Below are 57,671 nucleotides of genomic sequence, written 5' to 3' on the forward strand. Positions count from 1 at the left end.
CCCCATCCCCCGCCCCGGCCGTCGAGTGAACGCTTGTACATGAAAAGGCGCCTCTTTCCGTGTACAAGCGTTCACTCGACGGGGAACATGACATGCAGAGCCCCCGGGGTCTGCAGAAGTGCACGGCGGAGCGATGCTCGGCGGTGCAGAGTGGGCCGAGCGGCTCGCAGCCCGATGAGGCAGGATGCTAGGCAGGCGGCGGAGCGTTCGCACCGCCGCACTCGAACCTTCGAGGAGACACACGAATGAACGCGCTCATCGCCGGGTACGCCCGCACCCCGTTCACCCGCTTCACCGGGCAGCTCGCCGCGCAGCCCGCGACCGTGCTCGGCGCGCACGCCGCGACCGCGGCGCTCGAGCGCGCGGGGATCCGCCCCGAGGACGTCGACGCGGTCGTCGCCGGCCAGGTGCTGCAGGCCGGGGCGGGTCAGAACCCCGCCCGTCAGACCGCGGTCGGCGCGGGGATCCCGCTCGAGACGCCCGCGATCACGCTCAACGCCGTCTGCCTCTCGGGCGCTGAGGCCGTGTCGCAGGCGGCGCGCCTCATCGCCGCGGGGGAGGCCGAGGTCGTGCTCGCGGTCGGCCAGGAGTCGATGTCGCTCGCGCCCCACGTCATCCCGCTGCGCGCGGGCACCAAGTACGGTACCGCGCAGCTCATCGACACGACCGAGCACGACGGACTGTCGGACGCGTTCGACCAGGTCGCCATGGGCGCGCTCACCGAGCAGGGCAACGTTCCGCTCGGCATCGGCCGCGCCGAGCAGGACGCCTTCGCTGCGACCTCGCACCGCCGCGCCGCCGCATCGGCCGAGTTCTTCGCCGGCGAGATCGCGCCGTTCACCGTGACGTCGCGTCGCGGCGACACCGTCGTCTCGGCCGACGACGGGATCCGCGCCGACACCACCGTCGAGGTGCTCGCCGGCCTGCGGCCCTCGTTCGCGAAGGACGGCGGGATCACCGCCGGCAATGCCTCGCCGATCACCGACGGCGCCGCGGCGCTCGTGCTCGTGAGCGAGGCCGCTGCCGAGCGGCTCGGCGTCACGCCGCTGGCGCGCGTCGAGGCGACCGCGCTCGTGGCGGGCCCCGACACCCAGCTGCACTCGCAGCCGTCGCGCGCGATCACCGCGGCGCTCGCGAAGGTCGCCGGCGGCGCGACCGCGCAGGATCTCGCGGTCGTCGAGATCAACGAGGCGTTCGCCTCGGTCGGACTGCAGTCGACGAAGGAGCTCGGCATCAGCGGCGACGTCGTCAACCCGCACGGCGGCGCGATCGCGCTCGGACATCCCATCGGCGCATCGGGCGCCCGACTCGTCGGCACCCTCGCCCGTCAGCTCGCAGAGGCCGGTCCCGGCACCCTCGGCGCGATCGGCATCTGCGGTGGCGGCGGCCAGGGCAGCGCCGTGATCCTGCGCGCGGTCTGAGCGAGTTTCGAGGGCGCATCTCGCGCCCGCCGCACGAGGAGCGGGTCCGAGGGGAGGCCGCATGACGCGCGTCGTCATCGCACCGGACAGCCTGAAGGGCACGATCTCCGCGGCGGATGCGGCCGCGGCGCTCGCCGCAGGCTGGGCGAGCGTCGAGCCCGACGCCCGACTGATCCCGCGGCCCATGGCCGACGGCGGAGAGGGCACGCTCGAGGCCTTCGTCGCCGCCCGTCCGGACGCGGCCCGGATGCCGCTCGGTGCCGGGCGCTCCGGCGATCCGTTCTGGTTGCTGCTGCCGCCGGAACCGGCGGCGCCCCGCGGCACCGCGGTCGTCGAACTCGCCGTCACCTGCGGGATCGAGCGCGTGGGGACCGGGCGACCGCTCGACGCCGGGACCGAGGCGTTCGGTACGGCGATCGCGGCGGCGCTCGACCACGCGGTCTCGCGGCTCGTGCTCGGCATCGGTTCGAGCGCCTCCACGGACGGCGGCGCCGGCATGCTGACGGCGCTCGGCGCGCGGCTGCTGGATCGCGCGGGCGCGCCGATCGCGGCGGGCGCGCGCGGACTGCTCGATCTCGAACGCGTCGAGCTCGGCGGGATCCGCGACCTTCCCGAGACCCGTGTGCTCACCGACGTCTCGAACCCGATGACGGGTCCGCGCGGAGCGGCCGAGGTCTTCGGCCCGCAGAAGGGGCTCGTCGACCCGGCCGCGCGCGCCCGGGTCGACGCGGCGATGGGCCGGCTTGCGGCGCTCTGCGACCTCGACCCGGCGACACCCGGCACGGGCGCGGCCGGTGGCGTCGGCGGCGCCCTCGTGGTGCTGGGCGCGGAGTTGCTCCCGGGGGCCGCGGAGGTGGCCGGACTGATCGGTCTCGCCGACGCGATCGCGGGCGCGGACCTGGTGATCACGGGCGAGGGCGCGTTCGACGGTCAGTCGGCCGCCGGCAAGGCGCCGAGCCACGTCGCCGCGCTCGCCCGAGCGGCGGGCGTCCCCGTCGCGCTCGTGGCCGGCCGGATCGCGGCGGACGCGCCGCTCTCCGGCTTCGCCTCGGCAGTGTCGCTCACCGAGCTCGCGGGCAGCGCCGAGCGCTCGCTCGCCGAGCCGGATCGTTGGCTGCGAGCGGCCGGTGCCGAACTCGCCGCCCGCCGGAACGGGCGGCGAGGCGCGGGCGCCTAGTCGGAGCTCGCGTCGGAGCCCTGCTCGCGCACGCAGCGCGCGGCGGGGCCGTCGGGCATCGAGAGGTCGGCGGTCGCGTTGAAGCGGTGCAGGCCGTCGCGCATCACCTCGAGCTCCTCCAGGGTCCATCCCCGGAACCGCTCGTGGTAGCCGTGCGCCCAGCGGTCGCGCAGCCCGTCGAGCAGTTCGACGGCGCTCGTGCTGGCGGTGAGGAGCACGACGCGGCGATCCTCGGGGGCCGGCTCAGCGTCGATCATGCCGAGCTCGCGGAGCTTCGACACCTGACGGCTGACCATCGCCTTGTCCATGTCGAGCATCTGCGCGATGCGGGTCGCCGTGACGGGCCCCTTCTTCACGATGAACTGGAGCACGATCATGCCGACGCCCTTGAGCTCCGGATGCACCTCCTCGGCGAACCGGGCCCAGCGGGTGCGGGCGTAGGCGAACACCTCCGAGAACTCGGCGATGATCTCGGCGATGCGGCTGTCGAGCACACCGCCGTCGATGCCGCCGGGCGCGACGCCCTCCGGGGTCGCGCCGTCGCCGTCGCCGGCGACCTCGTCCGCATCCCGCTGATCCTGCATGATTCGAGCCTAACGTCCGGTGGCTGCGAGGTCCGCGTGCTCGGCCTCGTCCGCGGCGTTCTTCGCAGCCAGCTCGGAGCGCTGCTGGGCGGCGCTCTTGCTGCTCAGGGGCAGGTTCGGCAGGAGCATGATCGCGACGATCGCGATGATCGCGATGGGGGATGCGGCGAGGAACACGTCGCCGATGCCGTGTCCGTACGCCGCCTCGACCACGGTACGGATCGGGCCGGGCAACTCGGCGACCTTGGGGATCGTGCCGCCGGCGAGCTTCTCGGCTCCGGCGAGCGATGCCGGATCGGTCTTCGCGAGCGCGGCGAGGCCGTCCTTCACGAAGTCGACGATCTGGTGCGAGAGCATCGCGCCGAGCGCCGACATGCCGGCGGTGCCGCCGATGGTGCGGAAGAAGGTGACGGCCGAGCTCGAGACGCCGATCTGGTCGGGCGAGACGGTGTTCTGCACGACGAGCACGAGGTTCTGCATGCACATGCCGACGCCGGCGCCGAGGACGAACATCGAGATGCCCACGTACCAGAGCGAGGTGTCGTAGCGCAGCTGGCCGAGCAGCAGCAGACCGGCGAGCAGCAGGAAGGATCCCACCACCATGTAGCGCTTCCACTTGCCGGTGCGCGAGATGATCTGGCCGACGAGCGTCGACGCGAGGAGCAGGCCGGCCATCATCGGGATGGTGAGCAGACCCGACTCGGTCGGTGTCTTGCCGCGGGCGAGCTGCATGTACTGGCCGAGGAACACCGAGGTGCCGAACATGGCCAGGCCGACGGCGAGGCTCGCGATGACGGCCATCGTGAAGGTGCGGTTCTTGAACAGGCCGAGCGGGATCAGGGGCTCCTCGACCTTGAGCTCGACGATCACGGCCGCGATGAGCAGCACGATGCCGCCGCCGACCATGAGCGCGGTCTGCCACGACCACCAGTCGAACTGGGTGCCGCCGAGCGTGACCCAGATGAGGAGGCTGGCGAAACCGATCGAGATGAGCGAGGCGCCGAGGTAGTCGATCTTGACCTTGCGGCGGGCGGTGTGCAGGTGCAGGGTGCGCTGCAGCACGATGATCGCGACGACGGCGATGGGGACGGCCACATAGAAGTTCCAGCGCCAGCCGATCGAGTCGGTGATGGCGCCGCCGAGCAGCGGGCCGCCGACGGTCGAGACCGCCATGATCGCGCCCATGATGCCCATGTACTTGCCGCGCTCGCGCGGGCTGATGATCTCGGCGAGCACGATCTGACCGAGCGCGCCGAGGCCGCCGGCGCCGAGGCCCTGCAGCACGCGGAACGCGATGAGCCAGCCCGGGCCCTCGGCGGTACCGGCGAGGGCGGATCCGAGGGTGAAGATGATCAGCGACGCCTGCAGCAGCACCTTCTTGCTGGTGAGGTCGGCGAGCTTGCCCCAGATCGGCGTCGAGATGGCGCTCGCGAGCATGGTCGCCGTGACCACCCAGGTGAACGCGGCCTGGTCGCCGCCGAGGTCGGCGATGATGATCGGCATCGAGGTGCCGACCACCGTCATCGAGAGCATCGAGACGGCCATGCTGAGGAACAGACCGGTGAGGGCCCATGCCTTGGCGCGGCCGTGCAGGACCTCGTCGTTCGCGGATACGCCCCGGGCGGGGGCGGTGGGTGTGGATCGTGCTGCCGTGCTGGACATCTGGAGTGCTGGGATCCTGTTCTGCTGATCGGTGGGTGGGGTGCGCGTGCGGCCCTGGCGGCGGCGCCGAACGGGGGCGTCGCGCGGCCTCGCCGGCACGGGGAGTCGGATTGGATCCGCGTGTGGGGTCGCAAATCGTTGACGGAATGCAACTATAGGCGATTCGTTGTCTGCCGTCAACCATTGTTGGTGTCACGCGGCGCGTCGCCGCCTGGCAAAATGGATCGGGTGAGCAGCATCGAAGAGATCGGCAGCATTCGCATCGGCGTCATCGGCGGCGGGCAGCTCGCCCGCATGATGGTGCCGCCCGCGATCCACCTCGGCCTGCGCATCAGCGTGCTCGCCGAGAACGAGGGATCGAGCGCGGAGCGCGCCGCCGACCGTGTCGGCGACTACCGCGACCCCGAGACCGTCTACTCCTTCGCCGAGACCGTCGACGTGATCACCTTCGACCACGAGCACGTGCCCGGTGAGATCCTGCGCGAGCTCGAGGCTCGCGGCGTCGCCGTGCACCCGCGCCCCGACGCGCTCCAGTTCGCCCAGGACAAGATCCTCATGCGGCAGAAGCTCGGCGAACTCGGCGTCCCCGTGCCCGCCTGGGCCGCCGTCGCCGACGAGGCCGCGCTGCAGGGATTCATCGACGCCCACGGCGGTCGAGCCGTCGTCAAGACCGCCCGCGGCGGCTACGACGGCAAGGGCGTCCGCGTCGTCTCGCACGCGAGCGAGGTGCGCGACTGGTTCGCCGCGCTCGCCGAGGACGGCCGCGTTGGGCAGCTGCTCGTCGAGGAGCTGGTGGACTTCACCCGCGAGCTGTCGCAGCTCGTCGCGCGCAGGCCCTCCGGTGAGACCCGCGCCTGGCCCGTCGTCGAGACAATCCAGCGCGACGGCGTCTGCGCCGAGGTGCTCGCGCCGGCCCCCGTCGCCGACCCGGCGACCCTCGACGAGGCCGCCCGCATCGGCATCACGGTCGCCGAGGGCGTCGGCGTCACCGGCGTGCTCGCCGTCGAGATGTTCGAGACCCGCGACGGCCGCGTGCTCGTCAACGAGCTCGCGATGCGCCCCCACAACTCCGGGCACTTCTCGATCGAGGGGTCCGTCACGAGCCAGTTCGAGCAGCACCTGCGCGCCGTCGCCGATCTGCCCCTCGGCGACACCGCGATGACCCGGCCCGCCGCCGTCATGGTGAACGTGCTCGGCGGTCCTGCCGAGGGCCCCATGCCGGTCCGCTACGCCGAGGTGCTCGCCGCGCACCCCGAGGCCAAGATCCACAGCTACGACAAGCAGCCGCGCCCCGGACGCAAGGTCGGCCACGTCACCGTGACCGGAGACGACCTCGCCGCCGTGCGTGCCGAGGCGCTCGCCGCTGCGCGCATGTTCGACTAGGGATCCGGCCGCTCGAATCGTGCGGTCCGGCGGACGAGGAGCCGCCGGTCCGGGCTAGGCCCGAGGGCCGTGCCCGTCGTACGCGAACGAGACCGCGCGTCCGCCGAAGCTCAGCACGCTGCCGAGCAGCACGCGCACGCGCGTGCCCGGTTCGAGACGCCGGGCGGGCTGCCCCGGCTCGCGCACCGCGCTCCCGTTCGTGGAGTGCAGATCGGTGACCCAGACCTCGTCGTCGATGACCTCGAGCAGTGCGTGGGTGCGCGACAGCACCCGATCGGGATCCGAGAGCAGCACCAGCTGCGCGTGCTCGGGTGCGCCGGCCCCGGACGGCCTGCGCCCGAGCACGTTGCTGCGGTGCAGCCGGAACGCGGTCCCGTCGCGGTCGACGAGGTTCCAATCGGTGAGGAGCACGCCGCGGGGCACGACGATGGTCAGCCCCAGGTCGTCATCGTCGAGCGCGAGCTCGGAGACCGGGAGCGGCACCGGTGCTGCGGGCGCCGGTGCGCGCGGAGGGGCCGAAGGCACCGCGGGCACCGTGGTCGGTTCGATGGCGGTCTCGACGGCGGGCGGTGCGGGCGGGGGTTCGGGCGTCGGGACGGACGCGGGCACGGCCTCCGGAGAGGCTGCAGGCGCCTCCGCGCGTTCGGGGGCGGTCGTCGCGCCACCCCTTCGCGGCGCGGGTCCGAGCACGACCGAGATGGGCGGCCCGGGCAGCACGAGCGGCACGGTGCTGTCGGCCGATTCGCTGAACCGCGGCGGCGGAACCGGGCGCAGACGGGGATCCTGCGGAACGGGCGCGCCGGGCTGCGCGGGTCCTGCTGCGCTCATCCGGTCTCCCTCGATCCGCCGGCCCGGGGGCGGCTCCGCTCGCCGCCCGCCGCCCGCCGCGCGGGCGCCCTCAGCATAGGCAGCCGCACGAGCGAACCGCAAACGGCGGAGTCCCAGCCGGCCCGCGCCGCACGATGCGGGGTCTCGGCATCGCTACGATAGGCGACATGACTGGTGAGCGCATGCAGCCCCTGGTCGGCGTCATCATGGGCTCCGACTCCGACTACTCCGTCATGGCGGACGCCGTGGCCGTGCTGCGCGAGTTCGGGATCGCGCACGAGGTCGAGGTGGTCAGTGCGCACCGCACGCCCGACAAGATGGTCGAGTACGCCCGGTCCGCCGCGGACCGCGGCCTGCGCGCCATCATCGCGGGCGCCGGCGGTGCTGCGCACCTGCCCGGCATGGTCGCCTCGATGACCACGCTGCCCGTGATCGGCGTCCCCGTGCCGCTCGCCAAGCTCGACGGGCTTGACTCGCTGCTGTCGATCGTGCAGATGCCCGGTGGGATCCCGGTCGCGACCGTCAGCATCGGCGGTGCCAAGAACGCGGGCCTGCTCGCCGCGCGCATCCTCGGCGCGAGCGATCCCGCCGTCGCGACGCAGCTCGACGCCTACGCGGCGGACCTCGAAGCGCAGGTGGAGCAGAAGAACACCGCGCTGCGGGCGCGCGTCGCCGCCGAAGCCGCGACTCCGGCCGCCGAGTAGCGGCCTCGGCGCGTGACCGCGTCCGACCCCCGGGTTCCGGGCGACAGCCGGGTCGCGAAGCGCGCCCTCGTCGCGCTGTTCGGTGCGGGCTTCGCGACCTTTGCCCAGTTGTACGCCCCGCAGGGCGTGCTGACCGAGCTGGCGCACGAGTTCCGCAGCGACACGGGCGCGGTCTCGTGGGTGATCGGTGCGGCCACGCTCGGTGTCGCCGTCGGCGTGGTGCCGTGGGCCCGAGTCTCCGACCGGATCGGTCGCGTGGCCGCGATGCGCTGGTCGGTGCTCGTCGCGCTCGCGATCGGTCTGCTGGTCCCGTTCATGCCCACGCTCCCCGCACTCGTCGCGGTGCGCTTCTTCGAGGGGCTCGCGCTCGGAGGGCTGCCCGCGCTGGCCGTCACCGCGCTCGCCGAGATCGTGACGCCCGCGGCGCTCGGCGCCGCCGTCGGCAGCTATGTCGCAGGCACCACCATCGGCGGGCTCGCCGGTCGCGTCATCTCGGGCCTCGTCGGCGACGCCCTCGGCTGGGGGTGGGGGATCGCGGCGGTCGCCCTCTGCTCGGTCGCGTCCGCGGCGCTGTTCCTCGCGCTGATCCCGGCGACCCGGATCCCGCCGGGACCCCCGCTGCCGCTCGGTCGCGCGTTCCTGGCCAATCTCCGAAACCCGGGCGTCCGGGTCCTCATCGCGCAGGGATTCCTCCTGATGGGCGGCTTCGTCGCCGTCTACAACGTGCTCGGCTTCCGGCTGCAGGAGTCGCCGTTCGGACTGAGCACGGCCCAGGTGTCGTGGCTCTTCCTCGCCTACCTGGCCGGCGCGGTCGCCTCCCGCCGGGTGTGGTCGGTCGTCGCTCGGGCCCACCGCGGGCCGCGCCTGGGACCGCTCGCCGGCATCGAATCCCCGGTCCGTGTGCAGCTCGGGTGCATCGCGCTCATGCTGCTCGGGCTCGGCCTCATGCTGCTCCCGTGGCTTCCCGCGGTGATCCTCGGACTCGTGCTGTTCACCGGAGCGTTCTTCGGGGCCCACACCATCGCGAGCGGTCTGATCGGTCGACGTGCCGACACCGGGCGCAGCCTGGCGCCGTCGCTCTACAACCTCGGCTACTACATCGGCTCGGCGCTGCTCGGCGGCCTCGGTGGTCTCGTATTCGCCCACTGGGGGTGGGGCGGCGCCGTCACACTGGTCGCGGTCTCGGCCTTCGCGGCGGCGGCCGCCGCCGTCGGGCACGCGCGGGGCGCGCGCCGCTGACGCAGCAGCGCCGCGGTCGATCGCGGTTCCGCCGCTCGCGCGGGACTCGGCCGCTCGTGCCGGACTCGGCCGCTCGTGCCGGGTCAGATGTTCGCGTGGATCTCCCACAGGTGCCAGGCCGTGCTCGCCCACGAGTACGAGCGGGACTGATCCTCGGCGAGCACCGAGAGCCGGGAGCGCTCGGCGTCGTCGCTCATGATCCGGGAGAGTTCGCCGGCGAACGCCGCCGCGTCCTCCGCGCCGATCCCACCCTCGAAGGCGAGCTCCGCCGCGACGGCGCTGCCGCCGTGCAGCGCTGGTACCCCCGCGGACAGCGCAGCGAGCAGCTCGTAGCCGGTGCCGATACCCGCCTGAGGCAGCGCGAGCAGCTCGGCACCCGAGAGCACGGCTCCGATGTCCTCGAGCTCCCGCGGGCGGACCACGGTGATGCGGTGCTGCAACTCGGTCGGGATCGCGGCCGCGAGCTTCGGGTCCGCGCTTTCGGTGTTCTGCGGATCGCCGGGCGCGGGGAAGCTGCCGCTGAGCACGACGAGCGCCGGGAGCGACGGATCGGCGTGCATCGCGTCGAGGATCCACTCGAGCCGGCCGAATTCGCCAGGCGCAGCGGTCGTGACCACGTAGGTCGAGGGGAGCCCCAGCTCGACGCGGCGTTCGGCGGCGTCGGAGGGGCGCATGATCCGGGTGGGGGCGGCGAGCGGCAGCACCTGCACCGCCAGCTCGGGCCCGAAGTGCTCCTGCAGCGCGCTCGCGGTCGCGTGGGTCGAGGTGACGATCACATCGGCGAGGCGCACCGCGCGGCGCACGAAGGAACGGAAGAGCCGGGCCTGGGTCGTGCCCATCAGCTCGGGCGCCTGCCAGGCGATGCCGTGGGGGATCGCGACCGAGGTCTGGGTGCCGTCGCCCTCGTCGCGGCTGCGCAGCGGAACCATGGGGGTCAACGCGTGCACGAACTCGCCGTCGAGGGGGCGGGCCGAGGCGCCGGACTGCCACAGCACGGGCAGCATGCCGGCCTTCAGCGGCAGGGTCTCGACGCGAGCGCGCGGCGACTCCAGAACGGGTGCCTCCGTGCCCTTGGCGATCAGCAGCCGGGCGCTGCACCCGCGGGGGGCCGCGACGGCGACCGCTTCCGTGAGGTCCTGTGCGGCTGCGGCCTGCAGCGCACTGTCCCACCCGGGAAAGGGCTCGCCGATCAGCGTGAGCGTCGCCACCTAACCCCTCCGTCCCCGCCAAGCTGTGAATCGCCCGACAGCCTCGATTCTACGGAATCGGTTGCTGTGCGCAGGCCCGGAGCGCGCGGAAGCGTCACCGAATCGTAACCCTGCGGTGTCACTGCCCTTCGGGGAGCTCGGCCGACGCCGGAAACCGCCTTTCGCGGATTCCGGAGCGCGTCGCAGGTTCTCTCCCGGCAGCGGCCCTACCCTAGACGCTATGCGTGTACTTCTCACCGGCGGCGCCGGCTACATCGGCTCGCACACCGCGCTCGTGCTCCTCGATCGCGGGCACGAGGTCATCGTGGTCGACGACTTCTCGAACAGCAGCCCCGAAGCGGTGCGCCGGGTCGAGGCGCTGAGCGGGCGGAGCGTCCCCGTGATCGAGGTCGACCTCGCCGAGCGCGAGGCCGCCCGTGCGGCGCTCGACGGCCTCGAGTTCGACGCCGTCATCCACTTCGCGGGTCTGAAGGCGGTGGGCGAGTCGGTCGCGCAACCCACCCGCTACTACCGGGTGAACCTCGACTCGACGCTCGTGATGCTCGATCTGATGCGCGAGCGCGGAGTCACCAAGTTCGTGTTCAGCTCCTCGGCGACGGTGTACGGCGAGCCTCAGCGCGTGCCGATCGACGAGGCGCATCCCGCGGGGGTCGGGGTGACCAATCCCTACGGCTGGACCAAGGCGATGATCGAGCAGATCGTCCGGGACACGCAGGTCGCCTGGCCCGAGCTCGAGGCCGTGCTGCTGCGCTACTTCAACCCCGTCGGCGCGCACCCCTCGGGCCGCATCGGCGAGGACCCCAGCGGGATCCCCAACAACCTCATGCCGTTCATCGCGCAGGTCGCGGTCGGCAAGCGCGAGCGGCTCAGCGTCTTCGGCGGGGATTACCCGACGTCCGACGGCACCGGCGTCCGCGACTACATCCACGTGATGGACCTGGCCGAGGGCCACGTCGCCGCGCTCGAGCACCTCTCTGCGGGCGTCACCGCGTACAACCTCGGTTCCGGGACCGGATCCAGCGTGCTCGAGGTCGTCGGCGCCTTCGAGGAGGCCTCCGGCCGTCCGGTGCCCTACGACATCGTGCCCGGGCGCGCCGGAGATGTCGCCGCGATGGTCGCGGATCCCGCCAAGGCGAACGCCGAGCTCGGGTGGCGCACCACCCGCTCCCTCGCCGAGGCCTGCCGCGACGCGTGGACCTGGCAGTCGAGCAACCCCGGCGGGTACGCCGGATGAGCACGATCGAGCTCGAGCGGCCGATCCGCAACCCCGATCTCGATTCGCCCCCGCTGATGACCAAGCGGGCGCGCTGGCTCGTGCTGCTCGGCTTCGTCCTGCCCGGCAGCGCACAGCTGCTCGCGGGCAGCCGCAGGCTCGGCCGATTCGGCATCACGGCGACGGTCGTGCTGATCCTCGCGGGCGTCCTCGCCGTGGTGGGCCTGCTCGTTGCGCGCGCCGACACGCTCACGCTGTTCACGAACAGCTGGTTCCTCTTCGCGCTGACCTGGGTGCTCGCGTTCTACGCGATCCTCTGGCTGGTGCTCGGCTTCGACACCCTGCGGCTCACCAAGCTGGTGCGGGTGAAGCCGAACTGGCGCGTGCCCATCGCGGTCATCTCGGTGCTGCTGACCATCGTGCCAGCCTTCGGCGCGGCCTGGGCGGCGACCACCGTCGCCTCGACCCGCGGGCTCCTCGACGATCTCTTCGCGGGCGCGCCCGCGGTCGAACCCGTCAAGGGCCGCTACAACTTCCTGCTGCTCGGTACGGACGCGGGCGCCGACCGCGAGGGGCTGCGTCCCGACAGCATCTCGGTCGTGAGCGTCGATGCGAAGACCGGCCAGTCGACCATCATCGGTGTTCCGCGCGAGCTCGCGAACGTGCCCTTCTCGAAGGACTCGCCCATGGCGAAGATGCACCCGAACGGCTTCGGCGTCGGCCCCAACGAATTCGGGGAGTGGGGCGGCTGCCAGGTAGGACGCTGCATCCTGAACGGCGTCTACGCCGAGGCGGAGCTGTTCTACCCGGAGCTCTACCCGAACGCGAAGAAGCAGCACTCCTCGCCCGGGATCGAGGCGACCAAGGAGGCCGTCGAGGGTGCGACCGGTCTCGACATCCAGTTCTACGTGCTCGTCAACATGGATGCGTTCTCGCAGCTGATCGATGCGCTCGGCGGCATCGAGATCGACGTGAAGGAGCGACTGCCCATCGGCGGCGATCAGTATCAGAACGGCGTCGACGGCTGGATCGAGCCGGGCAAGCAGCACATGAACGGCTACACGGCCCAGTGGTATGCGCGTTCCCGCTACGGATCCGCCGCGGGCGACTACTCGCGCATGGAGCGGCAGCGCGAGCTGCAGGCCGCGATCCTCGCCCAGATGAACCCGACCAACGTGCTGGCGCGGTTCCAGGACATCGCGACCGCGGGCAAGCAGCTCGTCGAGACCGACATCCCGAGCTCGATGCTGGGTCGCTTCGTGGATCTCGCGGGCAAGTCCCGCGAGTTCCCGCCCGTCAACGTCGAGCTCGTGCCGCCGGCGGTGGACCCCGAGAACCCGGACTTCGCCAAGGTCCATCAGCTGGTGGATCAGGGCATTGCCAAGGCGACTCCGAAGAAGGACGGCAAGCAGTGAGCGGGGGAGCTGTCGCTGGGTCCGCTTCGGGTTCGGGCTCGATTTCGGGCGCGGCGGGCGCCTCCGGCGCGCTGCGGGTGACCGCGGTACTCGTCGCATGGAATCGCCGGGTGCTGCTGCGTGAGGCGCTGGAGGCGCTCTCGGCGCAGACCCGTCCGGTCGATCGCCTCGTGGTGGTCGACAATGCTTCGGACGACGGCTCCGACGCGGTCGCGGCCGAGCTGCTGGCCGAGTGGGGGGATCGGGCCCGGCTGATCCGGTTGACCGAGAACACGGGCGGCGCCGGCGGCTTCGCGGTGGGGATCGCGGCAGCGGTCGCCGATCCCGCGACCGACTGGGTGTGGGTCATGGACGACGACACGGTGCCGGGCCCCGACGCGCTCGCCGGTGCGCTCGCGACGTTCGAGCGCTACCGCGCGACCGGGCAGGACGACCTCGCGGTGATGGGTTCGCGGGTGGTCTGGACCGACGGCGCGGACCACCCGATGAACACGCCCAAGGCGAAGATCCGTGCGTCGCGCGCGGAGCGTGAGCGGGCGGCCTCCGTCGGCGCGATGGAGATCCGGTCGATCTCGTTCGTGTCGGCGTTCCTGCGCGCCGCGCGGGTGCGCGAGCTGGGCCTCCCCATCGTCGACTACTTCCTGTGGAACGACGATTTCGAGTACTCGGCGCGCCTGCTGCGCGGTGCGCGAGGCCTGTTCGTGCCCGACTCCGTGGTCACTCACAAGACGGCGAAGCGCGGGTCGAGCGACGCGGATCCCGGCCCCCGCTTCTTCTTCGAGGTGCGCAACAAGCTCTGGGTGTTCCGACTCTCGAAGGCGCTCTACGGCTGGGAGAACGCGCTCTACATCGCCGCGACCGCCCGGCGCTGGGTGCGCACCTTCCGCGCCTCGCAGGACCGATCCGTGCTGCGCGACGGCCTCCGCCGCGGCTGGCGCGACGGCTGGCGCACCCGCCCGCGCCCCTCGACCGAGGTACTCGCGACCGCGGGCGTGCCCGACGACGTCATGGAGCAGGTCCGACTGCTCGAGCGATAGGGACCTGCGCTGGGTCGGCCTGCCTCACCGGGCCGGTGCAAGGTGCAAGCCCGGGCGATGGCACCGATGATCGCTTCATGAACCTCCGCCCACCGGAACATCACCTGTTCGTAGCTGACCCGGATCACCTCGTACCCGTGCCTTCGGAGCGCGGCGTCGTGCCCGTTGTCCAGTCTGCGTTGCGCACCCTGGTGGGTGCGCCCGTCGATCTGGACCACGAGCCGTTCGCCGAAGAGGAGGTCGACCCGATGACCGAGCACGTGCACTTGCTCGAGGATTTGGATGCGAAGCCATCTGAAGCGGTCACGCACGATGGTCTCGAGCCCGGAGTCGGCGAACGGAGTGCATCGTGAGAGCAGCGTTCGTGCCCGCCCGGCGAGCGGGAGCCGTTCGAGCGCACCGAGCTCGATGAGTCGCCGGTGCTCTCGGGATCCAGAGACCGATCCGTCCGGCCTGGGTGAGGCAGCTGAGCGCTACCCCGCCGCGCGCCGCTGCGGCGAGCGCAGGGTCGGCGTCCGGTGCCGCTACCCAGCCCGGCGCGACGCGGAGAATGCGGCCGCTGCGGTGGGAGATGAAAGCGGTGATGTCCATGCCCGAGTGTTGCGCGGGTGGTCCGCGAAGGCTCCTCTATTCCGGTGCCTGCAGACGGAGTCGTCTGCATTCACGCGCCGAAGCCTGGTGTGAGCGCCGAACCGAGCGCGGACGCCCGTCTCGTGCGTTCGGAGACCCTCAGGGATTCGGAGCATTCCCTTGAAATGGGTCCGAAATCCTGCGAATCTCCGAAGTCGATGGAGCCACCACCGACCGGACCCCCACCACCGCGCAACGCCAGCGAGGCACCATCACCCCGCCCTACAGTAGAAGCATGACCCAGGCCGACTTCTCGCTGCTGCTGCCCGTCTACGCCGGCGACGATCCCGAGTTCCTGCGTCTCGCCTTCGAGAGCAGCGTCGACGATCAGACGCTGCGCCCGGCCGAGGCCGTGCTGGTGCAGGACGGCCCCGTGCCCGATGCGCTCGCGCAGGAGATCGCCCGGATCGAGCGCGAGAGCCCGATCCCGGTCTCGGTGGTGCCTCTCGAGCAGAACCGGGGCCTCACCGAGGCGCTGAACGCCGGCCTGGCGCGGGCGACGCATCCGGTGATCGCGCGCATGGACGCCGACGACGTCTCGGTGCCCGAGCGTTTCGCGAAGCAGTGGGCGCTCATCGAGCAGGGGTACGACCTGGTGGGCGCGGGCATGGTCGAGTTCGAACGCGATCCCGAGCTCACCGGCGCGCTCCGCGTCCCGCCGACGGGGCCGGAGCGGATCCGCGAGCACGCGCGCACGCACAACCCCTTCAACCACCCGACGATGATGTACCGGGCGGACGCCATCGCGAAGATCGGCGGGTACGAGCCCTTCGGCAAGATGGAGGACTACTGGCTGGGCATCCGGCTCATCGCCTCCGGCGCGAAGGTCGAGAACCTCGCCGAGCCCCTGCTCAAGTACCGCGTCGGAGCCGGCTCGTTCCAGCGCCGCGGCGGCTGGACGGAGGCGAGGACGGAGGCACGGTTGCAGCGGGCGATGCTGCGCATGGGATTCGTCTCGCGCGGCCAGTATCTGCGCAACGTCGTCGTGAAGGGCGCGTACCGCCTGCTGCCCGCGAGCGTGAAGAAGGTGCTGTTCCGCCGCTTCGTCGGCGGTGGTCTCCCCGGGGATCGCGCCCGGTAGCCGACCGCGGCGGCTCGCGGTACTGTCGGCTCAGAGCGAGGAGGTCGACATGGGATTCGCACTGTTGGCCCTCATCTGCGCGGTCGCGCTGCTCGGGCCGCTACTCGCGCTGCCCGACCGGCTGCGCCTGCCCGTGGTCATCGGCGAGCTCGCCGTCGGCCTGATCCTCGGGCAGAGCGGATTCCGCATCGCGGACCCCACCGAGCCGACGTTCGCGTTCCTCGGCCAGATCGGCTTCGCCCTGGTGATGGTCGTCGCCGGCTCCCACGTGCCGGTCCGGGATCCGGCACTGCGCAGCGGCATGCGCAGCGGCCTGCTACGGGCAGCGGTCGTGGGGGCGGCCTCGGTGCCGCTGGGATTCGGGATCGCGCAGCTGTTCGGCACCGATCACGGGTGGTTGTACGCGGTGCTGCTCGCCTCTTCGTCGGCGAGCCTGGTGCTCCCCGCCCTTGCCGGGGTGCGCACCGACGCGCCGGTGCTCGAGCAGTTGCTGCCCCAGCTCGCCGTCGCCGATGCCGTCTGCATCGTGCTGCTGCCCCTCGCCATCGAACCGACGAACGCGCTCGGCGCCGGGCTCGGCGCGCTCGTGGTCATCGCCGCCGCGCTGGTCGCCGCCTGGATCGCGCGCCTGCTCGTCACCCGTGGATTCGAGGCGCGGATCCGCGCGGTATCCCGGGAGCACTCGCTCGCGATCGAGCTGCGCTTCTGGCTGGTGGTCGTGTTCGCGGTCGCCGCCGTCGCGACCGCGCTGCACGTCTCGGTCATGCTCGCGGGATTCGCGTGCGGCATCGCGCTCGCGGCCGCGGGCGAGCCGGAGCGGCTCGGCAAGCAGCTGTTCGCGATCACGGAGGGGCTGTTCGCCCCGATCTTCTTCGTCTGGCTGGGCGCATCCATCGACCTGCGCCACCTCGTGACGCACCCGCAGGCGATCCTCCTCGGAGTCGTGCTCGGCCTCGGCGCGCTCCTCGTCCACTGCATCCCGGTGCTGCTGCGGCAGCCGTGGCCCGCGGCCATCGTGACGGCCGCGCAGCTCGGTGTTCCGATCGCCGCGGTCTCGATGGGCGAGACGCTCGGGATCCTCGCCTCGGGCGAAGGGGCGGCGATCCTGCTCGGTGCGATGATCACGATCGGTGCGACGACGCTGGCATCGGGGCGGTTGCGCCGGGTCGCGGAACAACAGTCCAGAACGGTGGAACAGGCCTGAAGTTCGCCTTGGGCGCTGCAGGATCGGGTAACAGCGGCTTGGAGCGGCTGGGTGGCATCAGGCGGGGCGAGCCTCTTGCGGCTGTTCCACGGAGAGAGTTTCGCGAGCGGAGCGTCCGACTTTCCGGGCCAGCCTCATCGATGGTCGTTCGACGATGAGGAAGAACACCCAGGAAGTTGCCAATGCCGCAGGAATCGCAATGAGCGCGACAGTGATCATGGAGGCATCGGGCCACGCATGACGAACGGTCAGGATCGCCGTCTCATGAACCAGATAGAGGCTGAAAGAGACACGCCCGAGCCACTGCAGCGGAGCCGAGGTCAGCACTCGGTTGGCACGGTCCCAGTGCGCTGCGAGCAGGACGGCGCACACGGCTCCGAGCAGGACCGCGAGGGACAGCCACTTGGATGCCCTCCACGGAAGTCCGAGCGGAATCGGCCACCAGCGAGCGGTCAGGAGAATGACTGTCGCGCCGAGGAACAGGAAGCCAGCGTATGGTCGCCGCAGTGCTCGTTCAGTGAGACGCTGCAGGCTGCCCCAATGGACGGCGACGAGCGAACCGACTGCGAAAACCGGGAGGTAGAGCAGCTCTGGCCATCCGGTAGCAATTCCGACCGCGAGGGTGGCCGCGACGAGTGCAAGTTTTGCCGGCCACCATCGAATCAGCAGGAACGCCCATGCTCCGAAGATTGGGAGCGCGAGCGAGAACCAGACCTCCCAGCGCAGTGACCAGAGCGGGCTCAGCGCAAAGTCCGTATCACCCCAGAGGAGCGAGAGGTCTGTGCGGAGGGAACCCGGACTGTACTCCGCGGCGCGGCGGGAGAGCCATGTGGAACTCTGTCCGGTGGCTGAACGAGGAATGAGCAGCATCGATGCTGCCGCGAGGAGAACCGCAGCGCATACCGGAACATACAGCCGGACGATTCTTCGGGGATAGTAGGCGAACCAGTCGAAGTCTGCTCGGCGGGCTGAGAGCGTGAGCACGATTCCGCTCAGGACGAAGAACAGCTGCACGGCTTCCGGACCGGCCCACAGGATGTGGAGCGGAGTCAGTGCCACCCACCAGGCGGGAGAGCCGAAACTCGGCATCTCCGCGAAATCGTACGCCAGCGAAAGCGTTGGCACCATGACCGCGATGTGCCCGAGGAGGACGACAAGAGCGGCGACCCCGCGAAGGCCATCGAGGCTTCGGATGCGCTGAGCACTGGACGAGGACATGAGCACGACACTATTCGATCGGTGCGATCACCAGTTCCGATTCAGCCGGTAGAGGTCGAGTTCGTCGAGGAAGTCCAGAAGATCGATTTGCGGCTTGTAGGCGTATCGATCGAGGAACGCCTGATCCTGAAGCACGGTGGGCTGGTGGCGGATCAGGTCCGCGGCACCTTCCGCGGTTTCCGTGACCAGCGGCGCGAAGTCCCGCCACATATCGGGGTAGAGGCCGCGTTCCGCTTCGAATTGCTCCGGGTCGGCGCAGTAGAGCGCTACTGGGATGCCCGAGGCGAAGCAATCGAAGACGACGGAAGAGTAATCGGACACGACCGCGTCTGAAATGAGGAGAAGGTCTTGGATGTCGAAGCTGCTCGCGTCGATACAGCGCTCATGGGCCGAGTGGCCGCCGCCGCCCAGATAATCGTGGCCGTGACTGATCACGAAGTAGTCTTCGCCGAGGACATCGGCGAGGGCCGAAGGAGCGAGCTCGTAGCTGTGGTCCTGCTCTTCCGTGGGGAGACCGTAGTTGTGATCTCGCCAGGTCGGCGCGTAGAGCACGACTTGTTTACCGTCCGGAACCTGAATCGTCGACCGGATCGACTGCTTGAGTGCCTCGTCGTCTCGGTGATCGAGGAGGAAGCGCACCCGAGGATACCCAGTCTGCAGGATCCGGGAAGCGGGGAAGAGGAACGCGGAGCTGAACTTCTCTCGTGCTGCGTCACTGTCGGCCAGAAGATAGTCCCACTTCTGGATGTCCCGGTGCTTCACTACCTTGTGCTCGGCGCGCGCAGAGATGATGCGGGACTCGTGGCTGTCGAACAGTACACGTTTGAAGGGAGTGCCGTGCCAGAGCTGGATCCAGATGGAATCGGGGTGCTTTGGCAACTTCGGAGGAACCCATGATTCAAGGAATACGATCGACGCCTTCGCCAAGGCCTTGCGCACCAGCGCGTGATCGGTGGGATCGATCCGCTGCGCGGGGTTGACCCGTTCGTCCTCGGTGATGAACAGACGCGGATGCGCCGCGAAGCGGGAGTCGTTCTCCAGGATTTCGAAGAGTGCGCGAGAGTTACCTGCATAGCGGTGGTCGAAACCGTAGAAGAGAAACGCGCCTTCGAGTTTCATGTCTGCCTGCTCGACTGCCGAAGAGACGAGAGCCAGAGCTTTCCGTCGTGCCCGCGCTTCGCGCTGCTGGAGGCGAAGGTTCCGGCGTTTCTTGAGGTCGTTGAGTCGCCGCTTGACTTTCGGTGCGGTCCGGTTCCGCAGCGTGATGACGCTGTGGAATAGGCGATGCCGATGCTTGGTGAATACCCCGTGGCGCACGAAGGTGCGCAGATAGTGGTTCACCGGCACATCGGCGGCGAGCTCGATCGGGAAAGCGGAGAATGCTTCGACGAAGTCGTGGGAGTACTGGGCTCGGTGCTGCGGTGGGACACGGGACGCAGAGTATTCCATGAACTTCTGCAGGTGGTACTTCGCGAAGTAGGTGAGGGTGTGAGCAGAGCGGTTCTGGAGCTTCGGGAGTGTCTCACGAATGGCGCGGATATGACCGATGGCGTGCCTGTCCGTCTGCCGGAGCATTTGCGTCGTTGAAGCTTGATTTGGTTGGATCACATACAGCGGTGAATGAATCAGGGACACTCTGGTCGCGCGATTCGCAGCGAGAACGTAGAAGGGATTGTCTTCGTAGATGTACCCCTCGCCGAACCTGAGACCGTGATGATCGAGGAATGACTTCCGATACAAGCTCGTGACCGAGAAGAAACTGACGGTGTCCATGAGCTCGTCGCATTCCGGACCTTCGAGTGTGCGTCGTCGCCAGATGTTCCGGACATTGAAATAGTTGAACGCCTTCGAACGGTGCCGCAGTGCGCTTGCGAGTTTCCAATCGAAGTGCACGAAATCCGAGTCGTCGGCCTTCGCCCGAGCGACCGTGAGTTCGAGGGTGAGCGGTTCAAGGAAATCGTCAGCGTCGAGGAACAGGATGAAATCCCCTCGGGCGTCCTCGAGCGCGCGGTTGCGCGCGATACCTTGTCCCTGGTTCTCCTGGTCGATGATGCGGAGCCGCGGGTCGGCGGCTGCATTTCGTTCGAGGACCCGTTGGCTGCCATCGTGAGATCCGTCGTTGACAGCGATGACTTCGAGGTTTCTGTGCGTCTGCGCGAAGACCGAGTCGAGACAGCGCTGCAGGAACGGCTTAGCGTTGAACACCGGAATGATCACGGAGACCAGTGGCGATGCAAGCTGGACGCGTTGCGAGTCCTGAGAAACCGTTCTGCTCATTCAGAATATTCTAAGAACTCTTTCAGGAAACTACAAATGAGTCGGGTCTCAGGTCCCAGCACCCAAGAACCCGCAACGCTCAGTTCGCGTCGAAGCGCATGCCGCCTTCGATGGCGAAGCCGGCTGTGCCGTTCTGGAATTCCATGGTGCGCAGCTCGTAGTTCTCGAGGATGCCGCGCGGCGCCCCGACCATGAAGCCCCACGGTCCCTGTGGCCCGCCGGCCTTGCGGTACGCCGCGAGGAAGACACCCTTGCCGAGCCCGACGGTGGCGTTCTCGGCGCCGAGCCGCGAGGCGAGCGCGGTCGAGGAGGTGATCATGCCCTTGTCGAACTCCTGCACGAACCCTCCGCCGTTCTCGGAGATCTCGAGCTGCGGGCCGAGCGGGCGGCCCCACCGCCCCGGGTCCTTGCGGTAGAGCTCGTAGATCCCGTCGACGATCGGATAGTGGTTCTCGTCCTCATCGCGGCGGGGCTTCACGAACTCGACGGCCTCGTCGATGGGCCCGTCGAAGATCATTCGCCCCTTCTCGAGCACGATGCCGCGCTCGCAGAGCTGCTGCACCTGGCTCGCGTTGTGGCTGACCACGAACATCGTCTTGCCCTGGTCCTGCAGCTCGAGCATGCGCGTCGTGCACTTCTGCCGGAACTGGGCGTCGCCGACCGAGAGGATCTCGTCGACGAGCAGCACGTCGAGTTCGGTGTGGATCGCGACCGAGAAGCCGAGGCGCGAATACATGCCCGAGGAGTAATGCTTCACCTCGGTGTCGATGAAGTCGCCGATTTCGGAGAACGCGAGGATCGAATCGAAGCGATCGTCGGTCTCCTCCTTTGACATGCCGAGGATCGCCGCGTTCAAATAGACGTTCTCGCGGCCGGTGAGGTCGGGATGGAACCCCGCACCGACCTCCAGCAGGCCGGCGATGCGGCCACGGGTGCGCACCCAGCCCTGGTCGGGCGACATCACGCCCGACAGCAGCTTGAGCGTGGTCGACTTGCCCGAGCCGTTGCGGCCGAGCAGCGCGACCGACTGCCCCTCGGGCACCGAGATGGAGATGCCGTCGAGGGCATTGAAATCGCTCGACAGCGGCTTGCGGCGCAGCGACGCGATGAACGTCTCTTTGAAGGAGTGCGTGTGCTTGATCTTGAAGGTCTTGCGCACATCGTTCAGCACGATCGCGGGACGCGGGTCGACCTCAGAGGTTCTGGGCAAAGGACCCCTCCAGTTTGCGGAAGACGAGCTGGCCGATCACGAGCGTCGCGAGCGAGATCGCGAAGCCGATGAGGACGAAGGTGAGCAGGTTGTCGGGCCGCGCCTGACTCGGCTCGAGCGGCAGCCAGAAGGCGTCGTGGAACAGCTCGACGGCTCCGGTGATCGGGTTCGACATGTAGATGTTGTAGAGCCAGAGGGGCGCCTTGTCGTGCACCATGCTCCAGACGTAGAGCACGGGCGAAGCCCAGGTGGAGAACATCAGGATCAGGTCGACGAAGTTGCGCGCGTCGCGGTACGAGACGTTGATCGCGCCGAAGAACAGCCCGAGGCCCAGCGCGAACAGCATGATGATGACCATGCCGGCGAGGAACGCGAGGATCTGCAGCCAGCCGAAGGTCCACCCGCAGAAGAGCGCGACCACGAACAGCAGCGCTGCCTGCGGGAGGAAATGGATCAGCGCGACACCGGTCGCTGCGACGGGGAAGAGTTCGCGCGGCAGGTAGATCTTCTTGATGAGCGATCGGTTGTCGACCACTGCGTTGGTCGTGTTGCGCAGCGTCTCGCTGAACAGGTTGACCGCGACGATGCCCGCGAACAGGTACACGGGGAAGAACTCCATGTTGTGGTTCGCCCGCATGATGACCCCGATGACGAGGTAGTACATGAGGAACTGAGCGCCGGGTCGCACGTAGGACCAGACCCAGCCGAGCACGGAACCGTGGTACCGCGTCGCCACGCCCTTCTTGAGCAGGAGGGAGAGGAGGTAGCGATGTCGGAAGACGTCGAACAGGCCTCGACTCGCGCCGGGGACCCGATAGTCCGGGTCGCTCAGGACCGAAGTGTCGCTCACGGTCAGATTCTATCGGCCAGGGAGGCAGGGCGGAGTTCGCCGTGGGAGCGCCACCAGGTGACGATCTCCGAGAGCTGCTCGAGCTCGGGGGCGACCCATCCGTCGACCAGCAGGTCGCCGCCGCGGTAGGCCGCGAGGAGGGCATCGGCGACCGCAGCGGGGTACCCCGCCCGGTCGAGGCCGACGGCATTGATGCCGGCGACACGGGGAGGTGTGCCGTAGACCTTCGCGAAGGGCGGCACGTCGCGGGTCACGGGCGTGCCCATGCCCACCATCGCGCCGTGCGCGATGATGCGGCGCTGGTGCACGACGGCGTTCATGCCGATGTTGACCCGGTCGCCGATAGCGCAGTGACCGCCGATGCTCACGCCGGCCGACACCGTGGAATCGGCGCCGAGCAGCACGTCGTGCGCGAGGTAGGCACGGTTCAGCACCCAGCTGCGCGCGCCGACCGTGGTCTCGCGGTAGCTGCCCTGGTGGATCACCGCGCCCTCGCGGATCACCGCACCGGCGCCGATGCGCACGCCCGCGTGCTGCAGGTCGCCCGTCCATGCGGTGTTCTGCGGCAGGTTGCTCATCTCGGGCGGTGCGCCGATCATCGCGCCGGCGCCGATCCAGGCGCCGTCCTCGATCGCACAGGGACCGAGAATCACCGCGCCGGGACCGATCGAAACGCCCTCGCCGATCTCGACGCCCTCGCCGATGAACGCGGCGGGGCTGATCGCGTCGCTCATGCGCGCGCCGTGAGGTCCAGCGAGACGCCGGTCTTCGCGGACTCGATCGCGGCCTCGGCGACGCGCAGGGTCTCGGTGCCCTCGCGCAGGGTGACGGCGTCGGAGCGGACACCGAGGATCGCATCGCGGAACGCCTCGTGCTCGGAGCGGAGGGGCTCGCGCTTTTCGAGGGCGAACCGCGTCACGGTGCCCTCGCTCACCCCCCGGAACGCCGCTACGGCGTCCCACGACCCGGCGTGCGTGCCGTTCTCGAAGAAGGTGAGGTCGGCGGTGAGCGTGTCGGCGACGAAGGCGCCGCGTTCGCCGGTCACGAGGGTGAGGCGTTCCTTGAACGGGGTCAGCCAGTTGACGATGTGGTTGACCATGATCCCGTTGGCGAGCTTGCCAGTGATCGAGACCATGTCCTCGTGTTCGCGCCCGGAGCGGTGCGTCGTCTGGGCGGCGAGGGTCGCGTAGTGCGACTGCGCGAGCCAGGCCGTGAGGTCGATGTCGTGGCTGCCGAGATCCTTCACGACGCCCACGTCGGCGATGCGCGCGGGGAACGGACCCTGACGGCGGGTCTGGATCTGGTAGACCTCGCCGAGGTCGCCGTTCGCGATGCGCTCGCGCAGGCTGATGAGGGCGGGGTTGAAACGCTCCACGTGGCCGACGGCCGCGACCTTTCCGGCGGCCTCGAACGCGGAGACGAGGCGCTCGGCAGCGGGGAGCTCGTGCGCCACGGGCTTCTCGATGAGCGCGTGCACGCCGGCCTCGGCCAGTGCGAGACCGACCTCCTCGTGGAACTTGGTGGGGACGGCGACGACGACCGCATCCACTCCGGCGTCGATGAGTCCCTGCACCGAATCGAACATCGGCGTCTCGCCGGCGACGCCGTGGGGATCGCCCATCGCGTCAGCCACGGCGACGAGGTCGATGCCCTCGACCTCGCGAATCACCCGGGCGTGGTGGCGCCCCATCATGCCGAGGCCGATCAGGCCGTACTTGATCGTCACGTCTTCTCCCAACGGTTCGGTAGCCGAGCGTTCCCAGTGTAGGGAATCAGATTGTGCAGCCGGTGATCTTGTAGAGGACCGCTTCGCCCTGGCGATCGACCTCGGTGAGGACGTCGCTGCGCTCGACCCCCGAGATGCCCAGGTAGGGCAGGGCCCGCTTGGTTCCGGGGAACACGTACTCCCTGCCGAAGTCGAGCACGAACTCGACCCGCAGGTCATTCGCGGCCCGGCAGGCCTCGACGCTGCCGCGGTCGAGGCTCTCGGTGAGTTCGGTGATGCGCGGGTCGTAGCTGCCGCCGGTGTGCGGCACGAGCACTCGGCGATCTGCGAGCGCGTAGGCGAGCGCCCCGCCGTTCCAAGGGTTGTCTGCGATGACGGCGTCGCCGGGGACATGCTCGGGCAGACGCTCGAGCAGCGCTCGCTCGTCCGGGGTGAGCAGCCGGGACGCACTGTCGAATTCGTATTTCGAGCTGACGTAGTTCACGCCCGCAAAAGCGCCCGCGCCCTGAGTCGCCGCGAGCAGGAAGGCGGCGCCGAACAGTGCCCAGAGGGTCCGGTGCAGCGCGACGCGGGATCCACCGAACATCCGTGCCACCCGGCGGAATGCGGTGCCGGCGATGGCGGCGGCGGTGGAGGCTCCCGCGACTGCGAGCGGGATGGCGCCGAGCGGGACGAGCGCGGCGAGCCGCCACGGGTCGTTGTACCAGGGGGAGAGGAAGAAGGTGCGCCAGTCAGCAGGCGGGAAGCCGTCGGCGATCACGTAGAAGGAGATGAGGACGAACGAGACCCCGAGCAGCCACCGCCGTCCGCGGCGGGCCGCGATGAGCAGCGCTCCGAGGAGCACCAGGACGGTCACCGGCCAGTTGTGGCCCTCGAGTCTCGGCGTCGAGCCGACTGCGTCGAGTACTGCGTCGAACGGGGTCTCGTGGGAGCCGCCCCAGGGATGGTCGGAGGTGCGCCCGACGTACCAAGCGCCCCCGACGGCCGCTGCGAAGAGGGCGAGGCCCGCCACGGCGAGGACCGTGCGTGCCCCGCGCCCGATCTTCGGCTCGAGGAGCAAGCCGCTCGAGGCGGCGATGCGTCCACCGCGGATCGCGCGGATCGCAGCCGCGATGGACGGCGCCGCGAGCCAGAGCAGCAGGACATGGATTGCGTTCGGGTGCGCCAGGGTCGCCGCTCCCAGTGCGCCGAGCAGCAGGAGCCAGCGGGTGCCCGGTGCGAGCGGGTCCGCGCGCCGGGCCGGGCCGAGATCCATCAATTGCAGCGCGGCGACGAGAACGAACGGCAGGAGCGCCGTCGACAGGAGGTTCGGGTAGAGCACGCCGAACCCCGCCAGCGAGAGGGGGAAGCTGGGGAACGCCGCAGCGACGATGCCGGAGACGACCGTGGTCCGCACGTTCGGGCCCGCGACGGCGCGGCCGAGCGCGACGGCGCCGATCGGCCAGACGACGGCGCAGACGGTGAACAGGGCGGCGTTGGTCGCCAGCGGGATCGAGGCGCCCGAGAGCTGAGCGATCAGGGCGACGTAGCCGTGCCAGAGCGTCGGATAGAAGGCCGGATGACCGGGGCTCGACAGGTCCATCGCGAGCGGTGAGGCGTTCCCGGTATCGAGGATGAGGCGCACCGCGTTGAGGTGGAAGATCGCGTCGTAGGTCTGCGAGATCGCATCTGCCGACTTGAGGCTCAGGACGAGCGTCGTGGCGATCGCGGCGCCGCCGATCGCGGCGGCTCCGACCGGGACCCAGAGCCGGTGGGGTCGAGCGGTGCGGGAGCCGTGTTCGCGCCGCGGTGCGCCGAGCCATTTTCGGAGCGCGAGCAGCACGAGCGCGAGCAGCGCTGCCAGCGCGAACGCCGGAATGATGCTCCACCGGATGCGGGCGATGCCTGCGATGAACGGTGCGAGCGCGAGTACTGCGAAGCCGGCGGGGATCGCGACGATGGCGATCGCGAAGCCGCGCAGGCGGAGCGCGAGCGCCGCCGGGAGACCGAGGATCGCGAGGATCCCGAGCGCGACGAGGAGCGGCGGTACCAGCGGCAGCCAGGCGTTCACGAGCCCAGGCCGCCCTTTCGGCCGTCGCTCTCGGCCCGCTCGCGGCTGCGGGCGTCCATGAGTGCGACGGCGCGGGCGAGCTGGGTCACCCGGGCGTCACTGCGGGCCTTCGCGCGGATCGTCGCGACGGCGAAGGCCATGACGGCGATGATGAAGACGTAGAGCAGGAGGTCGGTGCCGCGTCCGATGCCGAAGAGGTGGGCGATCTCGGTCAGCACGTTCGGGAACAGGATCGCGAGCACCGCCGCGATGACGAACAGGATCGCGAAGATGCGCTTGAGTGCGAGCGAGCGCTCGCCGGGGAGGAACCGCACGGCGAGCGCCGCGACGAGGACCACGCCGAGGATGAGGAGGAGCTGGAAGATGGACATGTCGCGCCCCTATCGGATGATGAGGTCGATGAGGATGTTGACCGAGTTGAGCAGCGACTGCCCCTTGGCCTTGGAATACTCGCTGTAGATGACCTCGACGGGCTGCTCGGCGTAGGGGAGGCCGGTGCGGCCGAGCTGCACGACGATCTCGGTGCCGTGGGCCATGCGGTCCTGGCGGAGGCGGATCCGGCTCAGCGCGTCCTGCCGGATCACGCGGAGACCGTTGTGCGCGTCGGTGAGCTTCGTGCGCGTGGTCCAGTTGGTGACGGCGACCGCGGTCTTGAGCACGATCTTCTTGAGGAGGCCGGGCTTCGTGCGATCGTCGAGGAAGCGGGATCCGAACACGATCGCGAGGTCCTCGGCGCGTGAACGGTCGAGCATCGCCACCGCGTCTGCGACACGGTGCTGGCCGTCCGCATCGAAGGTGACGACGTACTTCGCACCGCGCTCGAGCGCGTACTCGAAGCCGGTCTGCAGCGCCGCGCCCTGCCCCAGGTTGATGGGGTGGGTGACGAGGCGCGCACCCGCCTCGGACGCGATCCGGCCGGAGCCGTCGCTCGACCCGTCGTCGATGCAGACGACGTTGGCGAAGTCGGGCCGGAGGCCTCGGATCACCTCGCCGATCACCGTCGCCTCGTTGTAGAGGGGGATCACGACCCAGGTGTCGGCGTTGCCGGGAGCTGCGGTCGCGCTCGCGGGCGAAGGGTCAGTCATGTCACTTATTCTGACAGATGCGCGCTGAGCGTCGAGGACCTGCACGGAGAAGTCGCGAGCGGTGCTCCGGCTTGTGCCCGGCTGGGACAGCAGCTAGCGTGGACGCGAACCTTCAAGCATAACTTGAATGTTTGAGGGCAACAGGAGGGAAGCGCGGGATGGCGCCGAAACGACCGATCGCGCGTCTGCGCGCCCTGCTCGCGCTCGCGGTCGGGGTCGGTCTGCTCGCCGCTCCCCTCGCCGCGGTCGCGCCCGCGCAGGCCGCTCCCGTCGTCGGCTTCGAGGCCGGCAACATCATCGCGGATTCCGTCTTCTACAACGGCAATGCTCTGACTGCGGCGCAGGTGCAGACATTCCTGAACGGTCAGGTGCCGCGCTGCACGATCGGGGATCCCGGCCGGGCGCCCGGCACACCGATGTACGGCTCCACCGTTGCGAAATCCTGCCTGCGCAACTTCACCATGAGTACGTCGAGTCGCGCCGCCAACGCCTACTGCTCCGCCTATCCGGGCGCCGCGAACGAATCGGCCGCGGCGATCATCGCAAAGGTGGGAAAGGCCTGCGGGATCAGCCAGAAGGTCCTGCTCGTCATGCTCGAGAAGGAGCAGAGCCTCGTCGGGGACACCTGGCCGACCGTCCGCCAGTTCGACGTCGCCATGGGATACGCCTGCCCCGACTCGGGCCCGAACAACTCGGCGAACTGCGATCCGACGCAGACGGGCTTCTATCAGCAGGTCTACCGCGCTGCCTGGCAGCTCAAGGTCTACAAGGCGTTCCCGAACGACTACAACTACCGGCCGTCGCGGAACAACACGATCCAATGGCACCCGAACGCCGGGTGCGGCACCTCTCAGGTGTACATCCAGAACTGGGCGACCGCGGCCCTCTACATCTACACGCCCTACCGGCCGAACCAGGCAGCGCTCAACGCGGGGTGGGGCACGGGTGACGCCTGCTCGTCGTACGGCAACCGGAACTTCTACAACTTCTTCAAGACCTGGTTCGGCAGCACGCAGCTGCCCTACTCGGTCGACGGCGGGATCCTCTCCTACTGGCAGGCCAACAACGGCTGGTTGGGCGCTCCGACCGCCGCGCCCGTGTCGAGCACCGCCAACGGGGGCGGACGTTCGCAGCAGTTCGCGGGCGGCATCGTCTACGAACCGAAGAGCGGACAGCCGGCGGGCATGACCCGTACGAGCCCGCTGTTCATCGCCTACGGCAATGCCGGCGGCCCGGCCGGATCCTGGGGATGGCCGCTCTCTCCCGGAGTCAATCAGGGCGGTTCCGGCAACACGGTGATGCGCTTCCAGTCGGGCTCCGTGGTCGAGGCCAAGGGCGTCGGCGTGTTCCTGATCCCCGAAGCGCTTCGCGTCGCCTGGGAGCAGAGCGGCGGGTTCAACGGGTCCGTCGGCTATCCGCTGAAGAACTCGGCGAAGTCGCCGAGCGGTGCGCTGGGGCAGGACTTCAAGAAGGGCACCATCGTCTCCACCGGCGTCGGCGGCGCACGCGTCGTCGACGCGCGCTTCCTGGCCGCCTGGCGCGCGCTCGGCGGGCTCTCGGCTGCCGCGGGCGTTCCTGTCGGCGCGCCGGTGGCGAGCACCGCGAACGGCGGCGGGACGACCTACCCGCTGCAGTTCGGCACGATGTACCTCTCGCCCGGCGGATCATCGACCCTCGTCGCCGGTCGATACCGCACGGCCTACGATGCGACGGGCGGGGTCGGGGGAGCATTCGGCTGGCCCGTCGGACCCATGCAGTGCCAGCTCGCCGAAGACGGATGTGCGACCCCGTTCCAGTTCGGGGTCGGGCTGTGGAGCGGCGCCTCTGGGCTCGTGAAGGTCTCGCCGAAGACCTACGCGGCGTGGAAGCCGAGCGCAGCGAAGCTCGGATACCCGAAGACGCCCGCCACGGCCGTCGGCACAGGCGCATCCGCGGGCACCGTGCAGCGTTTCGCCGCCGGTGACGTCTACGAGTCGAAGGCCGGCGCGTTCGTGCTGCCCGATGGCAAGCTCCGCGACGGATACCTGGCCGCGGGTGGGCCGACCGGGCCGTGGGGGTGGCCGACGGGCGCCGTGACCTGCGCTGCCGACGGCAGCCGGTGCTCCATGCCCTTCGCGACGGGTACCGCGACCTGGACCGCGACCGGCGGGCTGGACTTCGTCAAGGACCTGCAGGGCGTGCCCAAGCAGCGGATCAGCGGCGGCGACCGGTTCGATACCGCGGTCGAGGCCTCGAAGGCGGGCTACCCCACGGCGGCCGGAACCGTGCTCATCGCGAACGGCCTCGACTACCCCGACGCGCTGAGCGCCGGTGCGCTCGGCGCGAAGTGGAAGGCCCCGCTGCTCCTCGCGCGCCCGTCGAGCCTGCCCGCGTCGACGCGGGCCGAGATCGTGCGGCTCAAGCCGAATCGCATCGTCGTGGTCGGAGGGGCCGGGGCCGTGAGCGACGGCGTCGTCGCCGAGCTCAAGAAGCTCGCCGCACGGGTGGATCGGGTCTCGGGCCCCGACCGCTATGCCACCTCGATCGCCATCGCGCAGCAGGGGTGGTCGAAGGGGACCGCTTCGCAGGCCTTCCTCGCAACGGGGACCGGTTTCGCCGACGCGCTCGCCGCGGGTGCCGCGGCCGGCGTAGTGAATGCGCCGGTACTGCTCGTGCCCGGAAACGCGAGCAGCGCCCCGGCTTCCGTGACCGCGGAGCTCTCCCGACTCGGGGCCACTCAGGTGCGCATCGCGGGCGGCACCGGTGCCGTCTCCGCCGGCATCCAGAACTCGGTCGCCGCGGGTCGCTCGGTGGTGCGGTACGCGGGGACCGACCGCTACGACACGTCGGCGCGCATCGCGAACGGCATCATCGCGAAGGGTGCCGGAGTCGACGTGTACTGGGCGAACGGCCTCGGATTCGCCGATGCGCTCGCGGGAGGCGCGGTCGCCGGTTCGCGAGGCGCGCCGCTGCTGCTCACCACGTCGAGCTGCGTTCCGGGCTCCGTCTTCGACGCGACGGGCCGGGTCGTGGGGAATCGGATCCTGCTGCTGGGCGGTGCGGGCGTGCTCGACGGCGGCGTGCTCGCCGGGCGGCGCTGCCAGTCCTGACCGAGCCGGGTCGCTCGCGGCCCGATTCCGGCCGCGGCCGGATGGGGCACAGGGGTTTTCGGTATCGCCGCACCATTGGGTATATTCCCCCTGTGAGTTTCTTGTGCTCGGAGACTCCGAATCTCATCCCCCCGAATGAAGCGAGAGATCAAAGATGATTCAGAGAAAGTCCGCGTTCGCGGTCGCAGCGATCGCGAGCTGCGCACTGATCGCCGGCCTGGCGACCCCCGCATGGGCGGAGGACGCGGCGCCGCAGCCGATCGCGCCGCAGCCGACCGCTCCGGCCGAGACGCCGGATGCCGGGAACGCCGCGCCGGAGAGCCCCGCCGCCGAGGCTTCGACCCCGGACGCCCCGGCTGCCGATGCACCGGCGGCGACCTCGCCGGCCCCCGCTGCGCCCGATGCGCCGGCGCAGGCCCCGTTCGGATCGATCGGCACGCAGATCGGAGAGCGCTTTGCGAGCGTCGCGGGCGATCCCGAGATGGGTGCCGCGGGCTACCAGAACGGCACACGCAACGCGCGGATCGCCGGTGATGATCGATTCTCGACGGCCGTTGCGGTGTCGAAGCACGGATACCCGACCACAGCGGCGACCGTCATTGTCGCCAACGGGCTGAACTACCCGGACGCGCTCAGTGCCGGAGCGCTCGGCGCGAAGTGGAAGGCGCCCCTGCTCCTCACGCAGCCCGGTGCGCTTCCCGCGTCGACCAAGGCCGAGATCGCGCGGCTCAAGCCGAGCAAGATCGTCGTCGTCGGCGGCATCGGCGCGGTGAGCGCAGGCGTGGTCAAGACGCTCAAGGGCCTCGCCGGCAACGTCGAGCGCGTGTCGGGTGCTGACCGCTATTCGACCTCCATCGCCATCGCTCAGGCCGGTTGGCCGGCGGGCGCGGCGAGCAACGTGTTCCTGGCGACCGGCACCAACTTCGCCGATGCGCTCGCGGCCGGTGCTGCGGGTGGCAAGCTCAAAGCTCCGGTCCTGCTCGTACCGGGCAACGCCGGTTCCGCTCCCGCCCCCGTCAAGGCCGAGCTCTCCCGGCTCGGCGCGACCAAGGTCCGCATCGCGGGCGGCACGGGAGCGGTCTCGACCGGGGTGCAGAAGTCGATCGCCTCGAACCGGACCGTCGTGCGCTACGCCGGAGGCGACCGCTTCGACACCTCGGCACGCATCGCGAACGACACCGGGATCTACCCGTCGAATCCGCAGGTGAACACCTACTGGGCGAACGGCCTCGGCTTCGCCGACGCGCTCGCGGGCGGCGCCGTCGCAGGGGCGAAGGGATCGCCCCTGCTGCTCTCGACGCCGAGCTGCGTCACCTCCAGCGTCTACACCGCGAACGACCGAGTCGCGGGGGCCAACACCTACCTCCTCGGCGGAGCGGGTGCGCTCGGCAACACCGTGCTGTGGGGCAACGAGTGCATGAAGGCTCCGGCCGGCGCGAACGCGACCAACGCCAGCGGGATGCAGTGGCTCTACAACCAGATCAACGCCAAACGCTACGCGGCGAACCTGTCGGGCTTCCGCCTCGGCGACTCCACGACCTGGGCCGGTCACGCGACCGGTACCCCCGCCTACAGCTGGGCGCTGCGCAACCGGACGAACCGCAGCTACGCCGCGAACCCCGCTCTCGGCACCCAGCAGCCGTGGGTGGAGTACGAGATCACCGGCCGCCACAACACCTACGGGGGGAAGAGTCACCTGACGAACACCTGGAACGGCTTCATGTCCGACTCCACGATCAAGAGCCAGATCCTGGTGCCGACGCCCAACGTCCGCGGCGTTGTCAGCGTCGGGTACGCGGTGACGGCGAACGAACCGGGCTACGGCGCAGTCGGCTACAGCGTGATCTACATTGGGGCCGTCGACCAGAGCTGAGGTTCGGTCAGCCGCCCCGCAGGGGGCGTCCGGCGGGCCGGGAGCGTGAAAACGTTCCCGGCCCGCCGCCGTTTCATCGGCGACCCGGCGGGGCACGGTATTCTCGTGGGTGCGTTGACCCAGCGCGCCCGTTTCAGAAAGGTCGCATATCCATGGCACCCGAGTTCATCCCTGCAGCGAAGCCCATCATCGGCGACGAGGAGCGCGCGGCCGTCGACCGCGTGCTGCGCTCCGGCATGATCGCTCAGGGCCCCGAGGTGAAGACCTTCGAGCAGGAGTTCGCCGAGCACTTCGTGCAGGGACGCACCACGGTCGCCGTCAACTCGGGCACCAGCGGTCAGCACCTCGGGCTCCTCGCCGCGGGCGTCGGCCCGGGCGACGAGGTCATCGTGCCGTCGTTCACCTTCGCCGCGACGGGCAACTCGGTCGCGCTCACCGGGGCGACCCCGGTATTCGTCGACATCGAGCCCGACTTCTTCACGCTCGATCCCGAGTCGGTGCGCGCTGCGATCACGCCGCGCACCAAGGGGATCATGCCCGTGCATCTCTACGGGCACCCGTTCCTGGTCGACCAGATCGAGGCCATCGCGCAGGAGCACGGCCTCGCGATCTACGAGGACGCGGCGCAGGCGCACGGCGCGAGCTGGGACGGCCGTCCGGTCGGCACCCTCGGCGCGTTCGCCATGTTCAGCCTCTATCCGACCAAGAACATGACGTCGGGCGAGGGCGGCATGGTCACCTGCTCCACCGAGGAGATCGCCCGGCAGATGCGCCTGCTGCGCAACCAGGGCATGGAGACCCAGTACGCGAACGAGGTCATCGGCTTCAACACCCGCATGACGGACATCCACGCGGCGATCGGCCGCGTGCAGCTGACCAAGGTCGACGGCTGGACCGCGCAGCGTCAGCGGAACGCCGCCGCGCTGAACGCGGGCCTCGCCGACATCGCGGGCGTGCAGACGCCGAAGGTCCACGAGAACGCCGTGCACGTGTACCACCAGTACACGGTCCGACTCGACGCTGGTGAGCGCGATCGCATCCACACCGCGCTGAAGGAGGAGCACGGTGTCGGCTCGGGCGTCTACTACCCGATCCCGAACCACCGACTGCCCTCGCTCGCGCGCTTCGCTCCGGGGCTCGACCTGCCCGAGACCGAGCGGGCCGCCCGCGAGGTGCTCTCGCTGCCGGTCCACCCGTCGCTCACCGAGGGCGATCTCGAGCGCATCGTGACCGCGGTCTCCGCGGTCGTGCGTGCCGGACGGTGAGCCAGCGGCGACCCGTGAATCCGTTCGCAGCGCTGAGATCGCGCGCGCTCCAGGCGCTGACCATGGCGCGCCTCATGCAGCGGGGCGTGCTGAAACCGGACCCGACCCCGGTGGGCGGGCCCGATGAACGCGTGTTCATCGGGCCCGCGAACAGCGCAGGGCAGGGCGATCAGTGGGCGCGAGCGCTCGAACGCGCACGCACGGGGACCCGTGCGACGAGCATGCAGATCGTCTCCGACGACGTGTTTCGGTTTCCCGCGGACCTGACGGTCCACGCGGGGTACGCGGCGTTCTCGAAGGCGTGGCAGCGGCGGCAGTTCGCGGCGCTCTCCGAGTATCGCGCGGTGCTGGTCGAATCGAACCGCGGGGTCCTCGGACGCTTCCGGGGCACCGATGCGCTGGAGCAGGCCGACCTGCTCCAGCGCTCGGGGGCGCAGGTGGGGCTCATCTTCCACGGCAGCGACATTCGGGATCCTGAGACCCGCATCCGTTCTGACCGTGATTCCTATTTCGGCGCCGACGCTGAGTTCACCGCGACCATGTCCGGGGTCACGAAGCGCAGTCGGCGACTCATCGAGGAGTCCGGGCTCCCGGTCTTCGTCTCGACGGTGGACCTGCTGACCGAGGTGCCGCACGCGAGCTGGCTGCCGGTCGTCGTCAGCCCCGAGGACTGGGCCGGCGCGCCGGCTCCGCTCTCGCACGGGGGCGTGCCGCGGGTCGTGCACGTGCCGTCGAAGTCCTTGATCAAGGGCACCGATCTGATCGAACCGCTGCTGAACGAACTGCACGCCTCCGGCGTCGTCGACTACCGGCGGGTGACCGGCGTGCCGCACGCCGAGATGCCCGAACTCTACCGGGGCGCCGACATCGTTCTGGATCAGTTCCGTGCCGGGCCGTACGGAGTCGCGGCGTGCGAGGCCATGGCCGCTGGACGGATCGTGATCTCTCATGTTCCGGATCTCGACCGGGAGCGGGTCGCGGAGCTCACCGGGCATCGGCTGCCGATCATCCAGGCGCGGCACGACGAACTGCGCGACGTGCTGACCGCGGTGCTGGCCGAGCCCGCCGAGGCGCTCGCACGCGCCGCCGCAGGCCCGGCATACGTCCGCAGCATCCACAACGGCGACCGCAGCGGTCAGGTGCTGGCCGATTGGCTCGACCGAGGAGAACGATGAAGAGTATTTGGGCGACCCTGCGGAAGCTGTTCACGGTTCTGCCGGAAGGCGCGAAGTCCTATTACGTCGGGTACTCCATCGCGACGGGGCTGCTCGCGATCCTCGACACGCTGGCGCTCGCGCTCATCGTGCTCGTGGTGACGCCGCTCGCCTCCGGGAAGCCGATCGAGCTCCCGCTGCTCGGCGTCATGCCTCAGGATGCCACGATCTGGATCGTGGTCGCGATCTGCGTGCTCTTCATCATGAAGGGCGTCTTCGCCGTGATCCTGCACTGGTTCGCGACCCGGCGCTTCGCGCGCTACGAGCTCTACGTCGGCGACCAGCTCTTCCGCGGATACACCCGCGCGAGCTGGGAGAAGCGCTCCCAGATGAGCACCGCCGAGGTGACGCGTGTGGTCGACAGCTCGATGGCGAACACGAACATCGGGTTCATCCTTCCGCTGTCGCAGATTCCCGGGAACGCGCTGACCTTCGTCTCGGCGCTCGCGGTGCTCGTCGTCGCGCAGCCGTTCACCGCGCTCATCGCGTTCGTGTACCTGTCGCTGGTCTCCGTGTTCATGCTGTTCGTCGTGTCGCGGCGCTCTCAGCGGGCCGGCCGGAACAACCGGGAGTACGCCTACCGGGCGGCGACGATCATGACCGAGATGGTCGACGCGCTCAAGGAGGTCGTGCTGCGCGACAAGCTCGACGAGATCGGTCGCGTGGTCTCGAAGAACCGCTCCGTCGCGACGCGCGCCCGGGCAAACATCTCGTTCCTGGGGATCGTGCCCAAGTACGCCTTCGAATCGGCGCTCATCGGCGGGTTCCTCATCATCGGCGGCGCCGCATACCTGCGGGGCGGATCATCCGAGGCCCTCGTCGCGATCTCGCTGTTCGCCGCGAGCGGCTTCCGTATGATGCCCGCGATGAACGCGGTGCAGGCGAGCTTCACCTCCGCCGCGGCGAACCAGGTCTACGCCCAGGACGTGATCCGGGAGCTCACCGATCTGCGGAATGGCAGCGGGATCCAGGAGGAGCGTCAGGACGTCGCCGAACTCCCCGCGGGACCGCAGCGCCTCACCCTCGAGAACGTGCACTTCCGGTATCCGGGCGCCGATGAGGACGTGCTCAAGAACGTGAATTTCACGGTGCCCTTCGGCTCGAGCCTCGCGATCGTCGGTCCGTCGGGTTCCGGGAAGTCCACGCTCATCGACCTGCTGCTCGGCCTCAGCGTTCCGACGAGCGGGTCGATGCGGATCGACGGCGCGGAGCTGCGCGACGTCATGCGGCAGTGGCGGAATCGGGTCGGGTACGTTCCGCAGCGCGTCGCGCTGTTCGACGCCTCGATCGCGCAGAACGTCGCGCTCACCTGGGAGGCCGATTACGACTCCGAACGCGTCATGCACGCGCTCCGGCGTGCGCACCTCGGAGAACTCGCCGACCGCGGCGCAGGCATCGAGGAGCGCGTGGGCGAGCGCGGCGCATCAATCTCCGGCGGGCAGCAGCAGCGCCTCGGGATCGCACGCGCACTGTACTCGGATCCCTTCGTCATGGTGATGGACGAGGCGACGAGCGCCCTCGACACCGCGACCGAGAACCGAGTCACGGAATCGATGCGCGAGCTGCAGGGCGAAGTGACCTTCATCACGGTCGCGCACAGGCTCGCCACGATCCGCGAGTATGACCAGGTCTGCTATCTCGACCGGGGTGAGATCCTCGGCAACGGAACCTTCGAGGAGGTGGTCGAGCAGGTTCCGGAGTTCCGGCTCCAGGCCGAGCTCGCCGGACTGCTATGAACGCCGTATCGCGCAGCGGCGCCAAGCCGAAACTGCTCATCCTGTCCTTCACCGAGATCGTGCACGACGCGCGGGTGAAGAAGCAGGCGTTGCTCTTCGCCGAGGATTTCGAGGTCGTGACCTGCGGGTACGGCGAGGCGGTCCGACCCGACATCGAGCACGTCCGGCTCGATCCCTCGGTGCCCTCGGTCGCGAAATACCTCGAGGCGGTCCTCGTGCGCAGCCGCCTCTACGGTGCCGCGTTCGCAACGGACTTCCGGTCACGGCGAGCGGCCGAGCTGCTGCGCGGGCGCCGATTCGACGCGGTGATCGCGAACGAGCTCGAGACGCTGCCGGTGGCCTATCGCCTCGTCGCGCCCGAGCGCGTGCTCCTCGACCTGCACGAGTTCTACCCGGGGCTCCACGACGACATCCCGGTCTGGGTGCAGGTGCGCAAGCCCTACCAGGAGTGGCTGCTGCGGCGGCGCGGGACGCGGGCCGGCGCAGCCACGACGGTCTCCGACACGATCGCCGAGCGCTACCGCTCGGAGTTCGGGATCCCCTGCGGCGTGGTGCGCAACGCGGCTCCCTACCGAGAGGACCTCGCGCCCGGCGCCGTCGGCGACACCATCCGGCTCGTGCACGCCGGGGTCACGGCCGCGAACCGGCGCCCCGAAGTGATGATGCGGGCGGCTGCGCGATCGCGAACCGACCTCACCCTCGACCTCTACATGACCCAGCAGGACACCCCGTTCGGGCGGGAGCTGCAGGCCCTGGCAGCGGAGCTGGGGCCGCGGATCACGCTGCACCCGCCGGTGCCGCACGCCGAGCTGGTGGAGACGCTGAACCGCTACGATGCCGGTCTCCACGTGCTGCCGCCGACGAACACCAACATCGAGCTCGCTCTGCCGAACAAGTTCTTCGATTCCGTGCAGGCGCGGCTCGGCATGGTGATCGGCCCGACGGTCGACATGGCGAAGCTGCTCCGCGAATACGACCTCGGTGCCGTGGCCGAGGGCTTCGACGAGGACGCCGTGGTCGCGGCGCTCGACGCGCTCGACCCCGCGATCGTCGCCGTGTGGAAGGCGAACGCCGACGTGCACGCCCGCGAGCTCAGCGCGCAGGAGCAGCAGCGTGCGTGGCTGGAAGCGGTCGCCGGCCTCCTGGCAGCCTGATCAGAGGTACCAGCAGCGGTATCGGACCGATCCGCGGATCAGTCCCAGGTTGGTTCCGATACCGGCGTACGCGGCGTTTCGGCGCGACTCGTCCCGCCCGGCCAGGATCAGTTTCACGGTGTTCGCCGCGAGGACGATCGGCGCGAGGAACCGGCTGCGGCGCGGCATGCCCTGCGAGCGGAACTTCGCATAGAGCTGCGTGCGGCTGAGCCCCCACCCCATGCGCTGGTGCATGATCTCGCGCCCCGTCGGGCGGGAGTAGTAGGAGAAGCGGGCCTCGGGAGCGAACACCACCCGGTGCCCGGCGAGCTGGGCGCGGTAGAAGAAGTCCACGTCCTCCGCCGCGCCGGCGAACGTCTCATCGAGTCCGCCGAGCGCGTCGAACACCGAGCGGGCGAAACCGGCCTGGCCGCCGCCGACCGTGAATCGGCCCGGCCATGCGGCGTCGCTCAACGCCGAGATCTCTTCGAGCACCTCGCCGCTCTCGGCAGTGCGCACGATCGTGCAGGCGACGATGTCGGCGCCTTCGCGGAACTTCGCTGCGAATGCCGCGGCCCAGCCCGGCTGCACCTCGTCGTCGGCTCCGCAGAGCATCACGTAGTCGCCCGTGCTGGCCCGCACGCCGTCGTTCTGGGCGAAGACCGGGCCCTGGCCCCGTCCGGCGAAGACGTAGCGTACGCGATCGTCTCGGTCGGCGTACGCCTCGATCACCGCTTTCGTGCCGTCGGTCGACATGTTGTCGGCGACGACGATCTCGCGGAGCACGTCCGGGTCCTGCGCGAGCAGAGCGTCGAGCTGGCGCGGGAGCGTGCGCTCGCCGTTGAAGCACGGGATGACCGCCGAGAGCCGCGGGCCCGCGCTCATGATCGGGCTCGCTTCCGTCGCGGCTGCGAGCCGCTGAGCTCGATGGCGTCCGCGGCGCGGCGCGCCGCGGCACGCATGGAGACGTGCTGATCGGCCCACTCGGAGAGGCCCGGGCGGGACTCGGGAAGGACCGGACGCTCCGCGACCGTGCGCATCGCTTCGGCGATCGCCTCGGGAGTGTAGTCGACAGCGGTGCCGACTGGCGCTGTCGCGCTCGCGGCGTCCAGGAACGCGGCAGTCGGGCCGGGGCCGGCGAAGATCACCGGGCAGCCGCTCGCGAGCGAGGAGTACGCCTTCGTCGCGAAGGCGAACTCGTACCCGCCGTCGGGGAGCAGCGTCGCAAGTGAGGCCGTGGCGCCGGACAGTTCGCGCGCGAGCTCCGCCGGTTCGACCGGCTCGTCGAACACGATTGAGTCCGAAATGCCGAGCTCTTCGGCGCGCGCTGCGATCGCGGGGTGCTCGGTGCCGTGACCGATGAAGCGGAGCACGTACTCGGGGTGAGTGCTCGAGAACTCGGCGAACGCGTCAACCAGGACGATCGCTCCGTGCCACGCAGAAGCGCTGCCCGCGTAGACGAACTCGGTGCGGAGCGGCGCGGGGGAGTAGCGGAACTGGGCGGTGTCCGCCCCGCGGCCGGTGACATCGACGGGCTTCCGGATGCCCCAGGCTCTGATGCGGTCGGCGACCGATGCCGAGATGGTGATCACCCGGTCGGCACCGCCGATCGCCCAGCGCTCCAGACGTTCGAGGGTCCGCAGCACCAGCGACGACGACGTCGCGTGCGCGGCGGCGACCGACCAGAGATCGGCTGCGTCGTAGACGTAGGGGATTCCGCGCAGCCGGCAGATCGCACGCACGACGGCCCCCGTGGTGGGCGGCGGTTCGACGACGACGACGTCGGGCCGTTTGCGGAAGAGCAGCCGGAACGCCAGGGGCACGTCGAAGCTCAGGTACTGCAGATACCCGCGCACGTAGCCGCTTCGGTCGCGGAGCACGGGGAACAGGCGCAGGGCCTCGGGACGTTCGGGGACCGCGTAGCCCTTCGGCGGGCGCACGGTGAGCACCGTCACGTCGTGAGAGCGATCCACCAGCTCGGCCGCGAGCGTGCTCAGGAAGAATGACGCGGCGGACGGCTCCGGAAGGTAGATCCGCGAGACGATCACGACCTGCAAACCGGGGCTCCTCACGACGCGAATCGGCTCTCGACTCGGTTCCGACGAGTCTACCCGGTGGCTCGGTGTGCGGCCGCCGACCGTTCCCGTGTGCGGTCCACGGTACACTCGCGGCGTGACGAGCACCGCGAAACAGATCCTCTGCATCTCGCTGACCCCGATCGAGCGCGATGCTCGAGTCCTGCGCCAGATCGGGCTCCTCGCCGAACTCGGCGAGGTGACCACCATCGGCTTCGGCGATGCGCCGGCTGGCGCAACCCGGCATATCCGGGTACCGGACGGTCTGTCGACGCTGCCGCAGACGGTCAGCGGCGTCGCGAAGCTCGCAGCGCGCGCACACCGGGCCGCCGAGTGCTCGGCCCCCGCCGCGCGATACGTGCTCGACCAAGCCGTCCCCGGCCCCTGGGACCTCGTCGTCGCGAACGACGCGCGCGTGCTCGACCTCGCGTTCCGCCTGGCCGGCGACGCCCCCGTGTGGGCCGACCTGCACGAGTGGGCGCCCGAGGAACGGACGCACATCCTGTCCTGGCGTCTGCTCGTCGCGCCGCTCATGGTGCATCTCTGCGAGACGTACCTGCCTCGAGCCGCGCTCGTCACGACGGTGTCGAACGGGATCGTCGAGCTCTACCGCGAGCGCTTCGGCGTCGACGCCCGACTCATGACGAACGCCGGCCCGTTCCGCGATATCCCCGTGCGAGCCGGGGACGCGGCGGACGAGACGATCCGATGCGTGCACAGCGGCGCGGCGATCCACGGCCGCGGGCTGGAGACCATGGTCGAGGCCTTCACGCAGCTGCCCGAGCGGTTCACCCTCGACCTCTACCTGGTGGCGGCCGGCGACGGCGGTGCGCACCTGCGCGAGCTGCAGCGGATCGCCGGAGGCAGCGAACGGATCCGCTTCCGGGATCCCGTCGCGCCGGCGGAGCTGCCGTCGACCCTTTCGGCGTTCGACCTCGGCGTGTTCTGGATCCCGCCGACGCACACCAATGCCCGCCTGACCCTCCCGAACAAGTTCTTCGACTACGTCCAGGCGAGGATCGGCATGGCGATCGGGCCGAGCGAGGAGATGGTGCGAGAGCTGGAACGGTACGGGCTCGGTGTGGTCAGCGAATCCTTCGAACTCGCAGACCTCGTGCGCTCGGTCGCGTCGCTGTCCCGTGCGCAGATCGACGCGTGGAAGCTCGCAGCCGATCGCGCAGCCCACGATCTGAGCTTCGAATCGCAGAGCGCCGGGATCCGGCAGCGGCTCGAAGAACTGCTCGCCGTCTGAGAACGGACCCGTCGATTCCGGCCGGGCGCCGGTAGACTCTTCACTCGTGAAGATCGCAGTAGTCGCAACCGGCAAGATCGGCCTCCCGCTCGCCACGCAGTACGCCTCCATGGGGCACGACGTGGTCGGCGTCGACGTCAACCAGGCGCTCGTCGAGTGCATCAACCGCGGCGAGGAGCCGTTCCCCGGCGAAGCCGGCCTCGCCGAGAAGCTCGCCGAGCTCGTGCCCGCGGGCAAGCTCCGCGCCACGACCGACTACGCAGACGCCATTCCCGGCGCCGACGCCGTCGTGCTCGTGGTGCCGCTGCTCGTCGACGAGGAGACCTGGCAGCCCGATTTCAAGTGGATGGACGCCGCGACGCAGTCGCTGGCGGAGCACCTGACGCCGGGCACCCTCATCTCGTACGAGACCACGCTGCCCGTCGGCACCACCCGCACCCGGTGGAAGCCGCTCATCGAGCAGGTCTCCGGTCTGCGCGAGGGCACCGACTTCCACCTCGTGTTCTCGCCGGAGCGCGTGCTCACCGGCCGCGTGTACGCCGACCTCAAGAAGTACCCGAAGCTCGTCGGCGGTCTCAACGAGGCCGGTACGCAGAAGGCCATCGAGTTCTACGAGGCCGTGCTGACCTTCGACGAGCGCACCGACCTCCGCCGCCCGAACGGCGTCTGGGACATGGGCACGGCCGAGGCCGCCGAGATGGCGAAGCTCGCCGAGACCACCTACCGCGACGTGAACATCGGTCTCGCGAACCAGTTCGCGCGCTTCGCCGACACCGCGGGCATCGACGTCTACAAGGTCATCGAGGCCTGCAACTCGCAGCCGTTCAGCCACATCCACCGCCCCGGCATCGCCGTCGGCGGCCACTGCATCCCCGTCTACCCGCGCCTCTACCTGTCGACGGATCCCGACGCCGACATCGTGCGCACCGCCCGCAACTACAACGCGACGATGCCCGCGTACGTGGTGGATCGCGTGCAGCAGACCATCGGCGACCTGTCGGGTCAGCGCGTCGTCGTGCTCGGCGCGGCGTACCGCGGCGGGGTCAAGGAGACCGCGGTCTCGGGCGTCTTCCCGACCGTCGAGGAGCTCACCGCGCGCGGCGCGATCGTGACCGTGCACGACCCGCTGTTCTCGGACGAGGAGCTCGCGGGCTACGGCTTCACCGCCCACTCGATCGGCGACCCGGTCGACGTCGCGATCCTGCAGGCCGACCACGCCGACTACCTGGCGCTCGGCCCCGCGGACTTCCCCGGTATCAAGCTCTTCGCCGACGGTCGCAACGCCACCGACGCCGCGAAGTGGACGGGCGTCCCGCGCATCGTCATCGGCGCGTGAGCTTCCCCGCCGGTGCGGCTGCGCCGGCGGGAGACGGGCGGGGCCCGGGATCCTTCCGGATCCCGGGCCCCGCCCGTCTCCCGAGCTATCCGAGGTCGGCGATGGTCTGCTCGAGACGGGGTTCGAGTACGCCGACCCCGCCGACCAGGGTGACTCGCTGCGAGCCCCTGCCGCTTCGCAGCGAGCTCGTGGTCGGCGAGGTCAGCAGCGCGGGGCGGGCGAGGAGCAGGGGCGAGCCGGTGCGACCGGCGACCACGCCGGCCGCGAGCCCGTCGGGGAAGTCCAGGCCCGGGGCGAGGTAGGCGCGCGTCGTCCTGCCGAAGTAGGTCGTGCCGATTTGCTTCGCCGTGTCGAAGCGGTCGGATCCGATGATGGTGCGCTGCGGCGCAAGACCGGCTGCGCGAACCGCCGACGCCGCAGGGCCGCCGAGCGCATCGATGGAACGCGCTGCGAGGAACGATCTCGCGGTGCGTGCCGCGGGGGTATCGTCGTAGAGCACGATCGCACGCTTCTTCGTGATCGCGGCCGGTACTGCGGCGATCGCGTCCGCGAAGTCCCGTCCGGTCGCCGCGAACGCGTCGCGCGGCGTTCCGCCGAGCGCAGCCTCGAGCCGCTTCGCGACCGCGACCGACGTCTCGTAGCGATTGGCGCCCTGGGGGCGGTGTGGATCGAGTGCGGCACCGCTCGGCAGCTGCGCGGCGATCGACTCGGGTATCGCCCCGGTGCCGCCCACCGGAATCACCTCGGTCGCGCCGAGCCGAGCGATCTCCGCCACGGTACCGGGGGTGAGCCGGCCGCCGGGCTGGGCGAGCAGAATGGGGGCGTCCAGCGCCGCGGCGAGCGGGCCGGCGGAGAGCGCATCGGCGAAGTCGTCGCCGCGGGCGAGCACCACCGTGTCCGCGTGCGCGTAGCTCTGCCGCGAGACCGCGACGGCGGTCGCGTAGCGGTCGGCGCCCGAGACGCGGGAGGGGACCCGCGGTGTTCCCTGCTCCGCGACGCCGACGACTCCGTTCGCGCCGGCGCCGACGTAGGCGACGCGCTGCGCGGTAGGCGGGGCGTCGGGGAGCGAGATGAACGACGGAACGATGCTCGCGCCGAAGTCGCGAATGTTGGTGAGCGTCGCGCCGGAGCGGGAGACGCCGATCTGCTGGATCGTCGACGAGAGGTACATCGCGAGGTAGCCCTGCGAGCCCTTCATCGATCGGATCGGCCCGCCCACCTGCTGCTGCCAGAGCACCGCACCCGTATCCGGGTCCAAGCCGAAGAGCCAGCCGCGCGCACCGGTCGCCGGGTCCGCCGCCACGACCAGCTGACGGCCGGATTCGTCGTCGACGAGGTGGATGCCGTTGACCTTCGCGACCTGCACCGGGAGGGTCGTGCTCCACACCGCCGTCCCGGTGCCCGGGCTGCCGTCGGCTCGCCAGCGGAGGACTCGCGCGCGTTCGCCCGGCAGCGCGGGCTGCGCTTCGCCGATCGTCGAGGTGCCGAGGACGAGATCGGTGCCGACCGGTTCGATGACCGAGACCTGGTGGCGTCCGACCGGCGCCGTGAACACCTGCGGGACCGAGTCCGGCGCCGGAGAGACGAGGCTCAGGCCGCCACCGTATTTCCCGTAGGCGGGACCCGTCGCGACGGCGAGCTTGTCGAGGCCGGGACTGTAGGCGATGGCGGCGGGACGCATCTGCCCGTTCCCGAGCGCCGCTACCTTGCGCACGGTGAGCGAGGAATCGAGTTCGTAGACCGATGCGGACGGGTAGAGCGCCGAATACAGCTTGTCGCCGACGACGATCTGCGCTTTGGGCTCACCGGGGACCCTGACGCGCTGGACCGCGGGATCGCCGTGCACCTGGTAGCGCCAGTGGCCGCCGACGAGCACGCGCTTGCCGAACGCGACGACACCCTGCGGGATCGTGTCGCGCAGTTCCTGGTCGACGGGGATCAGGTCACGGCGGGGGAGCAGGGATTCCGTGGAGGGGTCGAAGGTCCAGGCCTCGCTCGTGCCCGTCACCCCACGGATCTTGCCGTCGATCACCTGGAGGGATCGAGTCTCGCTGCCGGGCTCGGGAGCGCCGTGCGCGACCGGGACCGAGGTCGGATCCGAGAGATCCAGCGAATAGAGCCTCGCTTCGGGCCGGACCACGAACCAGGCCTGCGTGTTCGCCGGGTCGATGGCGATCTGATCCACCGTATTGCCGTCGAGCGGAAGCACGGGGCGGGGCGGGGGCGGTGAGGCGCTGCCCGGGGGCGAACCCGCGAATACGGAGGCGCCGGCTTCCGAACCGATGAGGACGGTCGGCGCGGATCCGTCGGCAGGATTCGTGGCGGTCATCGAGTAGGCGATGGAGCGTCCGCTGAGCGCCTGCGTGGCCTCGGACCAACTGCTCAGCTGCTGCGAGGCCCGGTCGAGTCGCCAGACCGCCGCGGGGTTGCCGAGCCCGATGGTGAGACCCGCGGCGTCGGTGGCGAGGGAACGGACGTAGCGGAAGGACTTCCAATTCGTCGCGGGCGTGTAGTCGATCGCGGTGCCCGTCTGGAGGTCGACGCGGAACAGCCTGCCCCCGGCGGCGTCGTAGGTGCCCGCCCAGAACCACCGGCCGTTGCCGGGCGCCGCCAGCACGGTGTCCTCGACGATGCTCATCACGATCGACGACCTCGGGAGATTCACGGAAGCGGTGAACGCGGAGGTCCGCGTGTCGTATCCGAGCAACCGGGTCGAGGTCTGACCCGCCGGCGCATTGGTGCCGACCGCGAGCATGCTGCCGCTGAGCGCCAGGTCCCACGAACCCGTTCCGAAGGGCAGGTCCCGCGCGACCGTGGCCGACTTGGCGGAGGGGGCGGCGATGTAGAGGCGGGCGGGCGAAGCCGAGCGGGTCGCGACGTAGCTGCGACCCGAAACGGGGTCGATGATCGCGGCGGTCACGGCGTCGGTCTTGACCGGGACCCCGGGAAGCGCCAGTCGGGCGTCGCCGGCCGCCGGTGCGGAGTCGGCCGGTTCGGTCATGCCCTCGAGCAGGGGATCGCCGGTAGGGGCCTCGCCCTGCGGCTCGCCGGAGTCGGGAGAGGCCGGTGGGCTCTGCTCGGCTGGAGCTTCCTGCGGAGAACGCCCACCGCCATCGACGGCCGCGGCCGGCGTGAGCGCGCCGGCGAGCACGGCGACGGCGGCGAAGAGGGCGCCGATCACGGCGAGGCGTGGGTTCGGGCGCGGTGAACGGAGGCGTGATTCGGCCACAGGGGGACTCCCATCGAACCCGCCGCGGAACCGGTGCCCGCGCTGCGGATTCGCTCCCAGGAGCCTAGGCGACGTTCAGTTGAATGTTCAAATTCGTGGACGCCGTCGAGGGCGGAGTTGCGCCGTCGGTGATTGCGCGGAGCGCTACGCCGAGACGCGCCGGTAGCGAGCGTCGCTCGGGAAACGCGGCTTCGGGTCGAACTTGCGCGCTGCTTTGAGCGCGCGGAACATGCGCTTGCGCACGGGCTTCGGGACGCCGCCCTCGCGCATCTCGCGGAAGAGCCTGCGGTAGTAGAGCAGGTACGAGAGGCGCCCCTCGTTGCGGAGCCGGTAGGAGCCCTGGTTGCGAGCGCCCTTCTCGAACTTCCAGACGTTGCTCTCGTTGACCTCGCGGTAATTGACGCCCGCGTTCACGCCCATGTCGTGCACGACCTCGCTGTCGAGCGAGATGATGCCGGGGCCGTACGCGCGGGTGAGGCGCTTCGTGTACTCCTTGTCGTCGAACCAGATGAAGTACTCGCCGAGCGGCAGCCCCTGCTCTTCGATCGCCCAGCGGGGCACGAGCACCGAGACGAACGTGCATTCGACGATGAGCAGCGACTTCGCCCCGGCGAGGTAGGCGCGCGGCCAGTCCCAGGTGGTGATGGGGTTGTTCATCTCGCACAGCGAGCCGTCGATGTACTTCACGAGCGAGCATGCGAACGGCACCTCGCGCCCGAGCTTCTGCGAGGCGGTGTCGCGCTGCTCCAGCAGGATCTCGAGCGCGTTCGGATCCGGATAGCAGTCGTCGTCCATGATCCACACGTAGTCGGCCCCGAGGTTGACCCCGTGCGCCATGCCGTGCTCGAAGCCGCCCGCGCCGCCCAGGTTCTCGTCGAGGTGCAGCACTACGAGCTTCGGATCGTCGAGCCCGTCGAGGTACGCCCGCGTACCGTCGGTCGACGCGTTGTTCACGACGACGACCCACTCGCAGTCGTGCGTCTGCGCGCGCACCGTCTCGAGCGTTTTCGGAAGTTTCCCCAGGCGATTGAAGGTGACGATGACCGCCGCGACGCGGGCCCGTTCGCCCTCCGCGGAGAGCGGAGCCCCGGCGACGGGGATCGGGTGGGTGCCCGGGTGGAATTCGGACTCGGACTCGCTCATTCTCCTGCTTTCGGCTCGTGGCCGCTGTCGACGGCCGGAACCGATTGTGCACTGCTCACCTGAGCATCGCCAGGGGTGAGGCGCTGTTCCGCGAGATCGAGGAGCTCGGCGACGCGGAGGCTGTCGCGTCGGTACTCGTCGAGTTCGCTCTCGAGCTCGCGCACGCGGGCCGTGAGCGCTTCCAGTTCGGCGCGGGTTCCGCTGGGTCGGGCGCGCATGGCGAGCCGCTTGAGTCGTTGCTTCATGGATGTCTCCTTGCGGGGAAGCGGTGCGGTCGTGAGCGTGAACCGGACGCCGTAGGGGCGGCGGCCCTGCTCTTCGGGTGCCGCGGCGATGGGCTCGATCTCGACACCCAGACCAAAGGCTTTTGCCTCCCGGGCGAGGTCGAACGTGCTGAGATGCCACGTGGTCGGATCACCGAACGAGACGTCGGGAGCGTGCTCACCCGAGGCGGTGGCGAGCGCGGTGCCTCCCGAGCGGAGCGCCATGCGGATCAGACGGAGTGCGTTCGCCCGTGCCAGGTGGCCGAGCTGCTCGAGCAGGTGGTTCGCGACGATGTCGACGGGCCCGCCCAGCTCGAGCCGGCGGAACACGTCCAGCGCGAGCGTCCGGTAGAGGTTCAGGTGCGCGACCTCGAAGCCGGCGCCGCCGTCGACGCGAGCACGGGCGGCAGCGAGCGCCGCCGTCGAGTAGTCGGTCGCGACGACGCGTCGGCGGCGGCCATCGTCTGCAGCGTCGGCGAGGCGTGCGCTGAGGGCGCCGGATCCGGTGCCGAGTTCCAGGACGGCCGGCGCGGAGAGCTGCTCGCGCCGGTCGAGGATCCACTGGGCGCCCGAGTTCCATCGGGCGTCGGGCTCGGGCGCGCGGGTGTCGCTGTAGAACTCGTTCCAGAAGTCGCGTTTGAAGTGGTACGACCCGAACCAGCTCTGAAACCGGCGGGAGGTGCTGCGCGGGGTGCCGAGGTGGTAGCCGGGGATCGGGGTGCGCCAGTTCTCGTCGTAGTTGATGACGAGCCAGGCCTCGGGGTCGGCGGGGGCCGGGAACTCCCGTCCCGCGATCGTGACGGTGCCGAACGGCAGCATCTGGTCCTCACGCATCGGCCCGCGGACGTGGAACGGCTGGTTGATGTTGCCGTCGTCGGTGAAGAACGCGGTGAACACATCGACGTAGTGGTCGACGGAGCCGGTCGCGCTGCGGAAGTACAGCTGCATGTGCGTGGCGCTGTGCCGAACGAGCTCGTAGCCGAGGCGCTGCAGTCGGTGGCCGACCTCGAATCCTTCGCGAGCCACGTCGGCGGGATTCGTGAACGCCGAGAGGTAGGCGACGTCGGCGTCGTCGTCGTGCGGGAGCAACGCGCCCTCGCGGATCCCCCCGAGCAGGGTGCCGCCGACGACGAACGGACGCAGCCCCATGTCGACGAGGTGCGCGACGACCTCCTCGGTGCGGTCGAGGATGCGTTCCTGGACGCCGGCGTTGCCAGCCTCGAGGGTCTTGCCGAGCCGGCCCCACTTGTTGATCGCGAGGGGGATTCCCTCGGCGTCGACGACCCGCGTCTCGTGCGGCTCCTCGGTGAATGCGACCGCCGCCCTGCCGAGTTCCGCGCCGTCGCCCGAACGGCGGAGCACGACCTCGGTCGAACCGGTGAGGTGGGGCTGCAGCACGGGCGGCCAGGGGAGCGCCTGCGTGGGTGCCTCTTCCCGGTCCCTGAGGTCGATCGACCAGACGCGCTGGTCGCCGAAGCAGATGTCGACGGAGCGCACGTCGTCCGTGAGATCGGGGAGGGTCAGTCCGCGAGGCGTCGCTGTGAAGGGCATGTTCTCGTGAGCAGTCGTTTCCGCGCCGTTCGGCCGGCGCTCCCGAAGAGTTTACGCGTTCTCGGGCGCTCCGCAGCGGTGGGGGCCGGTATGCCGCGGGAAACCGCCGGTCCGCGCCGGTATGCTGGGCGGCATGGATCTCCTGGTAGTCGGTTCCGGTTTCTTCGGCCTCACCATCGCGGAACGCGCCGCGAACGAACTCGGGAAGAAGGTCGTCGTCATCGACCGGCGTTCCCACATCGGCGGCAACGCCTACTCGGAGGCGGAGCCCGAGACGGGCATCGAGGTGCACCGGTACGGCGCGCACCTCTTCCACACCTCCAACGAGACGGTGTGGGAGTACGTGAACCGCTTCACGACCTTCACGAACTACGTGCACAAGGTCTATTCGAACTACCAGGGTGAGGTGTACCCCCTCCCCATCAACCTCGGCACCATCAACCAGTTCTTCCGCTCGGCCTACGGCCCGGGCGAGGCGCGCGAGGTCATCGCCGAGCAGGCCGGGGAGTTCGATACCAAGAGTGCGAAGAACCTGGAGGAGAAGGGCATCTCGCTCATCGGACGTCCGCTCTACGAGGCGTTCATCCGCGATTACACCGCGAAGCAGTGGCAGACACCCACCACCGAGCTGCCCGCCGAGGTGATCAGCCGCCTCCCGGTGCGGTACACCTACGACAACCGCTACTTCAACGACACCCACGAGGGTCTGCCGACCGACGGCTACACCGCGTGGCTCGAGCGCATGGCCGACCACCCCAACATCGAGGTGCGGCTGGACACCGACTTCTTCGACGAGTCCCAGCCGCTCAACAAGAAGGCCATGGTCGGCACGGTGCCCATCGTCTACACGGGCCCCGTCGACCGCTACTTCGACTACGCCGAGGGCGAGCTCGGCTGGCGCACGCTCGACTTCGAGCAGGAGGTGCTCGAGGTGGGCGACTTCCAGGGCACCAGCGTCATGAACTACGCCGGATCCGACGTGCCCTACACGCGCATCCACGAGTTCCGCCACTTCCACCCGGAGCGCGACTACCCGACCGACAAGACCGTCATCATGCGGGAGTACTCGCGCTTCGCGAACCGCGACGACGAGCCCTACTACCCGGTGAACACGCCCGCCGACCGCGAGCGCCTGCTCAAGTACCGCGAGCTCGCCGAGCAGCAGGACGGCGTGGTCTTCGGCGGGCGCCTCGGCACCTACCAGTACCTCGACATGCACATGGCCATCGGATCGGCGCTGTCGGTGTTCAGCAACAAGGTCGCCGGGATGCTCTGATCCCGAGCACCGCAGCGATGCGAGCGCCCGCAACCGACCGGTTGCGGGCGCTCGCGCGTTTCAGCTGATCATCCTGCCCAGCCGAAGGTGGCTCCCGGGCGCAGGGTTGGACGCGTTGACCAGCGATCCGTGAACCATTTGTCCAGCAGTGCATCGGCTCAGTACAGTTGCGGAACTGTCGAAGACGACACCTCACGCAAGGACGCACAGACGATGACTCTTCCCACCCGATCCGACCTCGACGCGGTCCCCGCCTACCGGCAGGGCCGACCGGCCCCGGCCGGCGCATCGAAGCTCTCCTCGAACGAATCCCCGCATCCGCCGCTGCCCTCGGTCGTCGCGGCCGTGCAGCAGCAGCTCGATTCCATCCACCGCTACCCGCGCATGAGCGCCCCCGAGGTGATCGGCCGGCTCGCCGAACGGTACGGGGTGGATCCGGCGCTCGTGACGGTCGGCGCCGGATCGGTCGAGCTCGCCGCCCAGCTCATCGGAGCGGTTGCGGGCGCGGGCGACGAGGTGATGTTCGCGTGGCGCTCGTTCGAGGCCTACCCCTCGCTCGTCCGGATCGCCGGGGCGACCCCCGTCGAGGTGCCGCTCGACGCCGACCTCCGGCACGACCTCGACGCCATGCTCGCCGCGATCACGCCGCGCACCCGGCTCGTCTTCGTCTGCAACCCGAACAACCCGACCGGCACCGTCGTCGGAGCCGCGGAGCTCGAGCGCTTCGTCGACGCCGTGCCCCGCGACGTACTCGTCGTGATCGACGAGGCCTACGTGCACTTCGACCGCTCCGAGTACTTCGACGGGCCCGGCCGCGGCGCCGGTCTCGAACTGCACCGGCGCTACCCGCACGTCGCCGTGCTGCACACCTTCTCGAAGGCGTACGGGCTCGCGGGCCTGCGCATCGGGTACGCCATCGCCCCGGCCGAGATCGCCGACGCGCAGCGCAAGGTCGCGGTGCCGTTCGGCGTGACCGATCTGGCGCAGGCCGCCGCCGTCGCCTCGCTCGGCGCCGAGGCGGAGCTCGCGATCCGAATCGACGAGGTCGTCGCCGAGCGCGAGCGCATGCGCAACGCCCTGCTCGCTGCGGGCTGGCCCGCAGTGGCGTCGGAGGCCAACTTCGTGTGGGTGCCCGCCGGCGACCGCACCGCGCAGCTCGACGAGCTGCTGCACGCCGGCGGAGTCGTCGCCCGCGCGTTCGCGGGCGAGGGCGTGCGGATCTCGTCGGGGAACGCCGAGGACGCCGACCGCGTCGCCGCGGCGCTCGCCGCCGCTGTCGGAGGACCGGCCTCCACCCGGGCCGCCGCCGAGGCCGAGGGGGTGCTCGCATGACCGAGGTGCCCACCATCACGACGACGACGAAGGGCCTCCAGCCAGGCCTCACGCGACGGCAGATCTCGATGATGGGTCTCGGCGGCGCCATCGGAGCCGGCCTCTTCGTCGGCTCCGGTCAGGCGATCGGCATCGCCGGTCCCGCCGTCATCGTCTCCTACCTCGTCGCCGGCACCCTCGTCGTGCTCGTCATGGCGATGCTCGCCGAGATGGTCGCGGCCAATCCGAGCTCCGGCGCGTTCAGCTCCTACGCGCAGAAGGCGATGGGGCGCAGCGTCGGCAGTGCGGTCGGCTGGCTGTACTGGATCCAGCTCGTCGTCGTGATCGCGGCCGAGGCGACGGGTGCCGCGGGCATCGTCGCACACCGCTTCCCCGGACTGCCCGACTGGGTCTGGGTGCTGATCTTCGTCGTCGCCCTCACCGCGGTGAACCTGCTCGGCGTTCGCAACTACGGGCGCTTCGAATTCTGGTTCGCCACGATCAAGGTGGCCGCGATCATCGCGTTCCTCGTCGTCGGCGTGCTCGCCATCGTCGGACTGATCCCCGGTTCCCCGGCCGCGGGCGTGAGCAACCTCGTCGACCACGGCGGATTCGCGCCGACCGGGATCACCGGCATCGCGGGCGCCCTGCTGATCGTCGTCTTCGCCTTCGGCGGCACCGAGGTCGTCGCGATCGCGGCGGCCGAGTCCGACGACCCCGCCCGCAACATCCGCCGGATCGTGCGCGAGGTCATGGTCCGCATCCTGGTGTTCTACGTGGGTTCGATCTTCGTGATCGTCGCGGTGCTGCCCTGGAACGACGCGTCGGTGCTCGCTGGACCCTTCTCGGCTGTGCTCGATACGCTCCGGATCCCGGGCGTCGGCCTCGTGATGGACCTCATCGTCATCGTCGCGCTGCTGTCGGCGATGAACGCGAACATCTACGGCGCCTCGCGCATGATCTTCTCGCTCAGCGAGCGCGGGCTCGCTCCGTTCGTCCTCATGCGCACGAGCGAGCGCGGGGTGCCGCGCTTCGCGGTGCTCGCCTCGGTCGCGTTCGGCTTCGTCACCGTGATCCTCAACTGGATCTGGCCGGAGCAGGTGCTGCCCGCGCTGCTCAACGTGGTCGGATCCACGCTGCTCGTGATGTGGGCGGCGACCGCGCTGGCGCAGCTGATCCTGCGCCACCGAGCGGATGCCGCGGGCGAGGAGCTGCCGATGCGGATGTGGGGCTTCCCCTGGCTCTCGGGCGCCGCGCTCGTGCTGCTCGCCGGTATCATCGTGCTCGCGATGTTCAACGAGGGGGCGCGGACGCAGCTGCTGCTGACGCTGGGCCTCACCCTGGCCCTGCTGCTCGTCGCGCGGCTCACCCGAGGCCTGTCCCGGCCCGGCGTGATCCGGGGCGAAGCGGGCAGGATCGGGGCCGAGCCGAGGACGCCGACGACGAAGGAGTGACGATGCGGATCGACGAGCTCGATGCGGCCCTGATCCGGTTGCTGACCGACTCGCCGCAGCTTCCCGTGCTGGAGTGCGCGCGGCGGCTCGGCGTTGCCCGGGGCACCGTGATCAGCCGGCTGGCGCGGCTGCACGAGCGCGGCGTGATCGAGGGCATCGTGCCGAGGATCGATCCGCGCGGGCTGGGCTATGCGCTGACCGCGTTCTGCCAGGTCGAGATCGATCAGAAGGTCGGGCACGACAAGGTCGCGGCGGCGCTCGCCCGGGCGATCCCCGAGATCGTCGACATGTACACGGTCACCGGCATCGCCGACATGCAGCTGCGCGTGGTCGCGCACGACGCGGATCAGCTGCAGAGCGTGCTGGACCGGATCGCGCTCGTGCCCGGCGTCGCGCGCACGGCGTCGTCGATCGCGATGCGCACGCACTTCTCGAGCCGCGTGCTCCCGCTCGTGGAGCACGCGGCGGGGGAGTGAGGCGCGCTGCGCCGCTAGCGCCCCTCGAAGGTCTTGCGCCACTCCTCGACCGAGACGAGCTCGGGCAGCGCGGCACGGTACTCGGCGGCGAGCCGATCCCAGTTGCGCGAGATCTCCCGGGTGAGGGCGCGGCTCTCCTTGAGGAGCCGGCGGAACTTGGCGCGGTCGTGCCGATACCAGGCCTTGCCGGCACCGTCGGCAGTGCCGACGACCACGCTGTGGTGTCCGGGGACCCGCCACCAGTTCGCGTCGCGCTTGGCGTACTCGAGCTCGGGCTCGGGCGCGTTGCGCTCGTCGCCGTTCCGGAGCCAGTGCTTCGGCGTCGCCTTCAGCGTGAAGAGCGCCAGACGGACGCCTGCGGGGGACTGCTGCTCGCCGAGCTGGGGCAGCGCGCGTCCGCCGCGCGCGACCGGGGTCTCGGGATCGCCCGAGCGGTACACGCGGGTCTCGGGGAACTCCGCCGCGACGCTGCGTGCCCGCGGCATCGCCTTACCGATGTCGGCGTGCAGGCCGTTCGGCCCGTCGAGCACCGAGCGCAACGCGTCGACCGCGAGCTGCACGGCGTAGTACTGCATGTTGAGCAGCTTCTTGAGGTCCTGCCGGCCGCTGTTCTGCAGCATGCGACCGCCCTTGGGCTCGTGCGAGTGCAGCAGACCGGCGATGATGCGGTTGCGGGTGTGGAAGAACGCCTGCCAGTCCTGGGTGTCGTCCTTGTCGAGCCACGACACGTGCCAGAGCGCGACACCGGGCAGCGAGACCGTGCGGAACCCGTGCTCTCGGGCGCGCAGGCCGTACTCGGCGTCGTCCCACTTGATGAAGACGGGGAGCGAGAGCCCGACCTCTGCGATCACGCGCTTCGGGATCAGGCACATCCACCAGCCGTTGTAGTCCGAGTCGAGGCGCGCGTGCATCCACGGGGTCTGCCGCAGGTTGCTCGCGCGGAAGTCGTGCCGGCTCTGTTCGGGGAACGAGGGCCCCCACATGAAGGGCCCCGGGCGCACGACCTCGGCCCAGGCGTGCAGCACGGGCTTGTCGAGCAGATCGAACATGTGCCCGCCGACGATGGTCGGTTCGCGGCTGAACCGGCCGAACTGCAGCGCGCGCAGCGCACTCTCGGTCTCGAACTCGACGTCGTCGTCGAGCAGCAGCAGGAAGTCGGAATCGGGGCGGTCGAGCGTCTCGGCCATGGCGCGCGAGAACCCGCCCGACCCGCCGAGGTTGCCCTGTTCGATCACGGCGAGCTTCTCGCCGAGCCGGCGCGCGACCGCGTCGAAGCCGGCCTCGTCGCGCACCTTGCGCGTGCCCTGGTCGACGAGGAAGATGCGGTCGATCGCGTCGACGAGCGCCGGGTTGCCCGCGATGTTCTCGAGCGTCGCCACGCAGTAGTCCGGCTTGTTGTACGTGGTCATGCCGAGGCTCAGACGGCCGGTCGACGTGGGCTCCGCGTCGGTGCTCCAATCGCCGCCGGCGAGCGTCACATCGGACTCTCCGGCGATCAGGTCGAACCAGTACCAGCCGCCGTCGCCGAAGTTGTTGAGCGGCAGTTCGAAACGCAGTTCGACGTCGGAGCCGGTGCCGGAGAACTCACGGGAGTCGACCCGCTGCTGCGCACCGCCCGCATTGGTCCGGTAGACGATCGCGGTCCCGGCGCCTCGCACGCGCAGCGTGAGCGCGACGGAGTCGACCACGGTCCACCGCTGCCAGTAGGCGGCGGGGAACGCGTTGAAGTAGGTGCCGTACGAGACGCGCTGCCCGCTGCGCACGCGTACGCTGTCGCGCGACAGCACGTCGTCGATGTGCGCGACCGAGCTCAACCGAACCGGTTCCCCGCCGATCGAGGACCAGGTCTCCGGGTCCGTATAGAGCGGGAGGACGTCGGGGTCCCGGTTCTCGGGGAAGACGATGTGCTGCAGGGTGGTGGGCATCGGGGGAGTACGCGACCTTTCGGGTTCGTCCAGCGACGCGGACGGGCCGCGACGATACGGCATCGTACCGTGCCGAGATTACCGTTCGGGTTTCGGCGGTCGCACCGGGCTCCGCAGCGCTCGGGCGAGCTCCTGGCCGAGCGGTCCCGCGAGCGATTTCGCGTAGCTGCGCGACAGGTGGTCGCGGTCGTAGAACACCGGCACCCCGCCGATCACGCCGCTGCAGACGGGCGCGCCGGAGCCGCGCGACGGCGCGCAGAATCGTGGGGTCAGATCGAGCACGCGCACGTTCGGGAGACGCAGGCTCGCGGCGGCCTCCGCGAGCGGATCCGGCCGCAGCGCTTCCGGCTTCGGTGCCAGGCACCCTCCGGCGCGCTCGCCGTTCGCGATGGCGCAGTCGATACCGAGCCGGGGGCCGTCGTTCGGGATGTCGCGGATCACCGCGATCCGTGTGCCCGCGCGGGCGAGCTCGTCGAACAGCGGGCGGATGCCGTCGGCGTACTGCTGCGACTGCGACCGCCCCGTGCCGTCGTCGATCTCCTCCGCACTGCCCCAGAGCGAGACGAGGAGGAGCGCGGGCGGTGCGGCGAGCAGGCGCTCGCGGACGTCCGTGTTCCACGCCGCGCAGGACGCGGCCTTCTTCGTCGCCGCGCCCTTGAACGACACGAACGGCGCTTCGACGAAGGGGCAGCCGCCGTGCATCGTGCTGCGCACGGTCCAGCCGTTGCCGCGAGCGAGGTCGTAGACCGCGCCCTTCCAGTGCTCCGCGTGCGAGTCTCCGACGAGCCAGACCTCGTCGGACGCGGGGCGGGGGCCGGGGCCGGTGACCGGGGAGGACGAGCCGGCGCCGCCGAACGAGCACTCGACGAAGCTCGGTTTCCCGTCGGCGATGATCTGCCGGCCTTCGGGCGCGAGCACGCACTCCTCCGGCGCGAACCAGGGCGTGTTCCGTTCACCGCCCGGGGCGACTTTCGCGGGGCCGAAGGGATCCCCGCACCGCTGCCCGGCATCGGGTGCGAGGGCGGCGGCGCCGAAGCAGTCGGACGACGCCAGCTCCCGCTCCTGCTGCGCGGCGCGCTGCTGGACCGCCGAACCCGCCCAGCCGACGCCGAGCACAGCGATCCCGACGACGACGACCGACGCCAGAGAGGCCGATAGGGGGACGCGGGGACGCGCCGCGGTGAACAGTCGGGAGCGGCCCGGATCTTCGACGAAATGCTTGGTCGCCGCCGCGAGAACCACGCTCAACGCGAGGATGCCGACGCGCGCGACCGTGCCGAGCTCATGCTGCAGCACGAACGGCAGGATCACGATCAACGGCCAGTGCCAGAGGTAGAGCGAATAGGAGATGTCGCCGACGTACTGCACGGGGCGCCAGGCCAGCCAGCGCAGCGGCGACCACGCGGGCGCGTCGGATCCGGTCGCGATGAGCAGCGCGGTCGCCGAGACGGGGATGAGGGCCCAGGCGCCGGGGAACGGGGTCTCGGGGGTGAACCGGAACGCGGCGAACGCGAGCGCCGCGAGAGCAGCCCAGTGCGCGACTCCGCGCAGCGCGTCGCCGCCGCGCCGAGCGAGGAAACGCTCGATCCGGGTCCCGACGAACGCGAGCAGGCCGCCGGCGAGGAACTCCCATCCGCGGACGAGCGTGTGGAAATAGGCAACGGAGCTGTCGACGTCCGTGAGCCAGAGGCCGAATCCGAACGAGCCGAGCCCGAGCACGATCGTGGCCGCGAGCAGGGCCGGTCGCACTCCGCGGGCGCCGCGGCGCGCGGCGAGCCAGCCGACGAGCAGGATGACGGCGGGCCAGAGGAGGTAGAACTGCTCCTCGACGGACAGCGACCAGTAGTGCTGCACCGGGGTCGCGGCCTCGCTCTGCGCCGAGTAGTCGACGGAGGTGAGGGCCAGCATCCAGTTCTCGAAGTAGGCGCTCGCCGCGAATACCTCGCGGGCGATGCGCTCCCAGCGCTCGGCAGGCACCCAGACGAGCGATGCGGCGAGCGACGCGACCGCCACGAGCAGCGCGGCCGGCAGGAGCCGCTTCGCGCGGCGCGCGTAGAACTTGGGCAGCGAGATCGTGCCCCGCCGGTCGTGCTCGCGCAGCAGGTGCGAGGTGATCAAGAACCCGGAGATGACGAAGAAGATGTCGACGCCGATGTAGCCCCCGGGCACGTGCCACGGCCACAGGTGGCCCAGCAGCACCAATCCGACGGCGATCGCCCGGAGCGCCTGGATGTCGGTACGGACGGGAGTCGTGGCACGCGCCGAACCGCGGGCGCGCAGCGCGGGTGCGGTTCCTGGCTGGCTGGACATCTGCACCATTCAAGTCGGCGCCGGGCGACCGCGCAATTCGTCGGACCGGCTGCGCCGGATCAGGCCTCGGCGGGCCTACGGTCGAGATCGAGAGCGGCAGTGCACTCCCAGACGGCGAGCGTGAGCTCGGGGCAGAGCCGGGCGACCTCGCGCATCAGTTCGAACTCGACCCGGTCGGCGTTGCGACGGTGGATCGCGGCGTCCGGGCCCGATCCGCGTGAGGCGAGCCGGGTCAGCGCGAATTCGGCCATGCGGCCCTGCTCCTCGAGCAGCTCGTCGCGCACGGCGCGGACGACGAGCACGTCGACGCTGGGCAGCGTCTCGATCGACTCCGCCGGATCCTCGCCCATGCGACCGCGCTGCTCGAGCAGTGCGTCCCGTTCGATCCGCGCGTCCGCCCGGAGCGCCGGCAGGCGTTCCTGCACCGGCATCATCGCGGGGCCCGATCCGGTCGCACCGCGGTCGCACCCGGGGTCTCCCTCGGGATCGGCACGCGCCGCCAGGGCAGCATCGCGGGTTCGGTATCGGGCGAGGGAAGCCTGAAGTCGACACGGGACT

The 57,671-nt window shown here is 70.1% G+C and carries 44 protein-coding genes and 1 pseudogene (1 of these 45 running past the window's edge); 22 read left to right on the forward strand and 23 right to left on the reverse strand.

Annotated elements, in window-relative coordinates:
- The first annotated feature begins 245 nt into the window (after positions 1–245).
- Together BMH31_RS09550 and BMH31_RS09555 are read left to right on the forward strand one after the other, a co-directional pair.
- Positions 246–1,421, forward strand: coding sequence for an acetyl-CoA C-acyltransferase (locus tag BMH31_RS09550; protein WP_099722764.1), 1,176 nt, complete (start codon positions 246–248; stop codon positions 1,419–1,421).
- Between the two features lie 61 nt (positions 1,422–1,482).
- Positions 1,483–2,598, forward strand: a complete 1,116-nt coding sequence (locus BMH31_RS09555; protein ID WP_099722765.1) for a glycerate kinase — start codon at positions 1,483–1,485, stop codon at positions 2,596–2,598.
- On the opposite strand, the gene BMH31_RS09560 is transcribed toward BMH31_RS09555, so the two are convergent.
- Both BMH31_RS09560 and BMH31_RS09565 read right to left on the reverse strand, forming a co-directional pair.
- On the reverse strand, positions 2,595–3,182 hold the full coding sequence (locus BMH31_RS09560) for a MarR family transcriptional regulator (protein WP_099722766.1): 588 nt from the start codon (positions 3,180–3,182) through the stop codon (positions 2,595–2,597). The two genes, BMH31_RS09555 and BMH31_RS09560, sit on opposite strands and share 4 nt — an antisense overlap.
- Positions 3,183–3,191: 9 nt before the next feature.
- The gene (locus BMH31_RS09565) at positions 3,192–4,844 is read right to left on the reverse strand and encodes a DHA2 family efflux MFS transporter permease subunit (protein ID WP_099722767.1); all 1,653 of its coding nucleotides are present in this window, start codon (positions 4,842–4,844) and stop codon (positions 3,192–3,194) included.
- 237 nt (positions 4,845–5,081) lie between these two features.
- Between BMH31_RS09565 and BMH31_RS09570 the strand changes: the two genes are divergently transcribed.
- Positions 5,082–6,227, forward strand: a complete 1,146-nt coding sequence (locus tag BMH31_RS09570; RefSeq protein ID WP_256382379.1) for a 5-(carboxyamino)imidazole ribonucleotide synthase — start codon at positions 5,082–5,084, stop codon at positions 6,225–6,227.
- 54 nt (positions 6,228–6,281) lie between these two features.
- On the opposite strand, the gene BMH31_RS15585 is transcribed toward BMH31_RS09570, so the two are convergent.
- Positions 6,282–7,055, reverse strand: coding sequence for an FHA domain-containing protein (locus tag BMH31_RS15585; RefSeq protein WP_099722769.1), 774 nt, complete (start codon positions 7,053–7,055; stop codon positions 6,282–6,284).
- 167 nt (positions 7,056–7,222) lie between these two features.
- Between BMH31_RS15585 and purE the strand changes: the two genes are divergently transcribed.
- Positions 7,223–7,759: a 5-(carboxyamino)imidazole ribonucleotide mutase gene (purE, locus tag BMH31_RS09580; RefSeq protein ID WP_168187878.1), complete on the forward strand. Its 537-nt coding sequence runs from the start codon at positions 7,223–7,225 to the stop codon at positions 7,757–7,759.
- Between the two features lie 12 nt (positions 7,760–7,771).
- Complete coding sequence (locus BMH31_RS09585) at positions 7,772–8,998, forward strand: MFS transporter (RefSeq protein WP_099722770.1); 1,227 nt, start codon at positions 7,772–7,774, stop codon at positions 8,996–8,998.
- Between the two features lie 83 nt (positions 8,999–9,081).
- Here the strand turns inward: BMH31_RS09585 and BMH31_RS15505 are convergent, their stop codons facing one another.
- Positions 9,082–10,206, reverse strand: a complete 1,125-nt coding sequence (locus BMH31_RS15505) for a glycosyltransferase (protein ID WP_099722771.1) — start codon at positions 10,204–10,206, stop codon at positions 9,082–9,084.
- A gap of 220 nt (positions 10,207–10,426) precedes the next feature.
- Between BMH31_RS15505 and galE the strand changes: the two genes are divergently transcribed.
- The 3 genes from galE (at position 10,427) to BMH31_RS09605 (ending at position 13,871) form a co-directional block, all read left to right on the forward strand.
- A complete protein-coding gene (gene galE / locus BMH31_RS09595) occupies positions 10,427–11,440 on the forward strand; it encodes a UDP-glucose 4-epimerase GalE (RefSeq protein WP_099722772.1) in 1,014 nt (337 codons plus the stop codon).
- On the forward strand, positions 11,437–12,834 hold the full coding sequence (locus BMH31_RS09600) for an LCP family protein (protein ID WP_199068120.1): 1,398 nt from the start codon (positions 11,437–11,439) through the stop codon (positions 12,832–12,834). Before galE ends, BMH31_RS09600 begins: the two co-directional genes overlap by 4 nt.
- Positions 12,835–12,905: 71 nt before the next feature.
- Positions 12,906–13,871, forward strand: a complete 966-nt coding sequence (locus BMH31_RS09605; protein WP_099722797.1) for a glycosyltransferase — start codon at positions 12,906–12,908, stop codon at positions 13,869–13,871.
- A gap of 119 nt (positions 13,872–13,990) precedes the next feature.
- Here the strand turns inward: BMH31_RS09605 and BMH31_RS15730 are convergent.
- Positions 13,991–14,182, reverse strand: a pseudogene (locus BMH31_RS15730) (DUF559 domain-containing protein); the annotation flags it as partial.
- A gap of 554 nt (positions 14,183–14,736) precedes the next feature.
- On the opposite strand from BMH31_RS15730, the gene BMH31_RS09615 reads away from it, so the two are divergent.
- Together BMH31_RS09615 and BMH31_RS09620 are read left to right on the forward strand one after the other, a co-directional pair.
- The gene (locus tag BMH31_RS09615) at positions 14,737–15,582 is read left to right on the forward strand and encodes a glycosyltransferase (RefSeq protein WP_099722773.1); all 846 of its coding nucleotides are present in this window, start codon (positions 14,737–14,739) and stop codon (positions 15,580–15,582) included.
- 49 nt (positions 15,583–15,631) lie between these two features.
- Positions 15,632–16,786, forward strand: a complete 1,155-nt coding sequence (locus BMH31_RS09620) for a cation:proton antiporter (protein WP_099722774.1) — start codon at positions 15,632–15,634, stop codon at positions 16,784–16,786.
- A gap of 57 nt (positions 16,787–16,843) precedes the next feature.
- On the opposite strand, the gene BMH31_RS09625 is transcribed toward BMH31_RS09620, so the two are convergent.
- The 9 genes from BMH31_RS09625 to BMH31_RS09665 form a co-directional block, all read right to left on the reverse strand.
- Positions 16,844–18,004 carry an acyltransferase gene (locus BMH31_RS09625; protein WP_143469839.1) on the reverse strand — a complete coding sequence of 387 codons (1,161 nt, stop codon included), beginning with the start codon at positions 18,002–18,004 and terminating at the stop codon, positions 16,844–16,846.
- A 27-nt stretch (positions 18,005–18,031) separates the two neighbouring features.
- Entirely contained in the window at positions 18,032–20,281 is a 2,250-nt protein-coding gene (locus BMH31_RS09630; RefSeq protein ID WP_099722776.1) for a CDP-glycerol glycerophosphotransferase family protein, read from the reverse strand.
- Positions 20,282–20,360: 79 nt separating this feature from the next.
- Positions 20,361–21,491: an ABC transporter ATP-binding protein gene (locus BMH31_RS15840; RefSeq protein ID WP_099722777.1), complete on the reverse strand. Its 1,131-nt coding sequence runs from the start codon at positions 21,489–21,491 to the stop codon at positions 20,361–20,363.
- Positions 21,475–22,341 carry an ABC transporter permease gene (locus BMH31_RS09640; protein WP_099722778.1) on the reverse strand — a complete coding sequence of 289 codons (867 nt, stop codon included), beginning with the start codon at positions 22,339–22,341 and terminating at the stop codon, positions 21,475–21,477. Before BMH31_RS09640 ends, BMH31_RS15840 begins: the two co-directional genes overlap by 17 nt.
- A gap of 2 nt (positions 22,342–22,343) precedes the next feature.
- The gene (locus BMH31_RS09645) at positions 22,344–23,075 is read right to left on the reverse strand and encodes a DapH/DapD/GlmU-related protein (RefSeq protein ID WP_099722779.1); all 732 of its coding nucleotides are present in this window, start codon (positions 23,073–23,075) and stop codon (positions 22,344–22,346) included.
- Positions 23,072–24,067, reverse strand: coding sequence for a Gfo/Idh/MocA family oxidoreductase (locus tag BMH31_RS09650; protein WP_099722780.1), 996 nt, complete (start codon positions 24,065–24,067; stop codon positions 23,072–23,074). The genes BMH31_RS09645 and BMH31_RS09650 overlap by 4 nt, the downstream gene beginning before the upstream one ends.
- Positions 24,068–24,113: 46 nt before the next feature.
- Positions 24,114–26,117, reverse strand: coding sequence for a DUF6541 family protein (locus BMH31_RS09655; RefSeq protein WP_099722781.1), 2,004 nt, complete (start codon positions 26,115–26,117; stop codon positions 24,114–24,116).
- Complete coding sequence (locus BMH31_RS09660) at positions 26,114–26,488, reverse strand: DUF2304 domain-containing protein (RefSeq protein WP_099722782.1); 375 nt, start codon at positions 26,486–26,488, stop codon at positions 26,114–26,116. The genes BMH31_RS09655 and BMH31_RS09660 overlap by 4 nt, the downstream gene beginning before the upstream one ends.
- 9 nt (positions 26,489–26,497) lie before the next feature.
- A complete protein-coding gene (locus BMH31_RS09665; protein ID WP_099722783.1) occupies positions 26,498–27,202 on the reverse strand; it encodes a glycosyltransferase family 2 protein in 705 nt (234 codons plus the stop codon).
- Positions 27,203–27,360: 158 nt separating this feature from the next.
- Here BMH31_RS09665 and BMH31_RS09670 point away from each other — a divergent pair, with 158 nt between their 5' ends.
- From BMH31_RS09670 to BMH31_RS09695, 6 genes are all read left to right on the forward strand, one after another.
- A complete protein-coding gene (locus BMH31_RS09670) occupies positions 27,361–30,291 on the forward strand; it encodes a cell wall-binding repeat-containing protein (RefSeq protein ID WP_099747363.1) in 2,931 nt (976 codons plus the stop codon).
- A gap of 154 nt (positions 30,292–30,445) precedes the next feature.
- A complete protein-coding gene (locus BMH31_RS09675; protein WP_099722785.1) occupies positions 30,446–32,164 on the forward strand; it encodes a cell wall-binding repeat-containing protein in 1,719 nt (572 codons plus the stop codon).
- A gap of 152 nt (positions 32,165–32,316) precedes the next feature.
- Complete coding sequence (locus BMH31_RS09680) at positions 32,317–33,429, forward strand: DegT/DnrJ/EryC1/StrS family aminotransferase (RefSeq protein ID WP_099722786.1); 1,113 nt, start codon at positions 32,317–32,319, stop codon at positions 33,427–33,429.
- 14 nt (positions 33,430–33,443) lie between these two features.
- Positions 33,444–34,604 (forward strand): glycosyltransferase family 1 protein, encoded by a 1,161-nt coding sequence (locus BMH31_RS09685; RefSeq protein WP_099722787.1) that lies wholly within the window; start codon positions 33,444–33,446, stop codon positions 34,602–34,604.
- Positions 34,601–36,379 carry an ABC transporter ATP-binding protein gene (locus BMH31_RS09690; protein WP_099722788.1) on the forward strand — a complete coding sequence of 593 codons (1,779 nt, stop codon included), beginning with the start codon at positions 34,601–34,603 and terminating at the stop codon, positions 36,377–36,379. The genes BMH31_RS09685 and BMH31_RS09690 overlap by 4 nt, the downstream gene beginning before the upstream one ends.
- Positions 36,376–37,533, forward strand: coding sequence for a glycosyltransferase (locus tag BMH31_RS09695; protein WP_099722789.1), 1,158 nt, complete (start codon positions 36,376–36,378; stop codon positions 37,531–37,533). Before BMH31_RS09690 ends, BMH31_RS09695 begins: the two co-directional genes overlap by 4 nt.
- Here BMH31_RS09695 and BMH31_RS09700 read toward each other — a convergent pair whose 3' ends face one another.
- Together BMH31_RS09700 and BMH31_RS09705 are read right to left on the reverse strand one after the other, a co-directional pair.
- Complete coding sequence (locus tag BMH31_RS09700) at positions 37,534–38,397, reverse strand: glycosyltransferase (RefSeq protein ID WP_099722790.1); 864 nt, start codon at positions 38,395–38,397, stop codon at positions 37,534–37,536.
- Positions 38,394–39,560 carry a glycosyltransferase gene (locus tag BMH31_RS09705; RefSeq protein ID WP_241898239.1) on the reverse strand — a complete coding sequence of 389 codons (1,167 nt, stop codon included), beginning with the start codon at positions 39,558–39,560 and terminating at the stop codon, positions 38,394–38,396. Before BMH31_RS09705 ends, BMH31_RS09700 begins: the two co-directional genes overlap by 4 nt.
- A gap of 124 nt (positions 39,561–39,684) precedes the next feature.
- Here BMH31_RS09705 and BMH31_RS09710 point away from each other — a divergent pair, with 124 nt between their 5' ends.
- Entirely contained in the window at positions 39,685–40,839 is a 1,155-nt protein-coding gene (locus BMH31_RS09710) for a hypothetical protein (protein ID WP_099722792.1), read from the forward strand.
- Positions 40,840–40,885: 46 nt separating this feature from the next.
- Positions 40,886–42,175, forward strand: a complete 1,290-nt coding sequence (locus tag BMH31_RS09715) for a nucleotide sugar dehydrogenase (RefSeq protein ID WP_099722793.1) — start codon at positions 40,886–40,888, stop codon at positions 42,173–42,175.
- An 85-nt stretch (positions 42,176–42,260) separates the two neighbouring features.
- Here BMH31_RS09715 and BMH31_RS09720 read toward each other — a convergent pair whose 3' ends face one another.
- The 3 genes from BMH31_RS09720 to BMH31_RS09730 form a co-directional block, all read right to left on the reverse strand.
- Positions 42,261–45,404: a cell wall-binding repeat-containing protein gene (locus BMH31_RS09720; protein ID WP_143469841.1), complete on the reverse strand. Its 3,144-nt coding sequence runs from the start codon at positions 45,402–45,404 to the stop codon at positions 42,261–42,263.
- Positions 45,405–45,548: 144 nt separating this feature from the next.
- On the reverse strand, positions 45,549–46,547 hold the full coding sequence (locus BMH31_RS09725; protein WP_099724172.1) for a glycosyltransferase family 2 protein: 999 nt from the start codon (positions 46,545–46,547) through the stop codon (positions 45,549–45,551).
- Positions 46,544–48,361 carry a class I SAM-dependent methyltransferase gene (locus BMH31_RS09730; RefSeq protein ID WP_099724171.1) on the reverse strand — a complete coding sequence of 606 codons (1,818 nt, stop codon included), beginning with the start codon at positions 48,359–48,361 and terminating at the stop codon, positions 46,544–46,546. The genes BMH31_RS09725 and BMH31_RS09730 overlap by 4 nt, the downstream gene beginning before the upstream one ends.
- Before the next feature lie 133 nt (positions 48,362–48,494).
- On the opposite strand from BMH31_RS09730, the gene glf reads away from it, so the two are divergent.
- The 4 genes from glf (at position 48,495) to BMH31_RS09750 (ending at position 52,878) form a co-directional block, all read left to right on the forward strand.
- Positions 48,495–49,637, forward strand: coding sequence for a UDP-galactopyranose mutase (gene glf, locus BMH31_RS09735; protein WP_099724189.1), 1,143 nt, complete (start codon positions 48,495–48,497; stop codon positions 49,635–49,637).
- Between the two features lie 213 nt (positions 49,638–49,850).
- Entirely contained in the window at positions 49,851–50,969 is a 1,119-nt protein-coding gene (hisC, locus tag BMH31_RS09740; protein WP_099724170.1) for a histidinol-phosphate transaminase, read from the forward strand.
- Positions 50,966–52,402: an amino acid permease gene (locus BMH31_RS09745; RefSeq protein WP_099724169.1), complete on the forward strand. Its 1,437-nt coding sequence runs from the start codon at positions 50,966–50,968 to the stop codon at positions 52,400–52,402. Before hisC ends, BMH31_RS09745 begins: the two co-directional genes overlap by 4 nt.
- A 2-nt stretch (positions 52,403–52,404) precedes the next feature.
- Positions 52,405–52,878 carry an Lrp/AsnC family transcriptional regulator gene (locus BMH31_RS09750; protein WP_099724168.1) on the forward strand — a complete coding sequence of 158 codons (474 nt, stop codon included), beginning with the start codon at positions 52,405–52,407 and terminating at the stop codon, positions 52,876–52,878.
- Positions 52,879–52,892: 14 nt separating this feature from the next.
- Here the strand turns inward: BMH31_RS09750 and BMH31_RS09755 are convergent, their stop codons facing one another.
- The 4 genes from BMH31_RS09755 to BMH31_RS09770 all read right to left on the reverse strand — a co-directional run.
- On the reverse strand, positions 52,893–54,803 hold the full coding sequence (locus BMH31_RS09755) for a glycosyltransferase (RefSeq protein WP_099724167.1): 1,911 nt from the start codon (positions 54,801–54,803) through the stop codon (positions 52,893–52,895).
- 78 nt (positions 54,804–54,881) lie between these two features.
- Entirely contained in the window at positions 54,882–57,113 is a 2,232-nt protein-coding gene (locus tag BMH31_RS09760; protein WP_158234932.1) for an acyltransferase family protein, read from the reverse strand.
- Positions 57,114–57,172: 59 nt separating this feature from the next.
- On the reverse strand, positions 57,173–57,538 hold the full coding sequence (locus BMH31_RS09765; RefSeq protein WP_241898227.1) for a hypothetical protein: 366 nt from the start codon (positions 57,536–57,538) through the stop codon (positions 57,173–57,175).
- A 5-nt stretch (positions 57,539–57,543) separates the two neighbouring features.
- Positions 57,544–57,671: the end of an O-antigen ligase family protein gene (locus BMH31_RS09770; protein WP_099724164.1), read on the reverse strand. It continues 1,270 nt past the right edge of the window; 128 of the gene's 1,398 nt are visible here — the last part of the coding sequence; its start codon lies beyond the right edge, outside the window; it ends in the stop codon at positions 57,544–57,546.

The organism is Leucobacter sp. OLIS6 (assembly GCF_002752355.1).
Classification (GTDB): Bacteria; Actinomycetota; Actinomycetes; order Actinomycetales; family Microbacteriaceae; genus Leucobacter.

Excerpts from the sequence above, each read along its gene's own strand:
- BMH31_RS09700 (WP_099722790.1), bottom strand. The coding sequence starts at position 38,397 with ATGAGCGCGGGCCCGCGGCTCTCGGCGGTCATCCCGTGCTTCAACGGC.
- BMH31_RS09555 (WP_099722765.1), top strand. The coding sequence starts at position 1,483 with ATGACGCGCGTCGTCATCGCACCGGACAGCCTGAAGGGCACGATCTCC.
- hisC (WP_099724170.1), top strand. The coding sequence starts at position 49,851 with ATGACTCTTCCCACCCGATCCGACCTCGACGCGGTCCCCGCCTACCGG.
- galE (WP_099722772.1), top strand. The coding sequence starts at position 10,427 with ATGCGTGTACTTCTCACCGGCGGCGCCGGCTACATCGGCTCGCACACC.
- BMH31_RS09550 (WP_099722764.1), top strand. The coding sequence starts at position 246 with ATGAACGCGCTCATCGCCGGGTACGCCCGCACCCCGTTCACCCGCTTC.
- BMH31_RS09670 (WP_099747363.1), top strand. The coding sequence starts at position 27,361 with ATGGCGCCGAAACGACCGATCGCGCGTCTGCGCGCCCTGCTCGCGCTC.
- BMH31_RS09730 (WP_099724171.1), bottom strand. The coding sequence starts at position 48,361 with ATGCCCTTCACAGCGACGCCTCGCGGACTGACCCTCCCCGATCTCACG.
- BMH31_RS09755 (WP_099724167.1), bottom strand. The coding sequence starts at position 54,803 with ATGCCCACCACCCTGCAGCACATCGTCTTCCCCGAGAACCGGGACCCC.
- BMH31_RS09750 (WP_099724168.1), top strand. The coding sequence starts at position 52,405 with ATGCGGATCGACGAGCTCGATGCGGCCCTGATCCGGTTGCTGACCGAC.
- BMH31_RS09625 (WP_143469839.1), bottom strand. The coding sequence starts at position 18,004 with ATGTCCTCGTCCAGTGCTCAGCGCATCCGAAGCCTCGATGGCCTTCGC.
- BMH31_RS09690 (WP_099722788.1), top strand. The coding sequence starts at position 34,601 with ATGAAGAGTATTTGGGCGACCCTGCGGAAGCTGTTCACGGTTCTGCCG.
- BMH31_RS09630 (WP_099722776.1), bottom strand. The coding sequence starts at position 20,281 with ATGAGCAGAACGGTTTCTCAGGACTCGCAACGCGTCCAGCTTGCATCG.
- BMH31_RS09645 (WP_099722779.1), bottom strand. The coding sequence starts at position 23,075 with ATGAGCGACGCGATCAGCCCCGCCGCGTTCATCGGCGAGGGCGTCGAG.
- BMH31_RS09725 (WP_099724172.1), bottom strand. The coding sequence starts at position 46,547 with ATGAGCGAGTCCGAGTCCGAATTCCACCCGGGCACCCACCCGATCCCC.
- BMH31_RS09565 (WP_099722767.1), bottom strand. The coding sequence starts at position 4,844 with ATGTCCAGCACGGCAGCACGATCCACACCCACCGCCCCCGCCCGGGGC.
- BMH31_RS09665 (WP_099722783.1), bottom strand. The coding sequence starts at position 27,202 with ATGACTGACCCTTCGCCCGCGAGCGCGACCGCAGCTCCCGGCAACGCC.
- BMH31_RS09675 (WP_099722785.1), top strand. The coding sequence starts at position 30,446 with ATGATTCAGAGAAAGTCCGCGTTCGCGGTCGCAGCGATCGCGAGCTGC.
- BMH31_RS09600 (WP_199068120.1), top strand. The coding sequence starts at position 11,437 with ATGAGCACGATCGAGCTCGAGCGGCCGATCCGCAACCCCGATCTCGAT.
- BMH31_RS09680 (WP_099722786.1), top strand. The coding sequence starts at position 32,317 with ATGGCACCCGAGTTCATCCCTGCAGCGAAGCCCATCATCGGCGACGAG.
- BMH31_RS09745 (WP_099724169.1), top strand. The coding sequence starts at position 50,966 with ATGACCGAGGTGCCCACCATCACGACGACGACGAAGGGCCTCCAGCCA.
- BMH31_RS09695 (WP_099722789.1), top strand. The coding sequence starts at position 36,376 with ATGAACGCCGTATCGCGCAGCGGCGCCAAGCCGAAACTGCTCATCCTG.
- purE (WP_168187878.1), top strand. The coding sequence starts at position 7,223 with ATGACTGGTGAGCGCATGCAGCCCCTGGTCGGCGTCATCATGGGCTCC.
- BMH31_RS09760 (WP_158234932.1), bottom strand. The coding sequence starts at position 57,113 with ATGTCCAGCCAGCCAGGAACCGCACCCGCGCTGCGCGCCCGCGGTTCG.
- BMH31_RS09620 (WP_099722774.1), top strand. The coding sequence starts at position 15,632 with ATGGGATTCGCACTGTTGGCCCTCATCTGCGCGGTCGCGCTGCTCGGG.
- BMH31_RS15585 (WP_099722769.1), bottom strand. The coding sequence starts at position 7,055 with ATGAGCGCAGCAGGACCCGCGCAGCCCGGCGCGCCCGTTCCGCAGGAT.
- BMH31_RS09560 (WP_099722766.1), bottom strand. The coding sequence starts at position 3,182 with ATGCAGGATCAGCGGGATGCGGACGAGGTCGCCGGCGACGGCGACGGC.
- glf (WP_099724189.1), top strand. The coding sequence starts at position 48,495 with ATGGATCTCCTGGTAGTCGGTTCCGGTTTCTTCGGCCTCACCATCGCG.
- BMH31_RS09660 (WP_099722782.1), bottom strand. The coding sequence starts at position 26,488 with ATGTCCATCTTCCAGCTCCTCCTCATCCTCGGCGTGGTCCTCGTCGCG.
- BMH31_RS09615 (WP_099722773.1), top strand. The coding sequence starts at position 14,737 with ATGACCCAGGCCGACTTCTCGCTGCTGCTGCCCGTCTACGCCGGCGAC.